Origin of the sequence: Pseudomonas sp. GM102 (assembly GCF_000282555.1) — a bacterium.
In the GTDB taxonomy this organism is placed as follows: domain Bacteria; phylum Pseudomonadota; class Gammaproteobacteria; order Pseudomonadales; family Pseudomonadaceae; genus Aquipseudomonas.
The window spans coordinates 115,344-155,731 of record NZ_AKJB01000061.1; the positions used below are offsets into that span (position 1 = coordinate 115,344).

The window sequence follows — 40,388 nt, forward strand, 5'->3', positions numbered from 1 at the left end:
GACCCATACACAGGGAATTTGATTCCCCGAAAGACTTGGCAAATCCCTCTGAACTTTTACCGGCGCCTGCTGTTCGGAACTTAAGTGAGTTCATGTCGGGGCAGACCGCTTCGTGTGAACGACGACCAGGCACAAGAGCGTCCTTGGGGCGTTAAGGAGAGATGCTCGATGACCGCTGAAAAACCCACAGAGTTGAGCTACAACCCGCATATACCGCTGTCGCAGGCGTTACTGCTACCGCGGATCGTGATCGAAAACACCATGCCGACCCTCGATGGCGGGCAATTCGCCGTTAAAGCCGTGATTGATCAGGACGTGGTGGTGACCAGCAAGGTGTTTGCCGACGGTCACGACAAGCTGGCCGTGCGCATCCGCTGGCGTGCCGAGGGCGACGAAACCTGGCAGAGCGAGGTGATGGCCGAGCTGGGCAATAACGGCTGGCAGGGCCAGTTTCGTGTGCAGAAGCAGGGCCGTTATGTGTTCTGCCTCGAAGCCTGGATCGATCAGTTCGCCAGCTTTTGTTATGAGCTGAAAAAAAAGCACGACGCCGGCGTCTCGGTCAGCCTGGAATTGCAGGAAGGGCGCACCCACGTCCAGCAGGCGGCCGAACGCTCTGAAGGCCCGCTCAGTGAACAACTGGCGGCGTTGCACCATGAGCTGTCCGGTCTGCTCGAAACCGAGCAGGTCGCCTTGTTTCTGCACCAACGCAGCGCGGACTTGATGGCCCAGGCCGATCATCGTCCCTTCCTGAGCCTGAGTCCGGAATATCCGGTGGACGTGGAGCGAGATCTGGCGCAGTTCGCCAGTTGGTATGAATTGTTTCCGCGCTCGATCACCGACGATCCGGCCCGTCACGGCACCTTCAACGACGTGCATTCGCGGCTGGCGATGATCCAGGACATGGGCTTCGACGTGCTGTATTTCACGCCGATCCACCCGATCGGCCGCAGCTACCGCAAAGGCCCGAACAATTCGTTGATCGCCGGCCCCGACGATCCAGGCAGCCCGTACGCCATCGGCAGTGAAGAGGGCGGGCATGAGGCGATTCACTCGGAACTGGGTACTCGCGAAGATTTTCGCCGGCTCGTCGCGGCCGCCGCCGAGCACGGGCTGGAAGTCGCCCTCGATTTCGCGATTCAGTGCTCCCAGGACCACCCGTGGCTCAAACAGCACCCGGGCTGGTTCAACTGGCGGCCAGACGGCACGATCAAATACGCCGAGAACCCGCCGAAGAAATACCAGGACATCGTCAACGTCGATTTCTATGCCGTGGACGCGATTCCCAGCCTTTGGATCGAGTTGCGCGACATCGTCGTGGGCTGGGTCAAGGAGGGCGTGAAGCTGTTTCGCGTCGACAACCCTCACACCAAACCGTTGCCGTTCTGGCAGTGGATGATCGCCGATGTGCGGGCGCTGTATCCCGAGGTGATCTTCCTGGCCGAAGCCTTTACCACCCCGGCGATGATGGCGCGTTTGGGCAAGGTCGGTTACTCCCAGAGCTACACCTATTTCACCTGGCGCAACACCAAGACCGAGCTGGCGACTTACTTCACCGAGCTCAACGAGTCGCCGTGGCGTGAATGCTACCGGCCGAATTTTTTCGTCAACACGCCGGACATCAACCCGGCGTTCCTGCATGAATCCGGACGCCCCGGTTTTCTCATCCGTGCTGCGCTGGCGACCATGGGGTCCGGCCTGTGGGGTATGTATTCGGGGTTTGAGCTGTGTGAAGCGGCACCGGTGCCGGGCCGGGAGGAATACCTCAACTCCGAGAAGTACGAAATCCGCCCACGGGACTTCAATGCGCCGGGCAACATCATTGCCGAAATCGCCCAGCTCAACCGCATCCGCCGGCAGAACCCGGCGTTGCACACGCACTTGGGCCTGAAGGTCTACAACGCCTGGAACGACAATATTTTGTACTTCGGCAAACGCAGCGTCGACGGCAGCAATTTCATTCTGGTGGCGGTCAGCCTCGATCCGCATCACGCCCAGGAGGCAAACTTCGAATTGCCGCTGTGGGAAATGGGCCTGCCCGATGATGCCGTCACTCAGGGCGAAGATTTGATGAACGGCCACCGCTGGACCTGGCACGGCAAGTACCAGTTCATGCGGATCGAACCGTGGCATCTGCCGTTCGGGATATGGAGGATATCCGCCTTTTGAATACACCGCGCGTCCTGTGGCGAGGGAGCTTGCTCCCGCTCGGCTGCGAAGCAGTCGCAAACCCGGTGAATACGGTGCAACTGATGAACTGCAATGGGGTTGCTGCGCAACCCAGCGGGAGCAAGCTCCCTCGCCACAAAGAGCCACCCTCGGCAGCAGAGTGTTTCGCCTTAGTGGCTTTATTGAATTCAACAGGAGTTACAAATGGCGAAGAAACCCAGGTCAGCCACTTTCATCAAGGACCCGCTCTGGTACAAGGATGCGGTGATCTACCAGGTTCACGTTAAGTCTTTTTTCGACTCCAACAACGACGGGATCGGCGACTTTCCCGGCCTTATCGCCAAACTCGATTACATTGCCGATCTGGGCGTCAACACCATCTGGCTGTTGCCGTTCTATCCCTCGCCACGACGCGACGATGGCTATGACATCGCCGAATACCGTGGCGTACACCCTGACTACGGCACCATGGCCGATGCCAAGCGCTTCATTGCCGAGGCCCATAAACGCGGGCTGCGGGTGATTACCGAACTGGTCATCAACCACACCTCGGACCAGCACGCGTGGTTCCAGCGCGCGCGCAAGGCCAAGCCCGGTTCGGCGGCTAGGGACTTCTATGTCTGGTCCGATAACGATCAGAAATACGACGGCACCCGCATCATTTTTCTCGACACCGAAAAGTCCAACTGGACGTGGGACCCGGTGGCCGGCCAGTACTTCTGGCACCGCTTCTATTCTCACCAGCCAGACCTGAACTTCGACAACCCGCAGGTCATGAAAGCGGTGCTGTCGGTAATGCGCTATTGGCTCGACATGGGCATCGACGGTCTGCGGCTGGACGCGATCCCGTACCTGATCGAGCGCGACGGCACCAACAACGAAAACCTGCCCGAGACCCACGACGTCCTCAAGCAAATCCGCGCCGAAATCGACGCCAACTATCCCGACCGCATGCTGCTGGCCGAGGCCAATCAGTGGCCGGAAGACACCCAGTTGTACTTTGGCAACACCTCTGCCGACGGCCAGAACGGCGACGAATGCCACATGGCTTTTCACTTCCCGCTGATGCCGCGCATGTACATGGCGCTGGCTCAGGAAGATCGTTTCCCGATTACCGACATTCTGCGCCAGACCCCGGAAATTCCCGCGAACTGCCAGTGGGCGATTTTCCTGCGCAACCACGATGAGCTGACCCTGGAAATGGTCACCGACCGGGAACGCGATTACCTGTGGAATTACTACGCCGCCGACCGTCGGGCGCGAATCAACCTGGGGATTCGCCGGCGTCTGGCGCCGTTGATGGAGCGTGATCGTCGTCGCGTGGAGCTGCTTAACAGCCTGCTGCTGTCGATGCCCGGCACGCCGACCCTGTATTACGGCGATGAAATCGGCATGGGCGACAACATCTACCTCGGTGACCGCGACGGTGTGCGCACGCCGATGCAATGGTCGATCGACCGTAACGGCGGGTTCTCCCGCGCCGACCCGGCCAGCCTGGTGTTGCCGCCGATCATGGACCCGCTCTATGGCTACCTGTCGGTCAATGTCGAAACCCAGGCCGGTGACCCTCACTCTTTGTTGAACTGGAACCGGCGCCTGCTCGCGGTGCGCAAGCAGTCCAAGGCCTTCGGTCGTGGGACGCTGAAGATGCTCTCACCGAGCAATCGACGGATTTTGGCGTATACCCGCGAATTCACCGGCCCGGACGGCAAGCACGAGGTTATTTTGTGCGTGGCCAACGTGTCCCGCAGCGCGCAAGCGGCGGAACTGGATCTGTCGGCTTACGTCGGCATGGTTCCGGTGGAGATGCTGGGTGGCAATGCGTTCCCGCCCATCGGCCAGTTGAATTTCCTGCTGACGCTGGCGCCTTATGGCTTCTATTGGTTCGGGCTGGCGGCGGAAAACCAAATGCCAAGCTGGCACGTGGAGCCGGCGCAAAGCCTGCCGGACTTCACCACCCTGGTGCTGAAGAAACGCATGGAAGAGCTGCTCGAAGCGCCGTCCCGCCACACCCTGGAACAGGGCATTCTGCCGAGCTGGTTGCAAAACCGCCGCTGGTACGCCGGCAAGGACGGCATCATCGACAACGTTAACCTCGCTTACGGCGTGCGTTTCGGCGATCCGCAGCATCCAGTGTTGTTGGGGGAAATCGACGTCACCAGCGGCGGTCAGACCAGCCGCTATCAGTTGCCGTTCGGTTTTATCTCCGAGGAACAGGTTGGCGCGGCGTTGCCACAGCAATTGGCCCTGGCCCGGGTCCGGCGCGGGCGTCAGGTCGGTTTGATTACCGACGCCTTCAGCCTCGACAGCTTTGTTCATGCCGTATTGCAGAGCATGCAGGCCAGCATGGTATTGCCGTCGGACGGCGGCGAGATCCGTTTCGAGCCGACCGACGCACTGACCAGGCTTGGCCTGACCGCCGAGTCGGAGGTGCGGTATCTGTCCGCCGAGCAATCCAACAGTTCGGTGGTGATCGGCAGCAGCCTGGTGCTGAAACTGATCCGCAAGGTCGCGTCAGGCGTGCACCCGGAACTGGAAATGAGTGCGTACCTGACCCATGCCGGTTTCCAGAATATTTCGCCGCTGCTGGGCGCGGTGATTCGTCGCAACGCGGCAGGCGAGGACACGTTGCTGATGATCGCCCAAGGCTACTTGAGCAATCAGGGCGATGCGTGGGAGTGGACCCAGAACAACCTCGAACGGGCACTTCGCGACGAACTCGCCGATGCCGTGTCGGAGCAAGAGCAGCACTACAACGCCCTCGGCGAGTTGAAGGATTTTGCCGGCATGCTCGGGCAGCGCCTGGGGGAAATGCATCAGGTGTTGGCAGCCCCGAGCGCCAACCCGGACTTCGCGCCACAAATCACTACCCAGAAAGATGCCCTGGCGTCAGCCAAGGACGTGACGGCGCAACTGGAACATGCCCTGAAGCTGCTCAAGCAGCATCAAACTGAACTGAACACCGCGGATCAGGCATTGGTCAGTCGCTTGCTGGACAACAAAAAAGCCATCCTCAACCATGTTCAGGAGTTGGGTAAGAAAGCGGCTGGTGGCCTGCGCATTCGCGTCCATGGTGACTTGCACCTGGGGCAGGTGCTGGTGATCAAGGGCGATGCCTACCTGATTGATTTCGAGGGCGAGCCGGCGCGGCCGCTGCATGAGCGCCGAGGCAAGCACAGCCCTTATAAAGATGTCAGCGGCGTGTTGCGCTCCTTCGATTATGCCGCGGCGATGGCGATTAACGTGCACAACGTCGATAACACTGCCGACGCCCAAGCGGCGCGTCAACGGGTCGCCGATCGTTATCTGAAAGAGGCGCGGCAAGCATTTGTCGACGCTTATCGGCTGGCGGCAGCTAGTCTTGCTCATGCATGGCAAGATCCTGAAGGCGAGGACGCCGCGCTGGCGTTGTTCGGACTGGAGAAGGCGGCTTATGAAGTGGCCTATGAGGCTGAAAATCGCCCCACCTGGCTGCCCGTGCCGTTGCACGGTCTGTACGGGTTATTGAGTGGGCTCAAACCCTTTTCCGATCTTGGTGGAGAGTAGTCATGAGTATCTCGAACAAGGAACAGGGGCACGTGGAACAGGCGCTGCTGCCCAGAGCGCGGGATATCGATGCGTTGGTACGCGCTGAGCATCGGGATCCCTTCGCAATTCTCGGCCCGCACAGCGATGGCGCTGGCGGGCAATTCATTCGCGCCTATCTACCGGATGCCTTGAGCGTGCAAGTGGTGGACAAGGAATCCGGGGAAGAGCTCGGCAGCCTTGAGACCACCCAAACCCCGGGGCTGTTCGTCGGGCACTTCGAGCGCGCTCGGCCCTATTTGTTGCGAACCCGTTGGGCGGGTGGCGAGCAACTCGCCGAGGACCCTTACAGCTTTGGTCCGTTACTCGGCGAGATGGATTTGTACCTGTTCGCCGAGGGCAATCACCGGGACTTGAGCAGTTGCCTCGGCGCGCAGCTGAAGACGGTCGATGGCGTGGAGGGTGTGCGCTTCGCCGTGTGGGCGCCGAATGCCAAAAGGGTTTCGGTGGTTGGCGATTTCAACGTCTGGGACGGTCGTCGTCATCCGATGCGTCTGCGCCATCCCACCGGTGTCTGGGAGTTGTTCATTCCGCGCCTGCAAGCGGGGGAGGCCTACAAATACGAAATTCTCGGCGCCCATGGCATTCTGCCGCTCAAGGCCGACCCGATGGCCCTCGCCACTGCACTGCCGCCCGACACTGCATCGAAAGTCGCCTCGCCGCTGAAAATCGACTGGCAGGACCACGCCTGGATGCAGTCGCGGGGCGAACGTCAGCGAACCAGCGCACCGTTGTCGATCTACGAATTGCACGCCGGTTCCTGGCAATGCGAGCTGGATGATCTGGGCGAGGTCGCCCGTCAGTACACCTGGCCCGAGTTGGCCGAGCGGCTGATTCCTTATGTGAAGGAGCTGGGTTTCACCCACATTGAACTGATGCCGATCATGGAGCATCCGTTCGGTGGCTCCTGGGGGTATCAACTGCTGTCGCAATTTGCCCCGAGCGCCCGTTACGGCACGCCGGATGAGTTCGCTGCGTTCGTCAATGCCTGTCACCAGGCCGAGATCGGTGTGATCCTCGATTGGGTGCCGGCGCATTTTCCCACCGATACCCACGGCCTGGCACAGTTCGATGGCACCGCGTTGTATGAGTACGGCAACCCGCAGGAAGGTTTTCACCAAGACTGGGACACACTGATCTACAACCTGGGCCGCACCGAGGTGCACGGCTATATGCTGGCGTCGGCGCTGCACTGGCTCAAGCATTTCCACGTCGATGGCCTGCGCGTGGACGCAGTGGCGTCGATGCTGTATCGCGATTACTCGCGCAAGGCCGGCGAATGGGTGCCCAACCGTCACGGCGGTCGGGAGAATCTGGAGGCCATTGATTTCGTCCGCCATCTCAACGATGTGGTGGCCCTGGAAACGCCGGGCGCGTTGGTGATTGCCGAAGAGTCCACGGCGTGGCCGGGTGTCAGCCAGAGCACGCAACAGGGTGGGCTGGGTTTTGCCTATAAGTGGAACATGGGCTGGATGCACGACTCGCTGCATTACATTCAGCAGGATCCGGTATACCGCGCCCATCATCACAACGAGCTGAGTTTCGGCCTGGTGTATGCCTGGTCCGAGCGCTTCATCCTGCCGATTTCTCACGATGAAGTGGTGCATGGCAAGCATTCGCTGATCGACAAGATGCCCGGCGATCGCTGGCAGAAGTTTGCCAACCTGCGGGCTTACTTGAGTTTCATGTGGACGCATCCTGGCAAGAAACTGTTGTTCATGGGCTGCGAGTTCGGCCAGTGGCGCGAGTGGAATCACGATCAGCAACTGGACTGGTATCTACTGCAATACCCGGAACACCAGGGGGTGCGAAAACTGGTCGGTGACCTGAATCGGTTGTATCGCGAAGAGCCGGCGCTGCACGATCAGGATGATGCGCCGCAAGGCTTCCAGTGGTTGATCGGCGACGATGCGGTCAACAGCGTCTACGCCTGGTTGCGCTGGAGCAAGGAGGGCAGGCCGGTGTTGGTGGTGGCCAACTTTACCCCGGTACCGCGTCAGTCCTATCGTGTCGGCGTACCGTTTGCCGGGCGTTGGGTCGAGTTGATCAACAGCGACGCCGACACTTACGCCGGGTCCAATTACGGCAATGGCGGCGGGGTGTTCACCGACGAAGAACCGAGCCATGGCCAGGCCCTCTCACTGGAGTTGAATTTGCCGCCGTTGGGAGTGTTGATTTTGCGGCCGGAGGGTTGATCCAAAACCGCCTTCGCGGGCAAGCCTCGCTCCTACAGATCACCTGGTACCGTAGGAGCGAGGCTTGCCCGCGAAGGCGTCGCACCAGACAACACACATCTTGAAACTTCCACTCACCACCGCATCCGCACCCCAAGGCTGCCAATCAACCCGTTCAAATCATTGTCATCCACGTCGCTGCTGTAATCGGCGCTGATATACAGGCTGACCAAGGGCGTCACTCTGGCTACCAAACCCAGACCCACATCCACCGTCGAGGATTTGCGACTGCTGCTGATTTTGTCGACCTGATCCAGGCTCACGGTATTACCGGTGTATACCGTGTGCCACACGTTGGTGCGCACATAGGGTTCGACCGGCAGGCCATTGATATCGTAACTGCCTTTCAAGCGTGCACCGACCCGACCGCTCCAGGACGACATGTCGCTGGAGGAGCCGTTGCCGGAGCCGGCATAGGGCGTATCCAGCGTAATGCGTTGATTGATCAACTGCGCCTGGGGTTCGATCACCCAGTTATTACCCAGGCCAATCGGGAAACCACCTTCCACCGACAGCGTCACCGCGCTGCCTTCGGTGGCTTGTCGGGCGCCCTGGTCATTGCGACTGTAGCCGTTGACCCGGCCACCGCTGGCCGTCAAGTCTACGTGCCAGCCTTGCGGGCCGGTCAGGCTCCAGTAGGCGCCGAGACTTTGGCCTTGGAGGTTGAGCGTGTCATGGCCGGGATCGGCAAGCGCGCGACTGGTCAGCAGGCCGTGGTCATTGCCCTGGAATTGGGTGGTGCCGCCGATCAGTCCGACCCGTTGGGTATGGCCGCCGTTGCTTTGTACGGTCAGCAGCGCCGGGCCTTTGAATTCACTGGAACCGGAGATAGAAGAACCCTGGGCCAGATAATCGGTTTGGCCCTGCCGTGAGGTCTTTCCATAGACGTGGTCCCAGGCCGAAGGCGCGGCGTCTTCAACCGTCAGGCGTGAGCTTTGCAAGTCTGGATTGACGCGTAAGCGGCCGGAATACGTGGCGGAACCGGCGGGCAAGGTAAAGGTTGGCAGTGCCTGGTTGTACCAGAGGGGTGTTTCGTCCTCGGCAGACGAGGCCCGCACCTCCATGGATGAGCACAGCAGGAGTGAACCTGTAACCGTGCAAAAAGTGATTTTGATCTCTTGTGAGGTGAATGAAGTTTTCATGGGGGTCTACCTTGCAATCGCATGCGTATCTCGCTGTGGCGTCTCTCCTACCCCGAATGAGGGGCGACCGAATGGATTGAGGCAAGGTCAGACCCGCCCGTTTTTACAGGAGTCTGGAGGCTTGCCCCTGATGGATTTCCGGGGGTAGTAAGCACTAGCTAAGAAGACTGCTGGCACTGCGTCAAGAAAGTGGCCGATAAGCGGTATGGCTATTTTAGTAGTTGTAAGTGACTGATTTTTGGCGCGTATATAAGTTGTTGTTTGTGCGAAAAATCATCTCGAAAGGCACGGGTCAGACGTGTTGAATAGGGGCTATCGGTTGTTTGACGGATGATCCGGTGCAGGATAAACAAACGGCATCGGCGCGCTATTGCTGTCATTTTTTCTGTCAGGGTTGGCAGTCCTTGGCGACTGCTGCTTGACGCTGCTACAGGCGCACCTCCACCGCCAGCGGCAAATGGTCCGACAGGTGCGTCCAGGGTTTGTGGCCGAGTATTCGCGGTTCATGACTGCTGGCATTACGCAAGTAGATCCGGTCCAGGCGCAGCAGGGGAAAGCGCGCCGGGTAAGTTTTCGCCGGCCGGCCATGATGGCGTTCGAAGGCTTCATGCAGGTAGTCGCGCCGGGCGAGGGCGGCGTTGCCTTGCAACTGCCAGTCGTTGAAGTCGCCGGCAATAATCACCGGGGCCTCATCGGGCAGCGACTCGAGCAACAGGCAGAGCAACTGAAGCTGGAGTTGTCGATGGCTTTCCAACAGGCTCAGGTGCACACAAATGGCATGCACTTCGGCATGGCCCGGCACATCCAGCACACAGTGCAACAACCCGCGCCGCTCAGGACCGGTGATCGAGACGTCGAGGTTGCGAAACTCACGGATCGGGTACTTCGACAGCAGGGCATTACCGTGGTGGCCGTCGGGGTAGACCGCGTTGCGGCCGTAAGCGAAATCGCTCCACATGCTGTCGGCCAGGAACTCGTATTGCGAGGTCAGTGGCCAATCGTTGTAGCGGGAAGAATGCCGGTCGTGCTCACCGACCACTTCCTGCAGAAACACCAGGTCCGCCGAGGTACTGCGTACCGCTTCACGCAGTTCCGGGAGGATGAAGCGCCGGTTGAGGGCGGTGAAGCCTTTATGGGTGTTGACTGTCAGCACTCTGAGTCGATGAACCGCCGCAGGCGTGTTCGATGGCATTGATTCGACGGCTTGGCGTTCGGCATCGCTGGTCACGTTCACTCCTCTGAATCAAGGCTGATGTATGTATGCGACTGATGCATGGGCGAGCAGTTCAGTTTGAGCGACGCCAATCCAATGTGGGAGCGGGCGACTGCGGCGAGGCTTTTGTGGCGAGGGAGCTTGCTCCCGTTCGGCTGCGAAGCAGTCGCAAAGCTTTTGGGGCCGCTTCGCGCCCCAGCGGGAGCAAGCTCCCTCGCCACAAAGGCGCTCTCGCCAAAACATTCCTCAAATGACTTAGACAAACACAATTTCATACGGCAAACGCATGCGCTCCAGCAGTACCCGGGGCACCGACGGGGAGGCGCCGATCATCGGCTCGCCGTCGAGTTGGCTGGCGTAGGCGTAGGTGGCGTGGCTTTTACGTGCGACGGTCCAGGTGTCGAGGCGTACCTTGCGCGCGCGATGCCAGGGGATCAGCCCATGGTCACGTGTCGGCCAGTGCCAGGCCCAGACCGGTATTTCGTTGAGCGTCGCACCGACCAGTGCCGCGGCCCTGGCGCTGGCACGGCCGACGGCGTCGTGGTCAAGGTTGCCGTCTTCGCGCCAGGTGGTGAACACCACATCGCCAGGGCGCAGGTAGCGGACGATGAATTGGGTCAGTTCAGACTCCCGCTCGGCCAGCCCGCTGTCGGTGAAGCCGGCGCGAATCCACTTCAGGCTGTGCATCGGCAATCCGAGCCGGCGCAACGCTTCAACGCTTTCCTGGGGGCGAATTACGCTCAGGCGTTTCTGTGACCACTGTCGCGATCCAAAATGACTGTAGCTACCGTCGGTGATCGAGATCAATTGCAGAGGATGGCCAAGGGCGCATAGCTGTTGCAGGAGGCCGCCGCAGGTCACCACTTCATCGCCAGGATGCGGCGCGATCACCACTGCGCGAGCGCCGGCCGGGACCAGGGTTTCGGTATTGATGACAGGGATGTTGTCCAGTTGCCGGGCGCTGTTCCAGACCTGCGCGGGCAGACCACTTTCGCTGATGGAAACTGTTTTCATAGGCGCTACGTCCTTGTTCTGTCTGGCCCTCAGTCATGCGCATTACTTGCAGGGGAGCAAGCCTGGCAGACCCGTGAAGGCGGGGTAAATAGCAATTGCAGCGCTCCGAACCCTGGATTGCCGCGGGCAGAGTATTGCTCATGGAACGCTATTCGTCGCCCCAGTCTTTGGTCTGATACGATTTTTTTAACCCAGGCTGTGTCAGGTTTCGCAAATAATCACAATTGCTGTAGGAGCGAGGCTTGCCCGCGAAGGCGGTGTGTCAGGTAGCGATGATGTCGACTGACACTCCGTCTTCGCGGGCAAGCCTCGCTCCTACAGTTCCTACAGCTCCTACAGCTCCTACAGCTCCTACAGCTCCTACAGCTCCTACAGCTCCTACAGGATGTTCACTCTTCTTCTTCGCGCTGCAACTCGAACAGCAGCAGCGAACGGCCGGTGACCGAATATTGGTGACCGAACTCGAAGCGTTCCTGGCCACGAATCGACGGTTGATTGGTGTCGATCATGCAGGTCCAGAAACCGCCGTCAGGCACTTCCGGCAGCAGGAAGTTGACGATGTCATGGTGGGCGTTGACCACCAGCAGCAGGGTCGCGTCGGCGCCCTTGCGGCGAATGCCGGTTTCCTGGGCGCGGCCATCGAGCAGCATGCCCAGGCAACGACCGTGGCTTTCCTCCCATTGTTCGGTAGACATTTCGCTGCCGTCCGGGGCCAGCCATGTCACATCTTTGACGCCGATGTCTTCGTTGTAATTGCCCACCAGGAAGCGCCCGCGACGCAGAATCGGATAGGCCAGGCGCAATTTGATCAAGCGTTTGACGAACTTGAGCAGGGCCTTGCCGTCATCGCTCAGGTCCCAATTGACCCAACCGATCTCGCTGTCCTGGCAATAAGCGTTGTTATTACCTTCCTGGGTGCGGGCGAACTCATCGCCGGCCACCAGCATCGGTGTGCCCTGGGACAGCAGCAACGTGGCGAAGAAGTTACGCATTTGCCGCTGGCGCAGCTCATTGATCTCGGGATCGTCGGTAGGGCCTTCGACACCGTGGTTCCAGGACAGGTTGTTGTTGCTGCCGTCCTGATTGTTCTCGTCGTTGGCTTCGTTGTGCTTGTCGTTGTACGACACCAGGTCGTTGAGAGTGAAGCCGTCATGGGCGGTGATGAAGTTCAGCGAGGCATACGGCCGACGTCCGCGCTGGTTGAACATCTCACCGGAGGCGGTCATGCGGTTGGCGAAGTCGGCAAGCTGGCCGTCGTCGCCTTTCCAGAACGCGCGCACGGTGTCGCGGAATCTGTCGTTCCATTCGACCCAACCCGGCGGGAATTTCCCCACCTGATAACCGCCGGGGCCACAGTCCCAGGATTCGGAAATCAGCTTCACCTGGCGCAACACCGGATCCTGACGGCAGGCCACGAGAAAGCTGTGGCGCTCGTCGAAACCGTCGTGGTAGCGGCCGAGGATGGTCGCCAGGTCAAAACGGAAACCGTCGACGTGCATTTCCGTGGCCCAGTAACGCAACGAGTCGGTGACCATTTGCAGCACGCACGGGTGACTCAGGTCCAGGGTATTGCCGGTCCCGGAATCGTTGATGTAGTAGCGCTTGTCGTCGGGCATCAGCCGATAGTAGGAGGCGTTGTCGATGCCGCGCATCGACAGGGTCGGGCCTTGTTCGTTGCCCTCGGCGGTGTGGTTGTAGACCACATCGAGGATGACTTCCAGATTGGCCTCGTGCAGGTGCGCGACCATCTCCTTGAACTCGGCGATCTTGCCGCTGGCCAGGTAGCGCGGGTCCGGGGCAAAGAACGCAATGCTGTTGTACCCCCAGTAATTGGTCATGCCTTTGTGCAGCAGATGCTGGTCATTGACGAAGGCATGAATCGGCAGCAATTCCACGGTCGACACGCCGAGCTTGCGGATGTGTTCCAGCACGTCATCGACCATCAACCCGGCGAAGGTGCCGCGCAGGTTCTCGGGGACGGAGGGGTGACGCATGCTGAAACCGCGTACGTGAGTCTCATAAATGATCGTCTTGTCCCACGGCACGCTGACCCGATGGTCGTGGCCCCAGGTGTGGGCCGGGTCGATCACTTTGCATTTGGGCACGAAGGGTGCGCTGTCCCGTTCATCAAAACTGAGGTCGGCGTCAGGATGGCCGATGGTGAAACCGAACAGCGCTTCGGACCATTTCAATTGGCCGACCAGTTGTTTGGCGTAGGGGTCGATCAGCAGCTTGTTGGGGTTGAAGCGATGACCGTTGGCCGGGTCGTACGGCCCATACACGCGATAACCGTAGATCAACCCCGGATGGGCGTCGGGCAAGTAGCCGTGGTAGATCTCGTCGGTGTATTCCGGCAACTCGATACGTTCGATCTCCACCTCGCCAGCGTCGTCGAAGATGCACAGTTCGACCTTGGTTGCGTTAGCCGAAAACAGCGCGAAATTGACCCCCAGACCATCCCAGGTTGCACCTAGCGGGAAGGGCAAGCCTTCACGTATCCGCGAGGCCTCGGCATGAGGCTCGGGCGCGGTTTTCTTTGGACTGGTCATAAATGCTCCTGCATTGGGGGGCTGCACTGGACCGCAATGAATCGGGCCGTGGTTTGCGAGCTGCGGTTTTGCGCGGGCGAGCGCGCCCTCGATGGCGAGGGGCACGCCGCGAAATCAAGCGGGGCAAGGCGGCAAGCGTCAGGCCGTGGGCGGTTTACGCGCAGCGCGAGGCTTTTTCTCGGCGGTTTTCTTCTCGCCCGGCGGGATCACCGCCGAAGCCGCGGCGGGTTTGGCTTTGGGCTTGGCTTTGGCCTTTAGTGTTGGTTCGATGCCCTTGGCATTGACCAACTTGCCATCCGGCTTGCCGGCAGCGGACTTGGTGCCGGCGGTTTTGCTGCCGCTCGCTTTCGCGGATTTGCCGGGTGCCAGGCGTTCGGCTTCGACCAGTTTGCAGGCCATCTCCCAATGGCGTTTTTCCTGGCCCACGGGTTTGCCCTCGGACTCCCAGATTTGATAGGCAAATTCGCGGATGCGTTTATCGTCGGTACTCATCGCAATGCTCCTGAACTGAACTCAAGCTTGGGTCGTTTGGATAATGAGATTGACCGGGAAATCCCCCAGCGCGGCGCTGACCATCAGCTCCCTGTGTTTTGTGACTGCGACGCTTGCAAAAAGTCCCTTCAGATTTTCTTCAGGCGCGGCGAACGTCAATTTGATTCGGGTATCGCCCCACCGCGGCGCGTCAACCTGTGGTTTGGCACTGTTTTCCAGCAGTTCGGCACAGCGTATCGGTACGATCACGATAGCCCGTTTTCCCTGCCATTCACGAGCAAACGCCAGTACCCGGTGAGCCTGGCTGCCGAGGACTTCAAGGGCTTGATACGCCCCTTTTTGAAACAGCCCGGCATGCTCGGCCCTCCGGTGTAACGCCTCGGCGATCAAGGTTTGCTTGATGCGCCCGTCACGCCAGTTCGCCAACAGATCGGGCAGGTCCAACTGTACGTGCATGGCCTGCTGACGACAGACGTAATCCACCGGCCGGCGGTTGTCCGGATCGACCAGCGTGAAGTCCCAGAACTCGTTGCCCTGATAGAGGTCCGGTACCCCCGGCACAGTCATTCGCAGCAAGGTTTGCGCCAAGCCATTCAATGCACCCGGGGCGGCGATGCTCTGCGCCGCCGCCCCGATGGCCATGCGCAGTGGCTGGCCTTCGGGGCTGAGCAGCAGGCGTTCGAGAAACCCATGGGTCGCCTGTTCATAACCCTCGTTTGGCGCGCTCCAGCTGCTTTGCAACTTGGCTTCGCGCAGGGCTTTCTGTTGCCACTGCCAGAGGCGTTTGGCGTAGTCCTCGAGCGCGGGCTGATCGTCGCTGCGCAGTTCCAGCGGCCAACTGCCGAGGATCGCTTGATAGAGAATCAGCTCGTCGCCCGCCGAGGGCGCACCGGGTTCAGCGCGCAATTCGTCGGCCAGGGTTCGCCAGTGTTCGACCTGTTCGGCATACCAGGCGCTGCGCTCGCTCAACACGGCCAGCCTAGCGCGGGTGTCTTCGCCGCGTTTGTGGTCGTGGGTCGCGGTGGTCAGCAGGTTGTCGGGAAATTCGGCGAGGCGATTGGCGCTGGCGGCATGGAAGTCAGCCACCGGCGCACTGAACTGCTCGGTGTTGTAGCCGACATCGTTGCGCGACAGCAGCACGGCCGAACGATAAAGCGCGGTGTCTTCCACCGCTTTGGCCGCCGCCGGTGAGGTCAGTTGCTGGAAGCGCACGCAGGCATGCTTGAGCAGTTTGCGTGGGCGGCCCACCGGGTGTTTGCGCCAGGGTTGACCGCCGAGCCAGCCGGACAGGCAATCGAGCACGGGCCAGTCGGCCTCGCCAAGGGTTTGCCTTGCACCGTCCATGGCCTGCTGGAAAAACACCTCGTCCTGGGCGCAGTTTCGGCCCAGCGGGCTGATGTAAGTGCGATACACCGGGAAGTGTACGATCAGTTCCTGCAAGGCCCGACGAATCGCGCCGAGGGTCAGGTCCCGGGTCATCAGATCGTCCCGGGCCACTTGCAACAGGGCGTGGGCGACACTTTCGAAATCCCCGGCGAGGGAGCCGTTGAGAATCTGCTGGCGCGCCAGTTGTGCTTCGTGGCGGAAGTCGGCGGGGCGTTCGCTGTGCCGGCTCCAGAGTTCACCCAAGGTCTGGGCGCCTTCGGGGTCGTGTTGCAGCAACGACAACTGGTTCATGAATTCGTAACCGGTGCTGCCATCGACGGACCAGTCGCGGTGCAGGGTTTCGCCCTCGCCGAGGATCTTTTCGACGTAGATCGGAAGGTGCCGATCCGGTGCCAGGCGATCGACTCTGCGTCGCAGTTTGCGGCAGTAACCACGCGGGTCGGCGAGGCCATCGATGTGATCGATGCGCAGCCCGTCGACAAGACCCTCGGCCACCAGCTCGAAGATTTTTGCATGGGTCGCTTCGAACACCGCCGGGCGTTCGACGCGCAGGCCGCCCAGTTCATTGATATCGAAAAAGCGCCGCCAGTTGATGTCGTCCGCCGCGGTGCGCCAACTGGCCAGGCGATAACTCTGGCGCTCCAACAGGTTGTGCAGGCGCTGGAAACCCTCGGCGGTGAGCGAGTCGTAGGTTCCGACTGTGTGCTGGATGGCCTGAAGAATGGCCGGATCGCTGGCCAGTTCAGCCAGTTCCGTTTTCAGTGGAAGCGCCAGGCTGTGCGCGTCGGTCTGGTAGCTCAAGGTACTGAAGCGGTCTGCCAGGGATTTGAGCTGCTCGGCCTGCTCGGCATCCAGTTGATCATCTGCCTTGAGCAGTTCGCCGTAGTTCGTCGGGCAAATCGGGAAGTGGTGCTCATAGTGCTCGACATAAAAAGCGCCGCGCCGGGCATCGAAACGCAAGGGCAGGGTGCCGTCCTGCAAGGCGATGCCGTAATCGCTGCCCAAAAAAGGCAGCAGCAATTGGCCTTCCATCAACGGGTCGGGAGAGTGCCACTGAATGTCGAAGAACTCGCCGTAAGGGCTCAGTCGCCCCCATTCGAGCAAGTCGAGCCACCAAGGGTTGTCGCCACCGCCGACGGCCATGTGATTGGAGACAATGTCGAGGATCAGCCCCATGTTCTGTTCGCGCAATGCACCGACCAAACGGCGTAATGCAGCTTCGCCGCCCAGTTCAGGGTTGACGGTGGTCGGGTCCACCACGTCGTAGCCATGCATGGAGCCTGCGCGGGCGGCGAGCAGCGGCGAGGCATAGACGTGGCTGATGCCTAGGCTGGCGAAGTACGGCACCAGCGGCACCGCCTGATCCAGAGTGAAACCTTTATGAAATTGCAGCCGCAGAGTCGCCCGCAGCGGTTGGTTGAACGGTTGATTCATTGGTCACGCTCGGCCGCCTGAAGTCGCGCACAGGCGAGCAGTTCCAGGCGCCGGGCGGCGTCCGGATCATCGAGCAGGGCTTCGCTGTCGCCGGGCAGCCTGCGCGACCAGTTGGGATGAGTGTCGGTGGTGCCGGGCAGGTTGGCCTGCTGTTCGATACCCAAGGCATCTTCCATTGGCAGCAATACCAGCGGCGCGCGGGTATGGCCGAGGAAGCGGATCGCGGCGTCGAGCACCTGATCGGTTTCGTGGGACTCTTCGCGGAAATTCTGCGGGTCCTCGCTCAGCACCCGACGCAAACCTTCGCGCTCGCGCTCACGGTGTTGGCGCCATTCGATTTCCCCCGGGGCGTCGACCAGATTCAAGCGCGCGCTCCAGTCGATATCGCGGCCATGCCACCAGCCATTGAGCGTCGGCAGGTCATGGGTGCTGGTGGTTGCCAGGGCGTTGTCCGGCCAGTCGAGAATCGGCTTGAAGTGAGTATTGTCCTGTTCGAACAGCAGCACGCGCATGCCGAGAATCGAGCGCGCGATGAGTTTTTCGCGCAAACCCTCGGGCACGGTGCCGAGGTCTTCGCCGAGCACGATGGCCTGATGTCGATGGGATTCGAGGGTCAGCAAGCGCAGCAGATCGTCCACCGGGTAATAGAGGTAGGCACCGTCGCTGGGCGGCGCGTCGTTGGGGATCACCCACAGTCGTTGCAGGCCCATGACGTGATCGATACGCAGGCCGCCGGCGTGGGCGAAGTTGGCCCGCAGCATTTCGATGAACGCGCGAAAGCCGTTGCGCACCAGACCTTCGGGGGAGAACGCGGAAATGCCCCAGCCCTGGCCGGAACGGTTGAGGATGTCCGGTGGCGCACCCACGGTCAGTGAGGTGAGCAATTCGTCCTGACGACTCCAGGCCTGGCTGCCGCCGCCGTCGGCGCCCACCGCCAGGTCGGCGATCAGGCCGATGCCCATGCCGGCACCGCGGGCGGCGGTCTGGGCGCGTTCCAGGCTGCGCGCGATCAGCCATTGGCAGAACGCGTAGTAGCCGATGCGGGTCGAGTTTTCTTCGGCAAAATGCGCCAGAGCGGTGCTGCGCGGGTCACGCCATTGTTCGGGCCACTCACGCCAGTCGAGGCTTTCACCGTCCCGCGCACGGACTTCCTGGATCGCTTCAAAGCGGCAATGATTTTCCAGCGCTTCGCCACCGGCATGGCGGAAGCTGCTGAAGTCTGGGTGCAAGGGGTGTTCGCCGTGGGTGAATCCTTCATACAAGGCTTCGAGCAAGCGGTGCTTGGCTTCGGCGGCGGTGGGCCAGTCGATCAGCGGCTGTGCTTCAAGGTGCTTGAGTTCAGCGGCAAGGCCGGTGGCGTCGATCGCGGTGCGCAGGGCTCGCTCACCGAGAATCGCACCGGGCGCCGCGTAAAGGCTATTGAGGAACAAACGGCTGGACGGCGAGTAAGGGCTGTACCGCTGGGTGTCGCCGCTGAACATCGCGTGCAGCGGGCTGATTGCCAACGCTTCGGCGCCCCGTTCGCCGGCCACCCGGGCCAGATCTTCGAGGGCCTGGGTATCGCCGAAACCGCCATCGCCGGGACGGCGCAACGAGTACAACTGCACGCTCAGGCCCCAGGCACGCGGGTTCTGACTGTCCACCGCGTCGCCGACGCTGTAGCAGCGCTGGGGTGCCACCGCCAGGGTGAAGGATTGATCATCGATGCTGACGTGCTGATAACCCACCGGCACCAGCCCGGGCAACACCGCGTTGTCATCGAGCTTCAAGTTGATCCGTGAACCGTCTTCGAGATGGATTTCACACGGGGTTTGCGGTTCGAAGTAGTGGGCCAGGTCCAGGCCGACGCCCACATCGCAGGTCAACAGCGGCGGCAGGTGCCGGGTTTGTTGCACTTCCTGCAATTGCAGCAGGCTGGCGTCGATCTCCTGGGCAGTGTTGGCGGGATGGCCAAGCCCGCTGAGCACCGAGCGCAACACCGCCGGGGTGACTCTCTGTGGACGGCCATTGGCATCGATCCAGTCGACGGCCAGGCCTGCCAGGCTGGCCAGTATTTCCAGTTGCGCATTGCTCATGGGCGCTCTCCATCCGGGGGTAGCAAAGGGGCTGCGGCCGTGAGGCTGACTAGCGCGCAATACGGGGCAAGTGTGCCCTGATTTAACAGACCGGCCGATTGTGGCGGGTGTTCGAACAGCAATGTCGCGTCGGCCTGTGGGGTGTGGACCACGGGCGCATCGCTGAGGTTCAGGTCAATGCGCAACTGACTGCCATCGCCCAACCGCCAGCGCGCCGTCACCGCGCCCTCGGCCAGTACCTGCGCACCCAGCGCCTGGGCGCCGGGCAGGTGCGCGATGATGTGTCGGTGGCGGATCTTCAGCAGTTGGCGATACAGCTCATAAACCGGCGATTGGCGGCTGGCGCTCAGTTTCGGCCGTGAAGCTTCGAAGGTCTGCGTCGCGTTCGGGTCGGGAATCTGCTCGCGTTTGTGCGGATCGGCAAAGGCGCTGAACGCCGCGAATTCATTGCGTCGTCCTTCGCGCACCAGTTCCGCCAATTCACCATGGTGGCTGGTGAAGAATAGAAACGGTTGCTCGGCGGCGAATTCGTCGCCCATGAACATCAGCGGGATCATCGGCGACAACAGCAGTAACGCGGTGGCGGCGTAAAGGGCATCAGGATGGGCCAACTGATGCAGGCGCTCGCCAAAGGCGCGGTTGCCGATCTGGTCGTGGTTCTGCAGGAACAGCACGAAGGCCGTGGGCGGCAAGTGACCGCTCGGCTCACCTCGCGGCGTACCGTGGCGGGTGATGTGGCCCTGAAACACGAAGCCCTGGCTCAGGCAACGGGCGAGCTGTTCGGTGGGCTGCCGGGCATAGTCGGCGTAATAGGCATCGGTTTCACCTGTGAGCAGAACGTGCAGGGCGTTATGGCCGTCGTCGTTCCATTGCGCGTCGAAACCTTGCTCCAGCAGGCTGGCCTGGTTGTGTTCGTTTTCCGCCATGAGCCACACGTGCCGCGCCGGATCGGTTTGCCGCCGCACCCGTTGTGCCAGCTCTTGAAGAAAGTCCGGGTCTTCGATGGCGTGTACCGCGTCCAGACGCAGGCCGTCGAAGCGGTACTCCAGCAACCACATCAGCGCGTTGTCGATAAAGAAGTCGCGCACCTCACGCCGCCGGAAGTCGATGGCCGCGCCCCACGGGGTGTGTTTGTCTTCGCGGAAAAAGCCTTCTGCGTAGCGATGCAGGTAATTGCCGTCGGGGCCGAAGTGGTTGTAGACCACGTCGAGAATCACCGCCAGGCCATAGCCGTGGGCCGTGTCGATCAGGTGTTTGAGTTGTTCGGGCGAGCCGTAGGATGCTTGAGGCGCGTAAAGTAAAACTCCGTCATAGCCCCAGTTACGCTCGCCGGGAAACTGCGCCAGCGGCATCAGTTCGATGGCGGTAATACCCAGCTCAACCAGGTGTTCCAGATGCTGCTCGACCTCGCGGAAACCGCCGAGTACGCCGACATGCAGTTCGTAGATCACCGCCTCATTCCACGGTCGACCTTGCCAGGCGCTGTGTTGCCATCGATAGGCGAGGGGATCGACCACCACGCTGTGGCTGTCGATATCGCCCGCCTGGGCGCGGGAGGCCGGGTCCGGCACCGTAAGCTCGCCATCGATGTTGTAGCGGTAGCGGGTACCCGCGGGGCAGCGGGTCTTGATCACAAACCAGCCATCGGCCTGAGGCAGCAGTGGCAGGGATTGTCCATCTTCCAGTTCGAGACTGACAAAAAACGCATCTGGCGCCCACAAGGCAAAACGCGTGTGTTCGGCGTCGAGCATGATTGCGCCGTGGGGCCAGGTCTCAAGGGTCCGTAACGGCATCGTTGAAAGCCTCTTACTGTTTGCCCGATTTTCCCAGCGCTTTAGCCACCAGTTGTTCGTAGAGTTCGGCGTAGGGTTCGACTGCCTTGCACCAGTTGAAGGGCGCCGCCATGGCTCGGCAACGCATGGCGTTGAGCAGACCGGGGAAGGCGAACACCTTGAACGCGCGGCCCAGGGCTTCGCGATAACTCTCCACGGTGGATTCGTTGAAGAGGAAACCGGTCACGCCGTTTTCGATGGTGTCGGCCAGGCCGCCGGTATTGCGGGCCACTGGCAAAGAACCGAAGCGCTGGGCGTACATCTGGCTCAGGCCGCAGGGTTCGTAACGCGAGGGCATCAGCAGGAAATCACTGCCGGCGAACATCCGGCGGGCGTCGGTTTCATTGAAGCCGATGTGCACGCCGACTTGCCCGGGGAAGCGCAACGCCAGTTCACGCATGGCCTGTTCTTCTTCCGGCTCGCCACGGCCGATGATCGCGATCTGCCCGCCGTTGGCGACGATGTATTCGGCGACGGCTTCGGTGAGGTCCAGGCCTTTCTGGTAGACCAGCCGCGAGACTACGGCAAACAGCGGACCCTCGGAGTCGTCGAGGTCGAACAGCCGGCGAACGTGCGCGGCGTTGACCGCTTTGCCTTCCCAGTCGCCGATGCCGAACGGGTGGAACAGGTGCGGATCGGTCGCTGCGTCCCAGCTTTCATCGATGCCATTGGGAATCCCGCTGAGCAGGCCTTGCTGGGTCTTGGCGGCGAGAAAGCCGTCGAGACCGCAGCCGAAGGCTGGCGTGGTGATTTCCTGGGCATAGGTGGCGCTGACGGTGGTGATGTGGCTCGAGTAGGCCATGCCGGCCTTGAGGAACGACATCTTGCCGTAAAACTCCATGCCTTCCTGTTGCAAGGCATGCAGGGGAATACCGAGTTCCGGGCACGAGCCGAGGCTGGTGACGCCTTGGTAGGCCAGGTTGTGGATAGTGAACAGGGTCGGGGTGCGTTGGCCACGCCAGTGCATATAGGCCGGTGCCAGGCCAGCGGGCCAGTCGTGGGCGTGCACCAGGTCCGGGCACCAGTGAATTTGGGCGAGGTTGGCGGCGATATCGGCTGCTGCGAGGCCCAGTCGGGCGAAACGAATATGGTTGTCCGGCCAGTCGCGGCCGTTGTTGGCGCCGTAAGGCGAACCTTCGCGCTCGTACAGTTCAGGGCAGATCAACACGTAAATGACCAGACCGTCGGGCATGTCCATGCGCCCGATCTTGCAGGGCGGCAACGCTGCGTGCCCGCCCAGTTCACCGATGATATGAATCGGGTTTTCGCTGTTCATCACTTGCGGATAACCGGGGATCAGCACACGGACATCGTGCAGATGCGCCATCGCCCGTGGCAGTGCGGCGGAAACGTCGCCAAGACCTCCGGTTTTTACCAGGTCGGCAATCTCCGAGGTGACGAACAGGACTTTCTTCTTGTTGGGATTCTGACTGGCTACCGGTGCCAGTGTCTTGGGGGCGGGCGCGTTGACCGATTTGGCACTGAGGACACCGACGGTGCTCGTTTCCCCGACCTGCTGATGAGCACGTTCTCCCTGGATATCTAAAGCCGCACTGATCATATGAATCTCCCGTGTTGTTGATCTAATTCTAGGTCTGGCACAAACGGTGTTCGTGGCCAAATCCTGTGGCCGGGCGCAAACGCGCTACGCATCGGTGAGCAAGTGCTGCCCATGCGCTGAAGCAGAATGGGTGAAGTGGCTGTTGCAAGGAATGCACCAGTCGCTGTGGCCCTACTCTTAACCTGACTCGCGGCCAGTACCAAAAGTTTCGATTATTTTCACCGAATGACCGACCGGTTTTACCCCGCGAAAATGAGTCTAGGCCAGAACTTAGAGCAGGGCCGGTCAACTGCGAAATTGTTCGACAATCGGTTGGGAGAGGGTACAAAACATGCGGGCTTTTTGGGGGAGCGCACCGACGAAGGGCAGGTTGGGTTTTGGGTGTGGGTCAAATCGGGACCGGGAGGTCACGATAAGCGGGCGTGATGGGATGTGGGTTGCACCATTGCGGTGCGTAGGGTTTTAAGGATATGTGGTGGGGTTGAGGGCCTCTTCGCGGGCAAGCCTCGCTCCTACAGGTATCATGCGTATCGCGCGAATCTGTAGGAGCGAGGCTTGCCCGCGAAGAACGATAACGCGGTCTTAGCTCAGAATCCGGATCGGCTCCCCAGCCGCCCAGGCCTGTATGTCCTCGATCATCTGCGAAAAGAACAGTTGGTAATTCTGCCGGCTGACATACCCGACATGAGGCGTGGCCAGCACATTGTCCAGCGTCCTGAAAGGATGATGACGGGGCAACGGCTCGTGCTCGAACACGTCCAGCGCCGCGCCCGCCAGGCGTTGTTTCTGCAGTGCCTTGATCAGCGCCGACTCATCGACAATCGGCCCACGGGCGGTGTTGATCAGCCATGCCGTGGGTTTCATCCCGTCCAGTGCTTGAGCGTCCACCAGCCCTCGGCTGCGCTCGCTGAGCACCAGATGGACCGACAGCACATCGGCCTGCTCGAACAGCTCCTGCTTGCTGACATAGGTGACGTCGACTTCGGCAGCCCGTTCGGCGGTCAGGTTTTCGCTCCAGGCAATCACCCGCATGCCGAACACCTGACCGAACCGGGCTACCCGTTGACCGATGCTGCCCAGACCGAGAATCGCCAAGGTCTTGCCCTGCAGGTCGCCACCCAACCCTTGTTGCCACTGACCGGCGCGCAAGGCGTTGGCTTCGCCCACCAGGTTGCGGGTCGCGGCCATGATCAGCGCCCAGGTCAGTTCGGGGGCGGCGTGTTTGTAGCTGTCGGTGCCGCACACCTGAATGCCCAGCGCGGCGGCGGCTTTCAGGTCCAGTGCGGCGTTGCGCATGCCGCCGGTAACCAGCAGTTTGAGTGCGGGCAGGCGGCGCAGCAGGTCTTCGTCGAACCGGGTGCGCTCACGCATTACGCAGATCACCTCGAATGCGCCGAGCCGTTCGGCCAGGGTTTCGTTGTCGGCCGGGTAGTCATGGATAAAACTCACCTGACCGATGCTGTCCAGCACCGACCAGTCCACCACATCGCGAGCCACGTCCTGCCAGTCATCGATCACCGCAATCTGCACCGCCATCAGCCTTACCTCATCAACGAACGGGATTGGTTTTGTTTAGCCAGTCGAGTAATGCCTGATGGAATTTGGCCGGTTCCTCCATCTGCGGCGCGTGGCCAAGGCCTGGGAATTCAATCAGCGTCGACTGGGGAATCAGTTTCGCCACGTGCTTGCCGAGCACCTCGTAGTGACCGAGTGTGGCCTTGACCTCGGGTGGTGCAATGTCGCTGCCGATGGCCGTGGTGTCGGAGGTGCCGATCAGTAACAGCGTCGGCACCTTCAGGTCCTTGAACTCGTAGTACACCGGTTGGGTGAAGATCATGTCGTAGATCAGTGCCGAGTTCCACGCGACTTGCGTATGCCCCGGTCCTTTATTCAGGCCGGCCAGCATGTCCACCCAGCGGTCGAACTCGGGTTTCCAGCGGCCGCCGTAATAAGTGTTGCGTTCATAGCTGCGGATGCCGTCGGCGCTGAGCTTGAGTTCGCGTTCGTACCATTGATCGACCGTGCGGTACGGCACGCCGAGGGCTTTCCAGTCTTCCAGGCCGATGGGGTTGACCAGCGCCAGTTGTTCGACTTGATCGGGGTATTGCAACGCATAGCGCGTGGCGAGCATACCGCCGGTGGAGTGCCCGAGCAGGGTGGCTTTCTGGATGCCCAGGGTCTTGAGCAGTTGCTGGGTGTTGCTCGCCAGTTGCTGGAAACTGTATTGGTAATGGTCCGGTTTGTTGGAGGTGCAGAAGCCAATCTGGTCCGGGGCGATGACCCGATAACCGGCCTCGCTCAGCGCCTTGATCGAGCTGTCCCAGGTCGCGCCGCAGAAATTCTTGCCATGCATCAGCACCACGCTGCGTCCATTGACCTTGCCTTGGGCGGCAATGTCCATGTAACCCATCTGCAGGGATTTGCCCTGGGACTCAAAGGCGAAGTGCTTGACCGTGTAGGGGTACTCGAAGCCCTGAAGTTGCGGGCCGTATTCCGGTGTTTCGGCTTGAGCGATGAGGGGGAGCGCAGCGGTCAGCAGCAGGCCGGGTAACCAGCGGGAGAGAATGGGCGACATGGGCGAACTCCACAGGAAATCTGCCGATGCTGGATCGGCATGATTAGGGCGACATTAAACACAGGCAATGGCAGCTGCTACAGAACCATCGTTCAACCCATCCATCCCAGCGTAGCCAGGGCCAACACACCGTAGCGGGCGCCCTTGGCGAGTGTCACGATCATCAGGAAACGCCCCAACGGCTCGCGCATGACACCCGCCACCAGCGTCAGTGGATCGCCGATGATCGGTACCCAACTGACCAACAACGACCAATGACCGTAACGCTGATAGTGCTTTTGGGCTTGCTCGAGATGGCGGGGGCTGACCGGAAACCAGCGCCGGTCGCGAAACCGCTCGATGCCACGCCCCAGCCACCAGTTCAGTAGCGAGCCCAGCACATTGCCCAGCGTTGCCACCGCCAGCAGCGACCAGAGCCAATACTGGTCGCTGAGCAGCAACCCCACCAGCACCGCTTCGGATTGCAGTGGTAGCAGCGTCGCGGCACCGAATGCTGCGAGAAACAGCCCTATGTATGCGCCGAACATCAATGGGCAGGGTAGTCCGCCACCACCACGTCAGTGCCGTCCTTTTTCAGGCCGATCACTTGGTAGGCATCGCTCATGCCGTCCATTTCCATGCCGGGCGAGCCCATGGGCATGCCGGGGGCGGCAACTCCCAACAGATCGTCACGCTTGCTCAAGGCCAGTACTTGATCGGCAGGTACATGGCCTTCGACGAATTTGCCATTGATAAGGCCGGTGTGACACGACGCCAGGCGAGGTGGCACGCCGTGTTGTTGCTTGAACTGGCTCATGTCGGCTTCGACATGATCTTCAACTTTGAAACCGTTGGCTTCCAGATGGCTGACCCATTTTTTGCAGCAGCCGCAATTGGCGTCGCGGTGAACTTCGATGGGAATCAGGTCGGCGGCCTGGGCCAGGGAAGAGATGAAGAGGGCGCTCAGGGCGGCCAGACGCAGGTGGGTTCGCATGGGGGGCTCGTCTCGGATTGTGACCAAAAAAGATGCATTTTGATCTTTTTCTCTCGCGAAGAGGAGGCGGATTGTTTCGAAGTAATACTGCATGAGTAAATCATTTGTGGCGAGGGAGCTTGCTCCCGTTCGGCTGCGGAGCAGTCGTAAAACAGACGCCTGCGTTCTATCTGGATCCGCGCGGTAACAGATTTGGGGCCGCTGCGCGCCCCAACGGGAGCAAGCTCCCTCGCCACAAGGGGCCATGTCAGCCTGTACCTTGAGCGCCAGCAAGTTGGTTTACCCGACACCCTCGATACAAACTAACCAAGGCGTACATAAAGGCTTGGCTAGTTATCTGCGCCAATATCGAAAAGTTCATGTAGACCAATGAAACCAGGCGCTTTTGGGTATGTATCGCAAATGTATAAGAATTGTAAAAATTGGAAATATTTGTTGGTGACGTTAGAGCACACATCGATACTCGCCCGAACTTAATTCGGTTAAACAAGGAACTTTTATGGTCGCCTCACAAGGACGTCTGTGTGTTTTGGATGATCGGCATCCCGTCACACAGTCGGGAGCCCGGTCATGACCATCGGCTATACAGGTGCCTGGACGAGCAAGGCAGGTTTACTGGTCAAGGATACTGGCAGCGGCAAGCCGGTCACCCACAGCGCCAGGGTCAAGCAGATGCTGGCACTGGTGGGGGACAATCCTAATGCGCTGAATACGGCGAAAATGGATGAACAGAAACTGCACAAGAACATCAAGGGCTTCGATCCGGAAAATGTCTCCGCCAAGCAATTGGGCAATCTCAGTGCCTTCTTGAGAGGCAAAGGCCTGATTTCCGATATTACTTCGATGACCTTGCTTAATGCCGGTGACAAGTTTGACCGGTTTGGCGTACAGAAAGACCCGGATGCGAAATTCAATGCGCTGGAGTATTTCGCCACGCAACTGGACACCATCCAGAACAACAGCATCAAGGGTGACAGGTACGCCGTTGGCCTGATCCCGGAATACAAGACGGCGATCTACGTACTGCAGAACTTGCGAGCTTACGGCAAGGGCAACGGTACGACGGTACCTAATGACAAAGGTGTTAACGCCAAGGCGTGATGTTTGGCCGCGCTGGCCCGCTCGAACTATCGAACGGGCCAGGCACGTGCTATCGGTCAAGCAACTTCATGACTTCTTCCGGATAACGCAGGCCTGCTGTGGCATGGGCCGGGAAAATCGCTTCCAGCGCTTGCAATTCTTCGCGGCTCAGTTTCACGTCCAGCGCGGCCACATTTTCTTCCAGGTATTTACGCTGCTTGGTGCCTGGAATCGGAATCAGGTAATCCCCTTGGGCCAAGACCCATGCCAACGCCAGTTGGCCCGCCGTCACACCCTTGTCGGCGGCCAGGGCCTGAACCTGCTGCACCAGCAACAGGTTTTTTGCGAAGTTTTCCCCTTGAAAACGTGGACTGAAGCGACGGTAGTCGTCGGCTGCGAAATCATCCGGGCTTTTCAGTGCACCGGTCAAAAAGCCCCGGCCCAATGGGCTGTAAGGTACAAAGGCAACGCCCAGTCGCCGGCACGCGGCCAGGCAACCGTTCTCCTCCTGATCGCGGCTCCATAGCGAATATTCACTTTGCAGTGCGCTGATCGGATGAACCTTGTTCGCTCGCTCCAGCGTGGCGACCGAGGCTTCACTCAATCCCAGGTAACGCACCTTGCCGGCCTTCACCAGATCTGCCATGGCGCCGACGGTTTCCTCGATGGCCACCTGCGGATCGATGCGGTGCTGGTAATACAAATCCAGGGTCTCCACGCCAAGGCGCTTGAGGGTGCCGTCGATGGATTTGCGAATGTATTCCGGTCGCCCGTTGACGCCCCGTGCACCGGGGTTGGATGGGTCGCGGACAATGCCGAACTTGCTCGTCAGAAACACCTGGTCACGCTTGCCGACAATGGCCTTGCCGATCAGCTCTTCATTGGTATGCGGACCGTACATGTCCGCCGTGTCGAGCAAATTGATCCCCAGTTCCAGTGCGCGGTGCAAAGTGGCGGTGGCTTCGCGGGTGTCCACGCCCGTGGTGTAGAAATCGGTCATGCCCATGCAGCCCAGCCCGATCGCGCTCACCTGCGGACCGTTTTTGCCCAATTGACGTGTTTGCATGAAATCAGCTCCCTGTGAATTGAAATCCTATTGTTGACCTCGACAGAAATGAGATAAACCGGCTAAAACTACTATCACTATTTGTAATTTCTAAATAATCAGCCGGTAAGCCAAAGCAATGGACCGTTTCAACGCCATGCGCGTGTTCACCCGAATCGTCGAACTGGGCGGCTTTGCCAAAGCGGCGGACAGCCTGCAAATGCCTCGCGCTTCCGTGACCATTCTGATCAAGCAACTTGAGGCACATCTGGGTGTGCAACTGCTACAGCGCACCACCCGGCAGATCAGCCTGACGCTTGATGGCGCGGCCTATTACCCGCGTTGCGTGCGGTTGCTGGCGGATCTGGAAGAGACCGAAGCCGTATTTTCTGCTGCTCGCCACAATCCCAAAGGTTTGCTGCGAGTGGATATGCCGGCGGGAGTGGGGCGTTTGATTGTGATCCCGGCATTGCCGCAATTCACTGCCCGGTATCCATTGATCGAACTGGAAATCGGTTTGAATGACCGGCCTGTGGATCTGATCCGCGAAGGTATCGATTGCGTGTTGCGGGGTGGCTCGACCCTGGACGACTCACTGGTGGCACGGCCGCTGGGCGTGATGGACCAAGTCACCTGTGCGAGCCCGGAATACTTGCAGCGCTGGGGGACTCCGCTGTGTCTGGAGGATCTGAAGGGGCACCAGATGGTGGAATACTTTTCCAATATCACTGGCAAACGCTACGGACTGGAATTTGTACTCGATGACCAGCTACGGTTGATCGACCTGCCCAAGCACGTCTCGGTCAATAGCGCCGATGGTTATCTGGCGGCGTGCGAGGCGGGATATGGCTTGGTCCAGACCCCGTATTATCACGTTGCCCGCCAATTGAATGAGGGGCGTTTGATTGAGGTCCTGAGGGACGTGCCGCCACCGGGTATGTCGCTGACGGCGCTCTATCCTCCTCATCGCCAGTTGTCCCGACGGGTGCGGGTGTTCGTCGACTGGATGGTGGAACTCTGTGCGCAGTCGGCTAATGGTTTTTACAAAAAAGACTCAAGCGCCTGAGCGAGTTCCCTATTATCGATGTTGATAATAACCGGGGCCGCCACGGTCGTAATGGTGGCCGCCATGCCAGCCACCGGGGGGGAAAACGATGCAGCCACTCAGGGTCAGGAGCGCGAGCAGGGGAATCAGCAGTGTGATTCGACGGAACATTTCAAAATCCTCATGGGTTATCGCCGCAATGAAGTCAAAACCCTTCATCGGCTGTAACATGAGACCCCGTTTGCAGCCCCTCATTCCCGCAGAACAGTAGGGGCTTGGCATGCAATCGGATACAAACCGGATACATTTTTTTGGTTCAGGAACCCGCAATGACCCAGTCGCAACGTTTGAAATACTCGATTCTGATTTCCCTGGTGGTACTGGGGATCATGTTCGGCCTTTCCTGGCTGCAAAACGCAGGGATCATCACAGAGCAGCTGTTCCAGTACATCGCCATTGGCGTGGCGGTGCTCGTGGTGGTGATCAATGGTGTGATGCGTCGCAAGGTCAAGCCTTGAGCGACGCCCCCGGGCTGGATTGTTCGCTGTAAAGGACGGCGGCGGCCTGTGGATGGAGGCTGTAGCTTTTGTCCGGATTGAGGGTGATCACACCTTCACCGCACAGGCGTTTCAACACTTCACGGACACTGAGAAAGGACAGGGGAATGTCCAGGTCCAGCAAGTGACTGTGCACGCCACGCACCCCCAGGCTGCGGTCGCTTTCGGCGGCGGTCAGCAAGGCGTCGATGACTTTCAGACGAATCAGGCTGGTACGCAGGCCAAAACTCTTGAGCAAAAGCCTGATCCGTTCGTTGCCGTGGCGTTCGGCTTGTTGATTGAAAACGCCGGAGCCCAGGCTGCTGGCCTTTGGCGCATGGCTACCGTCCGTTGGCAGTTGCGGGTTGTACATGCAAAAACTCCTTTTCAGAGCCTGATCAGGAAAAAGTGATGGGTGCTCTCAATCAATAAGACGAACGAGCCAGGCAAATAATGAAGGCCGATATGTAGAAAATTTGTCGCCAGTACGTCAGCGGCCCGTGAGCCGGGTATAGGGGCACCCTCAAAGGCTTAAATTTTTGCTGTTTGCTTCGTTTTAAGGGGAGGCGCATTGCGTGTCATACGTCTTTTCATCAGGAGCGAGCGTGAATATTTCCAGGCAGTTAACTAGGTTGAGCCTTGCGGGTGTGTTTCTGGGGCTGAGTCTTGCGGCAAACGCACGCAGCCAGCCAGAGCAGGCGACGGCCGAGATTCGTCGAACCAGTTTCGGCGTGCCGCATATTCGTGCCGACAACGAGCGCGGGCTCGGCTATGGCATTGGCTATGCCTACGCTCAGGACAATCTGTGCTTGCTGGCCAATGAGATTGTCACCGTCAATGGCGAGCGCTCACGGTATTTTGGCCCGGACCAGTTTACCGTCGAAGAGCGAGGGAACCTGGCCAGCGATCTGTTTTTCAACTGGCTGAACACATCGCAGGCTGTCGCCGCTTTCTGGCAGGCGCAAACGCCTGAGGTCCGTGAGCTCATCGACGGTTATGTGGCCGGTTACAACCGATCGCTGACAGAGCGTCGAGCGCAGGGTTTGCCGCAGCAATGCCAGGGGGAATGGGTGCGCGCGATTACCGCGCAGGACCTGGTCAAGTTGACCCGACGCCTGTTGGTCGAAGGCGGCGTGGGGCAGTTTGCCGAAGCATTGGCCGGCGCTACCCCGCCGAAAACCGTCGCTCACGTGACGGGCGAACCGGTGTCGTTCCAGCTGGCGGCTTCGCGCATGCAACGCTTTGCTCTGGATCGCGGCAGCAACGCCGTGGCGGTCGGCAGCGAACGTTCGTTCAACGGACGTGGGATGCTGCTGGCCAATCCGCACTTTCCTTGGGTCGGTGGGATGCGTTTCTATCAGATGCACCTGACCATTCCGGGCAAACTGGATGTCATGGGCGCCGCGTTGCCCGGCCTGCCCATGATAAATATTGGTTTCAACCAGCACCTGGCGTGGACCCACACGGTGGATTCGTCCAAGCACTTCACGCTGTATCGTCTGCAACTCGATCCCAAGGATCCGACCCGTTACCTGCTGGATGGCAAGTCTTTGCCGATGAAAAAGCAGACGCTGGCGGTTAGCGTGAAGCAAGCCGATGGCCAGACCCGGCAGATTCCCCATGTGGTCTACAGCTCGCAATTCGGCCCGATTGTGCAATGGCCCGGCAAGCTGGACTGGAACAACCAGTTCGCCTATAGCCTGCGCGATGCCAATCTGGATAACGACCGGGTCTTGCAACAGTGGTATGCGATGAACCGTGCCGCCAGCCTTACTGAATTGCAGGCATCGGTGCACAAAATTCAGGGGATTCCGTGGGTCAACACCCTGGCGGTAGACGATCAAGGGCAGACGCTTTACATGAACCTGTCGGTGGTGCCGAACGTCAATGCCGACAAACTGGCCAAGTGCAGCGATCCGCGGGCCGGACTACAGATGATCCTGCTCGACGGTTCCAACAGCGCCTGCGCCTGGGACATTGACCCGAACGCTGCGCAAAAAGGTATTTACGCAGCAGATAAACTGCCGCAACTGCTGCGCAAAGACTTTGTGCAGCATTCCAATGATTCGGCCTGGATGGCCAACCCGGCACAACCGCTCACCGGTTTCTCGCCATTGATCAGTCAGGACAATCAGCCATTGGGACTGCGTTCGCGCTTCGCACTGGAGCGTCTGGGCACCTTGAGCAAGGCCGGCCCTGTCGCTGCGGCAGATCTGCAACACATGGTGATGGACGATCAGGTGTATCAGGCGGCGCAAGTGATGCCGGACCTGCTGCAATTCTGCGCCGCGGATCTTGGCACCGATGCGCCGACGCTTACGCCGCTGTGTGCCAGCCTCAAGGCGTGGGATCGCCGGGTGAATCTGGACAGCGGACTGGGCTTTGTGCATTTTCAAAATGTCATGGGGTCGTTACAGCAGATCCCTGACATCTGGCGTGTGGCGTTCGACCTGAAGGATCCGCAACACACACCGCGTGGCCTTGCAATTGAACGGCCAGACGTCGCCAAAGCGATTCGGGCGGCGATGCTGGCCTCGGTCGAGCAGGTAAAAAAACTTGGCCTGAAGGCCGATAGCCGCTGGGGCGATATCCAGGTGGTCAGCAGTGGCGGGCAGCAAACGCCGATCCATGGCGGGCCGGGCACGCTGGGTGTGTATAACGCGATCCAAAGCGTGCCGAGAACCGACGGCAAGCGCGAAGTCGTCAGTGGCACCAGCTATTTGCAGGTGGTGACTTTCGATGACAAGGGACCGCAGGCTCAGGGCTTGCTGGCATTCTCGTTGTCCAGCGATCCGGCGTCGAAGTATTCCCGGGACCAGACACTGGCCTTTTCGAAGAAGCAGCTGAATGTGTTGCCGTTTACCGAGCAGCAGATCACGTCCGATCCGCAGTACCAGGCTCAGACGATTCGCGAGCAGGATGAAAAAGCAGGGAAGATCGCCGCGCAGTAATAGCGATAGCGTTCGAATGAAACATGAAGGCCGCACCCCGCAAGGGTGGCGGCCTTCAGCTTTTTGGGACTTGTTGCGGAATTGAATTGAGGACCGGACTACCGTCCTTGTTGCGGGTCAGGTAGACCGGCAGCACCTTGGGTAGCGAAGCCACCAGATTATTGAGCTCTTTGATGTTGTAGATGCCGCCGAGGCGAATCGAGCCGGTGCTGTGGTCCGCGATCATGACTGGCTTGTTCAAATAACGATTGATCAAGGGCAGGGCATCGGTCAGCGTCAGATCATCGAGCACCAGTTTGCCGCTGCGCCAGGCCAGTGAATGGTCGTTGACAGAGGTCTGGCTGATTTGTGGTGTGAAGTCGCCGTGCCGGTAACGCGCCTGCATGGCAGGTTCGAGACGTGAACCCTCGCCGGACAGGGCATCGTTGCTGGTCACCAGCACGGAACCCTCGATCAGGTTCACGCGTACCTGGTCTTCATACATCCAGACGTTGAATTGGGTTCCGGTGACGCGAATCCTGCCATCGGCTGCCCTGACGATGAATGGGTGCTGTATGTCGTGACTGACGCTGAAGAAGGCTTCGCCTTTTTTCAGCGTGACACGACGCTGGTCCTTGTAATTGCTGAACGTCAGTTCACTGCCCAGGTTCAACTCCACCTGACTGCCGTCACTCAGCGTGACCTGACGAACATTGTCGGTCGCCTCGAAATGCTGATAGGCATTGGGCAGCCAACCCAGGTTCCATCCGGTATAGGCCGCCAGTGGCAATGCCAGGGCGCAGACGGTGGCGGCAATGCCGAAGGTGCGCCAGGGCGTTGTCGGTTTGATGCGAATAGCCGGCGCAGGGGATTCGGCACGTGGCAAATCCCCTGCCACATCCCAGATCTCCAGCATGGCTTCGTACTCGAAGGCATGCAGAGGATGAGCATCACGCCATTGCTCGAACGCCAGGCGTTCTTCGGCCGTGCAGTCGATGGCATGCAGACGCATGCACCAGTGCGCAGCGGCATCGGTGATGGCGTCGTATTGGGCTTGCGAGAGAGAGTGGTCGGTCATTGACTCATCCTGATTTCCTGCATTCTAACCTTGAGGGGAAGTCTGCGAGAACAACCGTCATGGCAATTGCCCATCAAAGTACAACTTATTTTCACATGGATGTCCTGAAAACCGGGCGTCGCCAGGCAGTATCCACAAATGCAGTGAAAAAATGGTCAAGACCTCCAGGATTGATCCTGCTGTCCCGGACAATGTAGCAGCCTCGCTGGAGCTCGACAGCTGCTACGGCCGGACGTCAGACCATGGACGGGACGGGTACCGGGTCCAGTTGTCGACCCATTTCACATATCAAGTAAGCGATCGAGTCGGCGTTGCGCAAAATGGTGTCGACTCTCACGTCCACATTCCTTGGATTCAGAAAGGCATCACGAGCTGCATCCATCGTTGTACAACCCGTTGCTTTCAGAATTTCCCGACCCACATTCCCTAAACCCGCAATCGAATCCAGATCATCCCAAAAGTCCAGCTCGCTGTTCCAGCGCGCAAACAGTTGTTCCCTCGGGGTCGCCAGGGACAGTGCCTCTCGTTGGAAATCCAGCTGAGTCTGTTTCAGCTTTGCGCTAAAAAAGGCCATTGGCGTGACAAGATCACTGAATGGACGCCTTGACTCGATCGTCGCGATATCCACAGTCTTTGAATAGAGGTGGGAGAACTCGTGAATCAGGGTGGCGGCTTGGGCATGACTGTTGATATTGAAAGGCTCTGTCAAAAAATCTTTATAGAAATCGAGTTGCTGATTGAAAAATGTTTCCGTGAAATGCACGTGCTTCAACATGTCCTCTTCCACAACAAAAGCGATCGTACTGTCGAACCCGTATTTGTTGGAACCGACCACAAAACGATCGGTATTCATCAAATCCTCGTTTGGGTCCACCAGCGCCTTGCAAACAGGAACGATGGCCTGTTTGATTTTGTCGAGAATGCTCGCGTCGATGTTGCCCACATCAAAAAAGGCTTTGAGGAAGGTATCCAGTCGCGTACCGGGGAGGAGTTGCCGGAGCTGCGCCAGGTTATGCAGACTGTTGAAAGCGTAGTAACGAGCCAGGTCTATGGCTTGCACGATCATGCGTGCTTTTTCCGGATGTTTTGTCCGAATGTCTTCCATTCCCCGCGCTTCGATATTCAGCACCTCTCGGACCGTGCGAGCAGTAGCATGTTGATTGTGCATTTTCGACAGGGCTTTGCCGTAATGGACCGTGTGGATGTCTGGATCGATCACTAGCTGCTGGCCGGGAGCCGCCAGCAACGCGGGTCCCGGCTGTTGGTCTCTGATCATTCGCCAGATCGGTCCGGTTTTGACCACGGGGTAAACCTTTCCCTCGACGGGGGCGTACGTTCTATTGCCGATTGAGCTTCGGTAAGTTCCATCGCTGTTCTTGCGCAGTTCCTTTAATGCTACGTCCGTGGTCTCGAAAGGCTGCAACACTGTGCGCGCCGGTGCCGTCGGTTTCACTTGCGACCATTTCGGGGCAGTCACCGGGTTGGCAACAGGTGGGGTGGCGGAGGTTGTTTGCGCCGTGGTCGCCGACTCCTCCAGCGACAACTTGCCTAACGACACCATCTGCGCGGCACCGGCAATGAATCCCTGCAATGCGCGTTTCCAGTGATGATCCTGCAGCGCTTCGGCGGAGTCCTTGAAGTTCTTGTAGCTTTGCCACAGAAACAGCACATAGGCGAGTTTGCCCGGCAGCAGGCGGGAAATCAGATTGATGCCGGAGCTGAACAGGTTTTTGGCTGCTTCCCACTCGGCCTGGCCGCTGACTTCGGAGTGACTGCCGAGCATCTTCGATAGAAGGCTGACGTTATCGCTGAACAGTTGTACAAGCAGGTTGCCGTCGATGGGGGTAGACGCGAGGGTGATTTCGCTTTGTTGTCCGACGGTGGACTTCAACAGGTTGCCGAACAGGGACTGTTCACCCTCGGGAAGCCGTCGAATGATCAGATCCTGCAGTGCCCCGGGTGTATTAATCGCCGAGATAACGCTGGCCTCGTTCTCGAACTCGGTAAACACCGAGCCTGTGTGATAAGGCGCATACAGGATTTGCGGCCCGTCATGTCCGGCACCGGGGCCGATCAGGTACAGGCCCAGGGTTTTGACGGCTGCGGTACCTGCGGTCTTGATAAGCTCCAGTGACCTGACGATGGTGTGGGCACCTGCTACAGCGGCACGGGCGATGGCGTCCGGCATGTCGAGAACCTGGCAGATCAAATCGAACGCGCTGGCGGAAAGACGTTGCTGCAGTTTCAGTGCATGAGCGTGTTGCAGCAGTTGCCACGGGAGTTGCTGAATAAAACGCTGCTTTCGTCTGTCGGCATCGGTGCCGGTCTTGGTCAATGCATCCGTCACCTGCTTTGCATAATCGCTGTGGATATTCAGTGACTGCACAAGCTGGCGCACGGCGTCCTGATTCAGGCGATCGGGAAGAGCTTGAGAGGTTGTCGAGGCAATCTTGAAGCCGGTGCCTTGAGCGACGTCGACAGGGTTCAGGGCGAACTCGGTCAGGCTACGCGCCGGTCCGGCCAGGGCCAGGTCGGGCGTAATTTTAATGTGGACGGGGTCAAGTTGCGTTCCGGGGAATCGGCTGCCGAGCAATGACACCAATCGGTCATGCACATAGGACGTCAGGGCCTGGATCCCGTGCAGATAATCTTTGTCGTCGGTGACGCTGTTACGGTATTGCTCCAGCAGTTCGATGTGCAACTGCTGTTCTGCGACGGGAGCCATTCCGAGCCATGCAGGCAGCGACTGCTGTCGGGTGATTGCCTGCGAGATCAGCGTGGCTCTTCGCAAGTTGGTGTCGATGACCCTTTGCGTCATCTTTTGCAACGCTTTGATCTGCTGTGTGTCGCCCAGTTTCCGACTGCGCAGGTGTTCGCAGCGGGCCAGGAAGTGGTCAATGGAGGACTGCGCAAGGTGTTGCAGGACGTTGCTTTCAATCAGTCGCAACGAGTTGAGCGTGTAGCGCTGGTGGAATGTGTGCTGGGCAGGGGTGAGGTTTTCCAGCAGCTCCAGGCGTTTGTTGGCGTCGAGCAGGCGCCGGTTCAATTCCGTCATTGCGCTGCTGACTGAAGCGAAAACTTCCAGCCCGGCCGCAGGCGTCCACAGAATCGCCCGGCCGGAATGCTGAACATCGAGCCCGCCACGTTCGGTCAACAGCACGCAATTGGCCAGGGGCAGCACATCCTTCTGCCCGGAACATTCAAGGATCAGCGAATAGGCATCAGGCCTGAAACCATTGAGGGCGAGACGCGTTTTTCGATCCGCTTGATCCGGGTTGAACACCGTATCGACAATGGCCCGGTCGGCGTTCCGCAGCGTCGCGTTGAGTACCCGAAGGCTGGCTTCCCCGCGTACACCCACGGAAAGCGCGTGGGCCAGCTTGGGTTTCAGCTTCTCCAGGTATACGCGCTGTAGCGCCAGAGACGTGATCGGCTGAGAAGCGAACTCCGCACTGATCAGCGATTCGACACTGCCGAAGGTTTTGACGAAAGCCGCTGCCGTGTCTGCCAATACCATGGAGGGCATTTGGTTGCCGGATAGCACCGGCCGGGTACTCCAGCGTCCCTGAACATCGAGCGCCAGCAAGTGCTCGCTGATCATGGCGCGTATATCCAGTGCCTTGTCGAACAAGGCGTGGAGGTCCACGGTGCCTTCGCTCTGACGGAAAACCTGCAGAACGTATTCCATGTTTTGCAGTTGCTTGGTGATGACCGCCTCAAACAGCGTTTTGAATATCGACCCTGAAATCACCTCGCCGGAGACCTGTGGCTGATTGAAACCGATGAACCGGTTGCGTTCGTCCAGACTCAGCAGGCCGTAGAGCTCATCTTCGTGACCGGCTGCGCTGAACTTGCTCAGCAAGGTGCCTTTGAGGTCCTGATAGTCCTTCAGAACCTGGAGTCCCTGGGTAGGGGTGTAAAGAAAGGCATTGGCATTGGCGTGACTGATCATCAGTGCGCCAGCCAGTTCGACATAATTGGCTGCGTGCTCCCAAAGACGCACAGCCTCCAGGCTCAGTGCCGAGGCAGTGCCCGCCGTCGGCTGAATCAAAGCGTGCAAGGCCTGGCTCTGTTCAGGGCTGATGATGTCGGCCTCGCGCTTGATCAGGAACTCTGCGCGTGCCTTTTCACGGATGGCCCGATTGAAAAAATCGCGGCGGGATGCACCGTCGACTGCCGCATCGTCCCAGTAGTTCTGCAGTTTCCCGCAAAGCAGGCTTAGCAGTTTGCTGGAAGCGGTCTTTACCGCGGTTTCCCAGTGCTGTTGGTCAGTGCTCGCCGGATTTTTCCCCGGATGGGAGAATTCATGAAGCTGCCCGATCGGCCATCGCTGATGGCGGTAGTACGACAGCACCGCGTCACTCAGGGACATGGAATTGATCCAGCTCCGGGGTGGGCCACTGTCATGGTCGTCGTCATGGGCCGGTGCAACGGAATAAAAATCGAGTCGAGTCTGGCTTTGATCAAGGCGTGGGAATGAAGATTGCAACAACTCATCAAGCAGCGTATTGAGCAGCGAGGTCAGCGTTGGCAGCTTGATCAACTCGTCCAGCATGGCCTGCTCGTTCATTCGCTGGTTATTGGCGATGACAGTGCGCTGATCTTCGAATACGTCGCCCTCGATGGCCTGAAAACTCACCTGAATATCGCTCGCTGCCGCCAGCGTTTTGCGCTCAGCCAACGACATGAAGGCCAGCAAATCGTCGTCCTCGGTCACGCTGCTCAGTTGGCGCTTAAGCTGTTCGGTCAAGGCTGCGCGGCTGTGGAACTTCTGTATGCCGACGTACGGGGTGTAGAGAATTTCACCGTTGTCATCCGGAGTGAGGCTCAACACGAAGCTGCCGGCCAAGGGGACGGATGCCAGGTCTTGCGCATTGAGCAGGATTTTTTCGGCAAACATCGGCGGGGTCTGTTGACTGCGTAACGTTTGGCTGGCCAGTTCCAGATGACTGAACCATTCGAAATCCTTGCGCGTCAGCCCATGGGTTCTACCCAGGTCATTCCAGTGGCCAGGCGATTGCAGGGCCTGGGGGAAAAACAGCGGAGCGGGAGGTGTGGGCATCGTCGAGTCTCGTTCAGGGCGCGGTTGAAGGCGCCTGTGGGTTGAGGCTCAAGACTAAAAGTCGCGGGTGAGTCGAAGGTGGTAGATAGTTACCGCACGGCTGCCCGGTGTTCGTGCCAACGTGCGCCAAAGCAGCTTCTCGGTTCAACCGATTGCGCTCAGGTGCAGCGGTTCAAGCGAAAGGTTGACAGGCAGCTCGTCGCCCGTTGTTAATCGGTTGGTTTTCATACGCTGTTGCCCCCTCCAATAATTATTCTGGAACTTCAGATGTCTGCGCCACACGATCATGTGTCTACTGCAGTTTCGCAAAACCTGTCCTTCGAAGCGCTGACGGCGTTGCTCGAGCAGATCTTCCTGCGCCACGGCACCTCGGCCGATGTCGCCAAAACCCTGGCCCTCAACTGCGCCGGCGCCGAGCGCGACGGGGCTCACAGTCACGGTGTGTTCCGTATCCCCGGTTATGTGTCGACGCTGCAAAGCGGCTGGGTCAATGGAAAGGCCGTGCCGGTGGTCGAGGACGTGGCCTCGGGCTTCGTTCGGGTTGACGCCGGTAATGGCTTTGCCCAACCAGCCCTCGCGGCGGCGCGACCCTTGCTGGTCGAAAAAGCCCGCAGCGCCGGCATTGCGGTACTGGCCATCCGTAATTCCCACCATTTCGCCGCCTTGTGGCCAGACGTCGAGCCGTTTGCCGATGAAGGGCTGGTGGCACTGAGCGTGGTCAACAGCATGACTTGCGTGGTGCCGCACGGTGCCGATCGCCCGCTGTTCGGGACCAACCCGATTGCCTTCGCCGCCCCTCGGGCCAACGGTGATCCGATCGTCTTCGACCTCGCCACCAGCGCCATCGCCCATGGCGATGTACAGATCGCTGCCCGTAAAGGCGAACGCTTGCCGGCGGGCATGGGAGTGGACAGCCTCGGCCAGCTGACCCAGGACCCGAAAGCGATCCTTGAGGGCGGTGCGTTGCTGCCGTTTGGCGGGCACAAGGGCTCGGCGCTGTCGATGATGGTGGAGCTGTTGGCGGCGGCGTTGACCGGCGGTAATTTCTCTTTCGAATTCGACTGGTCGAATCATCCGGGGGCGAAAACACCCTGGACCGGTCAATTGCTGATCGTGATCGATCCGAGCAAGTCGGCGGGGCAGAGTTTTGCCGAGCGCAGTCAGGAACTGGTCCGGCAGATGCACGGTGTGGGGCTCAAGCGGTTACCGGGTGATCGACGTCACCGGCAGCGCGCCAAGGCCAAGGTCGAAGGCATTGCGCTCGATGCTCAGACGCTGGCCAATCTGCGGGAATTGGCCGGGCTCTGAGAGGAGCAGTGTTTTTTTGTAGGAGCCAGGCTTGCCGGCGAAGGCGATCTCAAGTCCGCCTTCGCCGGCAAGC

Annotated in this window: 26 protein-coding genes; 8 read left to right on the forward strand and 18 right to left on the reverse strand. The window is 59.6% G+C overall.

Annotated elements, in window-relative coordinates:
* Positions 1-168: 168 nt before the first annotated feature.
* From PMI18_RS13860 to glgB, 3 genes are all read left to right on the forward strand, one after another.
* Complete coding sequence (locus tag PMI18_RS13860; protein WP_007901323.1) at positions 169-2,166, forward strand: alpha-1,4-glucan--maltose-1-phosphate maltosyltransferase; 1,998 nt, start codon at positions 169-171, stop codon at positions 2,164-2,166.
* A gap of 204 nt (positions 2,167-2,370) precedes the next feature.
* A complete protein-coding gene (treS, locus tag PMI18_RS13855) occupies positions 2,371-5,712 on the forward strand; it encodes a maltose alpha-D-glucosyltransferase (protein ID WP_007901324.1) in 3,342 nt (1,113 codons plus the stop codon).
* A 2-nt stretch (positions 5,713-5,714) separates the two neighbouring features.
* On the forward strand, positions 5,715-7,946 hold the full coding sequence (gene glgB, locus PMI18_RS13850) for a 1,4-alpha-glucan branching protein GlgB (RefSeq protein WP_007901325.1): 2,232 nt from the start codon (positions 5,715-5,717) through the stop codon (positions 7,944-7,946).
* A 113-nt stretch (positions 7,947-8,059) separates the two neighbouring features.
* Here glgB and PMI18_RS13845 read toward each other — a convergent pair whose 3' ends face one another.
* From PMI18_RS13845 to PMI18_RS13785, 13 genes are all read right to left on the reverse strand, one after another.
* Positions 8,060-9,127, reverse strand: coding sequence for an autotransporter domain-containing protein (locus PMI18_RS13845; protein WP_007901326.1), 1,068 nt, complete (start codon positions 9,125-9,127; stop codon positions 8,060-8,062).
* A gap of 427 nt (positions 9,128-9,554) precedes the next feature.
* Entirely contained in the window at positions 9,555-10,355 is an 801-nt protein-coding gene (locus PMI18_RS13840; RefSeq protein ID WP_007901327.1) for an endonuclease/exonuclease/phosphatase family protein, read from the reverse strand.
* 240 nt (positions 10,356-10,595) lie between these two features.
* A complete protein-coding gene (locus tag PMI18_RS13835) occupies positions 10,596-11,354 on the reverse strand; it encodes a PIG-L deacetylase family protein (protein WP_007901329.1) in 759 nt (252 codons plus the stop codon).
* A gap of 389 nt (positions 11,355-11,743) precedes the next feature.
* The gene (gene glgX / locus PMI18_RS13830) at positions 11,744-13,903 is read right to left on the reverse strand and encodes a glycogen debranching protein GlgX (RefSeq protein WP_007901334.1); all 2,160 of its coding nucleotides are present in this window, start codon (positions 13,901-13,903) and stop codon (positions 11,744-11,746) included.
* Positions 13,904-14,041: 138 nt separating this feature from the next.
* Positions 14,042-14,395: a DUF2934 domain-containing protein gene (locus tag PMI18_RS13825; RefSeq protein WP_007901336.1), complete on the reverse strand. Its 354-nt coding sequence runs from the start codon at positions 14,393-14,395 to the stop codon at positions 14,042-14,044.
* Positions 14,396-14,416: 21 nt separating this feature from the next.
* A complete protein-coding gene (locus tag PMI18_RS13820; RefSeq protein WP_007901337.1) occupies positions 14,417-17,215 on the reverse strand; it encodes a malto-oligosyltrehalose synthase in 2,799 nt (932 codons plus the stop codon).
* Positions 17,212-19,290, reverse strand: a complete 2,079-nt coding sequence (malQ, locus tag PMI18_RS13815; protein WP_007901338.1) for a 4-alpha-glucanotransferase — start codon at positions 19,288-19,290, stop codon at positions 17,212-17,214. Before malQ ends, PMI18_RS13820 begins: the two co-directional genes overlap by 4 nt.
* Positions 19,287-21,083, reverse strand: coding sequence for a malto-oligosyltrehalose trehalohydrolase (gene treZ, locus PMI18_RS13810; RefSeq protein WP_007901339.1), 1,797 nt, complete (start codon positions 21,081-21,083; stop codon positions 19,287-19,289). The genes malQ and treZ overlap by 4 nt, the downstream gene beginning before the upstream one ends.
* A gap of 13 nt (positions 21,084-21,096) precedes the next feature.
* Positions 21,097-22,683: a glycogen synthase GlgA gene (gene glgA, locus PMI18_RS13805; protein ID WP_007901340.1), complete on the reverse strand. Its 1,587-nt coding sequence runs from the start codon at positions 22,681-22,683 to the stop codon at positions 21,097-21,099.
* Between the two features lie 582 nt (positions 22,684-23,265).
* A complete protein-coding gene (locus PMI18_RS13800; protein ID WP_007901343.1) occupies positions 23,266-24,219 on the reverse strand; it encodes a D-2-hydroxyacid dehydrogenase family protein in 954 nt (317 codons plus the stop codon).
* A gap of 13 nt (positions 24,220-24,232) precedes the next feature.
* The gene (locus tag PMI18_RS13795; protein WP_007901345.1) at positions 24,233-25,258 is read right to left on the reverse strand and encodes an alpha/beta fold hydrolase; all 1,026 of its coding nucleotides are present in this window, start codon (positions 25,256-25,258) and stop codon (positions 24,233-24,235) included.
* A 92-nt stretch (positions 25,259-25,350) separates the two neighbouring features.
* On the reverse strand, positions 25,351-25,785 hold the full coding sequence (locus tag PMI18_RS13790; RefSeq protein ID WP_007901348.1) for a YqaA family protein: 435 nt from the start codon (positions 25,783-25,785) through the stop codon (positions 25,351-25,353).
* A complete protein-coding gene (locus tag PMI18_RS13785; RefSeq protein WP_007901350.1) occupies positions 25,785-26,231 on the reverse strand; it encodes a DUF411 domain-containing protein in 447 nt (148 codons plus the stop codon). The genes PMI18_RS13790 and PMI18_RS13785 overlap by 1 nt, the downstream gene beginning before the upstream one ends.
* 570 nt (positions 26,232-26,801) lie before the next feature.
* On the opposite strand from PMI18_RS13785, the gene PMI18_RS13780 reads away from it, so the two are divergent.
* The gene (locus PMI18_RS13780; protein ID WP_007901353.1) at positions 26,802-27,332 is read left to right on the forward strand and encodes a hypothetical protein; all 531 of its coding nucleotides are present in this window, start codon (positions 26,802-26,804) and stop codon (positions 27,330-27,332) included.
* A 49-nt stretch (positions 27,333-27,381) separates the two neighbouring features.
* On the opposite strand, the gene PMI18_RS13775 is transcribed toward PMI18_RS13780, so the two are convergent.
* The gene (locus PMI18_RS13775; protein ID WP_007901355.1) at positions 27,382-28,377 is read right to left on the reverse strand and encodes an aldo/keto reductase; all 996 of its coding nucleotides are present in this window, start codon (positions 28,375-28,377) and stop codon (positions 27,382-27,384) included.
* A 118-nt stretch (positions 28,378-28,495) separates the two neighbouring features.
* Here PMI18_RS13775 and PMI18_RS13770 point away from each other — a divergent pair, with 118 nt between their 5' ends.
* A complete protein-coding gene (locus PMI18_RS13770; RefSeq protein WP_007901357.1) occupies positions 28,496-29,422 on the forward strand; it encodes a LysR family transcriptional regulator in 927 nt (308 codons plus the stop codon).
* A 12-nt stretch (positions 29,423-29,434) separates the two neighbouring features.
* Here the strand turns inward: PMI18_RS13770 and PMI18_RS31245 are convergent, their stop codons facing one another.
* Complete coding sequence (locus tag PMI18_RS31245; protein ID WP_007901362.1) at positions 29,435-29,572, reverse strand: hypothetical protein; 138 nt, start codon at positions 29,570-29,572, stop codon at positions 29,435-29,437.
* Between the two features lie 158 nt (positions 29,573-29,730).
* Here PMI18_RS31245 and PMI18_RS13765 point away from each other — a divergent pair, with 158 nt between their 5' ends.
* Complete coding sequence (locus tag PMI18_RS13765) at positions 29,731-29,919, forward strand: hypothetical protein (protein WP_007901365.1); 189 nt, start codon at positions 29,731-29,733, stop codon at positions 29,917-29,919.
* Here the strand turns inward: PMI18_RS13765 and PMI18_RS13760 are convergent.
* Complete coding sequence (locus PMI18_RS13760) at positions 29,909-30,310, reverse strand: hypothetical protein (RefSeq protein WP_007901368.1); 402 nt, start codon at positions 30,308-30,310, stop codon at positions 29,909-29,911. The genes PMI18_RS13765 and PMI18_RS13760 overlap by 11 nt on opposite strands.
* 232 nt (positions 30,311-30,542) lie before the next feature.
* On the opposite strand from PMI18_RS13760, the gene pvdQ reads away from it, so the two are divergent.
* A complete protein-coding gene (gene pvdQ, locus PMI18_RS13755; RefSeq protein ID WP_007901371.1) occupies positions 30,543-32,888 on the forward strand; it encodes a bifunctional acylase PvdQ in 2,346 nt (781 codons plus the stop codon).
* 55 nt (positions 32,889-32,943) lie between these two features.
* Here pvdQ and PMI18_RS13750 read toward each other — a convergent pair whose 3' ends face one another.
* Positions 32,944-33,945, reverse strand: coding sequence for a FecR family protein (locus PMI18_RS13750; protein WP_007901373.1), 1,002 nt, complete (start codon positions 33,943-33,945; stop codon positions 32,944-32,946).
* A 235-nt stretch (positions 33,946-34,180) separates the two neighbouring features.
* Entirely contained in the window at positions 34,181-39,007 is a 4,827-nt protein-coding gene (locus PMI18_RS13745) for a dermonecrotic toxin domain-containing protein (protein ID WP_007901376.1), read from the reverse strand.
* 267 nt (positions 39,008-39,274) lie between these two features.
* Here PMI18_RS13745 and PMI18_RS13740 point away from each other — a divergent pair, with 267 nt between their 5' ends.
* Complete coding sequence (locus PMI18_RS13740) at positions 39,275-40,315, forward strand: Ldh family oxidoreductase (RefSeq protein WP_007901378.1); 1,041 nt, start codon at positions 39,275-39,277, stop codon at positions 40,313-40,315.
* Positions 40,316-40,388: the final 73 nt, after the last annotated feature.

Bases quoted from the DNA above. Each gene is read 5' to 3' on its own strand.
- PMI18_RS13750 (WP_007901373.1), bottom strand. From the start codon at position 33,945: ATGACCGACCACTCTCTCTCGCAAGCCCAATACGACGCCATCACCGAT.
- PMI18_RS13790 (WP_007901348.1), bottom strand. From the start codon at position 25,785: ATGTTCGGCGCATACATAGGGCTGTTTCTCGCAGCATTCGGTGCCGCG.
- malQ (WP_007901338.1), bottom strand. From the start codon at position 19,290: ATGAGCAATGCGCAACTGGAAATACTGGCCAGCCTGGCAGGCCTGGCC.
- PMI18_RS13845 (WP_007901326.1), bottom strand. From the start codon at position 9,127: ATGAAAACTTCATTCACCTCACAAGAGATCAAAATCACTTTTTGCACG.
- PMI18_RS13835 (WP_007901329.1), bottom strand. From the start codon at position 11,354: ATGAAAACAGTTTCCATCAGCGAAAGTGGTCTGCCCGCGCAGGTCTGG.
- PMI18_RS13860 (WP_007901323.1), top strand. From the start codon at position 169: ATGACCGCTGAAAAACCCACAGAGTTGAGCTACAACCCGCATATACCG.
- PMI18_RS13745 (WP_007901376.1), bottom strand. From the start codon at position 39,007: ATGCCCACACCTCCCGCTCCGCTGTTTTTCCCCCAGGCCCTGCAATCG.
- PMI18_RS13785 (WP_007901350.1), bottom strand. From the start codon at position 26,231: ATGCGAACCCACCTGCGTCTGGCCGCCCTGAGCGCCCTCTTCATCTCT.
- PMI18_RS13825 (WP_007901336.1), bottom strand. From the start codon at position 14,395: ATGAGTACCGACGATAAACGCATCCGCGAATTTGCCTATCAAATCTGG.
- PMI18_RS31245 (WP_007901362.1), bottom strand. From the start codon at position 29,572: ATGTTCCGTCGAATCACACTGCTGATTCCCCTGCTCGCGCTCCTGACC.
- PMI18_RS13775 (WP_007901355.1), bottom strand. From the start codon at position 28,377: ATGCAAACACGTCAATTGGGCAAAAACGGTCCGCAGGTGAGCGCGATC.
- PMI18_RS13820 (WP_007901337.1), bottom strand. From the start codon at position 17,215: ATGAATCAACCGTTCAACCAACCGCTGCGGGCGACTCTGCGGCTGCAA.
- glgA (WP_007901340.1), bottom strand. From the start codon at position 22,683: ATGATCAGTGCGGCTTTAGATATCCAGGGAGAACGTGCTCATCAGCAG.
- PMI18_RS13770 (WP_007901357.1), top strand. From the start codon at position 28,496: ATGGACCGTTTCAACGCCATGCGCGTGTTCACCCGAATCGTCGAACTG.
- PMI18_RS13740 (WP_007901378.1), top strand. From the start codon at position 39,275: ATGTCTGCGCCACACGATCATGTGTCTACTGCAGTTTCGCAAAACCTG.
- glgX (WP_007901334.1), bottom strand. From the start codon at position 13,903: ATGACCAGTCCAAAGAAAACCGCGCCCGAGCCTCATGCCGAGGCCTCG.
- PMI18_RS13760 (WP_007901368.1), bottom strand. From the start codon at position 30,310: ATGTACAACCCGCAACTGCCAACGGACGGTAGCCATGCGCCAAAGGCC.
- PMI18_RS13800 (WP_007901343.1), bottom strand. From the start codon at position 24,219: ATGGCGGTGCAGATTGCGGTGATCGATGACTGGCAGGACGTGGCTCGC.
- treZ (WP_007901339.1), bottom strand. From the start codon at position 21,083: ATGCCGTTACGGACCCTTGAGACCTGGCCCCACGGCGCAATCATGCTC.
- PMI18_RS13765 (WP_007901365.1), top strand. From the start codon at position 29,731: ATGACCCAGTCGCAACGTTTGAAATACTCGATTCTGATTTCCCTGGTG.
- PMI18_RS13780 (WP_007901353.1), top strand. From the start codon at position 26,802: ATGACCATCGGCTATACAGGTGCCTGGACGAGCAAGGCAGGTTTACTG.
- PMI18_RS13795 (WP_007901345.1), bottom strand. From the start codon at position 25,258: ATGTCGCCCATTCTCTCCCGCTGGTTACCCGGCCTGCTGCTGACCGCT.
- treS (WP_007901324.1), top strand. From the start codon at position 2,371: ATGGCGAAGAAACCCAGGTCAGCCACTTTCATCAAGGACCCGCTCTGG.
- glgB (WP_007901325.1), top strand. From the start codon at position 5,715: ATGAGTATCTCGAACAAGGAACAGGGGCACGTGGAACAGGCGCTGCTG.